The organism is Flavobacterium chungangense LMG 26729, from assembly GCF_000735715.2.
GTDB classification, from domain to species: Bacteria; Bacteroidota; Bacteroidia; order Flavobacteriales; family Flavobacteriaceae; genus Flavobacterium; species Flavobacterium chungangense.
Genome location: NZ_JASY01000003.1, coordinates 1 through 57,671, shown reverse-complemented (window position 1 = coordinate 57,671; position 57,671 = coordinate 1). Strand labels below are relative to the sequence as shown.

At 33.4% G+C, this 57,671-nt stretch carries 55 protein-coding genes; 28 read left to right on the top strand and 27 right to left on the bottom strand.

Going from position 1 to position 57,671, the window contains the following annotated elements:
* Positions 1–245: 245 nt before the first annotated feature.
* The 9 genes from JE46_RS07860 to JE46_RS07820 all read right to left on the bottom strand — a co-directional run bounded on the left by JE46_RS07860 (position 246) and on the right by JE46_RS07820 (position 11,424).
* Positions 246–629 carry a hypothetical protein gene (locus JE46_RS07860; RefSeq protein WP_157505890.1) on the bottom strand — a complete coding sequence of 128 codons (384 nt, stop codon included), beginning with the start codon at positions 627–629 and terminating at the stop codon, positions 246–248.
* A 284-nt stretch (positions 630–913) separates the two neighbouring features.
* Positions 914–1,333, bottom strand: coding sequence for a hypothetical protein (locus JE46_RS07855; RefSeq protein ID WP_031454715.1), 420 nt, complete (start codon positions 1,331–1,333; stop codon positions 914–916).
* Positions 1,334–1,384: 51 nt separating this feature from the next.
* Positions 1,385–1,999 (bottom strand): hypothetical protein, encoded by a 615-nt coding sequence (locus JE46_RS07850; RefSeq protein WP_031454714.1) that lies wholly within the window; start codon positions 1,997–1,999, stop codon positions 1,385–1,387.
* Between the two features lie 654 nt (positions 2,000–2,653).
* The gene (locus tag JE46_RS07845; RefSeq protein ID WP_031454713.1) at positions 2,654–3,064 is read right to left on the bottom strand and encodes a helix-turn-helix domain-containing protein; all 411 of its coding nucleotides are present in this window, start codon (positions 3,062–3,064) and stop codon (positions 2,654–2,656) included.
* A 304-nt stretch (positions 3,065–3,368) separates the two neighbouring features.
* Complete coding sequence (locus JE46_RS07840; RefSeq protein WP_031454712.1) at positions 3,369–3,911, bottom strand: HEPN domain-containing protein; 543 nt, start codon at positions 3,909–3,911, stop codon at positions 3,369–3,371.
* Entirely contained in the window at positions 3,911–5,068 is a 1,158-nt protein-coding gene (locus JE46_RS07835; RefSeq protein ID WP_031454711.1) for a GmrSD restriction endonuclease domain-containing protein, read from the bottom strand. Before JE46_RS07835 ends, JE46_RS07840 begins: the two co-directional genes overlap by 1 nt.
* A 372-nt stretch (positions 5,069–5,440) precedes the next feature.
* Positions 5,441–6,520, bottom strand: a complete 1,080-nt coding sequence (locus JE46_RS07830) for an efflux RND transporter periplasmic adaptor subunit (protein ID WP_031454710.1) — start codon at positions 6,518–6,520, stop codon at positions 5,441–5,443.
* Positions 6,521–6,756: 236 nt separating this feature from the next.
* Positions 6,757–10,026 carry an efflux RND transporter permease subunit gene (locus tag JE46_RS07825; protein ID WP_031454709.1) on the bottom strand — a complete coding sequence of 1,090 codons (3,270 nt, stop codon included), beginning with the start codon at positions 10,024–10,026 and terminating at the stop codon, positions 6,757–6,759.
* Between the two features lie 12 nt (positions 10,027–10,038).
* Positions 10,039–11,424 carry a TolC family protein gene (locus JE46_RS07820; RefSeq protein WP_031454708.1) on the bottom strand — a complete coding sequence of 462 codons (1,386 nt, stop codon included), beginning with the start codon at positions 11,422–11,424 and terminating at the stop codon, positions 10,039–10,041.
* A 162-nt stretch (positions 11,425–11,586) separates the two neighbouring features.
* On the opposite strand from JE46_RS07820, the gene JE46_RS07815 reads away from it, so the two are divergent.
* Positions 11,587–12,624, top strand: a complete 1,038-nt coding sequence (locus JE46_RS07815) for a sensor histidine kinase (protein WP_031454707.1) — start codon at positions 11,587–11,589, stop codon at positions 12,622–12,624.
* On the top strand, positions 12,624–13,331 hold the full coding sequence (locus tag JE46_RS07810; RefSeq protein ID WP_031454706.1) for a LytR/AlgR family response regulator transcription factor: 708 nt from the start codon (positions 12,624–12,626) through the stop codon (positions 13,329–13,331). The genes JE46_RS07815 and JE46_RS07810 overlap by 1 nt, the downstream gene beginning before the upstream one ends.
* Positions 13,332–13,430: 99 nt before the next feature.
* Here JE46_RS07810 and JE46_RS07805 read toward each other — a convergent pair whose 3' ends face one another.
* Complete coding sequence (locus JE46_RS07805) at positions 13,431–14,150, bottom strand: DUF4386 domain-containing protein (protein WP_031454705.1); 720 nt, start codon at positions 14,148–14,150, stop codon at positions 13,431–13,433.
* Between the two features lie 186 nt (positions 14,151–14,336).
* Between JE46_RS07805 and JE46_RS07800 the strand changes: the two genes are divergently transcribed.
* A complete protein-coding gene (locus JE46_RS07800) occupies positions 14,337–14,810 on the top strand; it encodes a hypothetical protein (RefSeq protein ID WP_031454704.1) in 474 nt (157 codons plus the stop codon).
* Positions 14,811–15,064: 254 nt separating this feature from the next.
* Here JE46_RS07800 and JE46_RS07795 read toward each other — a convergent pair whose 3' ends face one another.
* The 4 genes from JE46_RS07795 to JE46_RS07780 all read right to left on the bottom strand — a co-directional run bounded on the left by JE46_RS07795 (position 15,065) and on the right by JE46_RS07780 (position 18,011).
* Positions 15,065–15,829, bottom strand: a complete 765-nt coding sequence (locus JE46_RS07795; protein ID WP_031454703.1) for an SDR family NAD(P)-dependent oxidoreductase — start codon at positions 15,827–15,829, stop codon at positions 15,065–15,067.
* A gap of 240 nt (positions 15,830–16,069) precedes the next feature.
* Positions 16,070–16,996: a helix-turn-helix domain-containing protein gene (locus tag JE46_RS07790; RefSeq protein ID WP_031454702.1), complete on the bottom strand. Its 927-nt coding sequence runs from the start codon at positions 16,994–16,996 to the stop codon at positions 16,070–16,072.
* A gap of 135 nt (positions 16,997–17,131) precedes the next feature.
* Positions 17,132–17,695 (bottom strand): 2'-5' RNA ligase family protein, encoded by a 564-nt coding sequence (locus JE46_RS07785; protein ID WP_031454701.1) that lies wholly within the window; start codon positions 17,693–17,695, stop codon positions 17,132–17,134.
* A 1-nt stretch (position 17,696) separates the two neighbouring features.
* Complete coding sequence (locus tag JE46_RS07780) at positions 17,697–18,011, bottom strand: hypothetical protein (protein WP_031454700.1); 315 nt, start codon at positions 18,009–18,011, stop codon at positions 17,697–17,699.
* Between the two features lie 175 nt (positions 18,012–18,186).
* Here JE46_RS07780 and JE46_RS23820 point away from each other — a divergent pair, with 175 nt between their 5' ends.
* The gene (locus JE46_RS23820) at positions 18,187–18,348 is read left to right on the top strand and encodes a DUF1328 domain-containing protein (RefSeq protein ID WP_031454699.1); all 162 of its coding nucleotides are present in this window, start codon (positions 18,187–18,189) and stop codon (positions 18,346–18,348) included.
* 87 nt (positions 18,349–18,435) lie between these two features.
* Positions 18,436–19,086 carry a DUF5661 family protein gene (locus JE46_RS07775; protein ID WP_031454698.1) on the top strand — a complete coding sequence of 217 codons (651 nt, stop codon included), beginning with the start codon at positions 18,436–18,438 and terminating at the stop codon, positions 19,084–19,086.
* 158 nt (positions 19,087–19,244) lie between these two features.
* On the opposite strand, the gene JE46_RS07770 is transcribed toward JE46_RS07775, so the two are convergent.
* The gene (locus JE46_RS07770) at positions 19,245–19,721 is read right to left on the bottom strand and encodes a hypothetical protein (RefSeq protein ID WP_031454697.1); all 477 of its coding nucleotides are present in this window, start codon (positions 19,719–19,721) and stop codon (positions 19,245–19,247) included.
* Positions 19,722–19,756: 35 nt separating this feature from the next.
* Positions 19,757–20,083 carry a hypothetical protein gene (locus JE46_RS07765; protein ID WP_031454696.1) on the bottom strand — a complete coding sequence of 109 codons (327 nt, stop codon included), beginning with the start codon at positions 20,081–20,083 and terminating at the stop codon, positions 19,757–19,759.
* Positions 20,084–20,269: 186 nt separating this feature from the next.
* Here JE46_RS07765 and JE46_RS07760 point away from each other — a divergent pair, with 186 nt between their 5' ends.
* Entirely contained in the window at positions 20,270–20,845 is a 576-nt protein-coding gene (locus JE46_RS07760; protein WP_031454695.1) for a YciE/YciF ferroxidase family protein, read from the top strand.
* 253 nt (positions 20,846–21,098) lie between these two features.
* Here JE46_RS07760 and JE46_RS07755 read toward each other — a convergent pair whose 3' ends face one another.
* Complete coding sequence (locus JE46_RS07755; RefSeq protein WP_031454694.1) at positions 21,099–21,599, bottom strand: pyridoxamine 5'-phosphate oxidase family protein; 501 nt, start codon at positions 21,597–21,599, stop codon at positions 21,099–21,101.
* 181 nt (positions 21,600–21,780) lie between these two features.
* Here JE46_RS07755 and JE46_RS07750 point away from each other — a divergent pair, with 181 nt between their 5' ends.
* The 3 genes from JE46_RS07750 (at position 21,781) to JE46_RS07740 (ending at position 23,986) form a co-directional block, all read left to right on the top strand.
* Positions 21,781–22,215, top strand: coding sequence for a response regulator (locus JE46_RS07750; RefSeq protein WP_031454693.1), 435 nt, complete (start codon positions 21,781–21,783; stop codon positions 22,213–22,215).
* A 329-nt stretch (positions 22,216–22,544) separates the two neighbouring features.
* Positions 22,545–22,886 carry a hypothetical protein gene (locus tag JE46_RS07745; RefSeq protein WP_031454692.1) on the top strand — a complete coding sequence of 114 codons (342 nt, stop codon included), beginning with the start codon at positions 22,545–22,547 and terminating at the stop codon, positions 22,884–22,886.
* Positions 22,887–23,161: 275 nt separating this feature from the next.
* Positions 23,162–23,986: a hypothetical protein gene (locus tag JE46_RS07740; protein ID WP_031454691.1), complete on the top strand. Its 825-nt coding sequence runs from the start codon at positions 23,162–23,164 to the stop codon at positions 23,984–23,986.
* A gap of 60 nt (positions 23,987–24,046) precedes the next feature.
* Here the strand turns inward: JE46_RS07740 and JE46_RS07735 are convergent, their stop codons facing one another.
* Both JE46_RS07735 and JE46_RS07730 read right to left on the bottom strand, forming a co-directional pair.
* A complete protein-coding gene (locus JE46_RS07735) occupies positions 24,047–24,307 on the bottom strand; it encodes a SemiSWEET family sugar transporter (RefSeq protein WP_031454690.1) in 261 nt (86 codons plus the stop codon).
* Positions 24,308–24,321: 14 nt separating this feature from the next.
* A complete protein-coding gene (locus JE46_RS07730; RefSeq protein WP_031454689.1) occupies positions 24,322–25,170 on the bottom strand; it encodes an SDR family oxidoreductase in 849 nt (282 codons plus the stop codon).
* Positions 25,171–25,424: 254 nt separating this feature from the next.
* Between JE46_RS07730 and JE46_RS07725 the strand changes: the two genes are divergently transcribed.
* Genes JE46_RS07725 through JE46_RS07705 form a run of 5 tightly spaced genes read left to right on the top strand, consistent with a single transcriptional unit; the run spans position 25,425 to position 31,989 of the window.
* On the top strand, positions 25,425–26,648 hold the full coding sequence (locus tag JE46_RS07725) for a hybrid sensor histidine kinase/response regulator (RefSeq protein ID WP_031454688.1): 1,224 nt from the start codon (positions 25,425–25,427) through the stop codon (positions 26,646–26,648).
* A 5-nt stretch (positions 26,649–26,653) separates the two neighbouring features.
* A complete protein-coding gene (locus JE46_RS07720) occupies positions 26,654–30,223 on the top strand; it encodes a response regulator (protein WP_031454687.1) in 3,570 nt (1,189 codons plus the stop codon).
* A 17-nt stretch (positions 30,224–30,240) separates the two neighbouring features.
* The gene (locus JE46_RS07715; protein WP_031454686.1) at positions 30,241–30,606 is read left to right on the top strand and encodes a response regulator; all 366 of its coding nucleotides are present in this window, start codon (positions 30,241–30,243) and stop codon (positions 30,604–30,606) included.
* Positions 30,607–30,613: 7 nt separating this feature from the next.
* The gene (locus JE46_RS07710; RefSeq protein WP_031454685.1) at positions 30,614–31,423 is read left to right on the top strand and encodes a CheR family methyltransferase; all 810 of its coding nucleotides are present in this window, start codon (positions 30,614–30,616) and stop codon (positions 31,421–31,423) included.
* A complete protein-coding gene (locus JE46_RS07705) occupies positions 31,405–31,989 on the top strand; it encodes a chemotaxis protein CheB (RefSeq protein WP_031454684.1) in 585 nt (194 codons plus the stop codon). The genes JE46_RS07710 and JE46_RS07705 overlap by 19 nt, the downstream gene beginning before the upstream one ends.
* 7 nt (positions 31,990–31,996) lie before the next feature.
* Here JE46_RS07705 and JE46_RS07700 read toward each other — a convergent pair whose 3' ends face one another.
* Positions 31,997–32,740 (bottom strand): Dph6-related ATP pyrophosphatase, encoded by a 744-nt coding sequence (locus JE46_RS07700; RefSeq protein WP_157505889.1) that lies wholly within the window; start codon positions 32,738–32,740, stop codon positions 31,997–31,999.
* A 92-nt stretch (positions 32,741–32,832) separates the two neighbouring features.
* On the opposite strand from JE46_RS07700, the gene JE46_RS07695 reads away from it, so the two are divergent.
* Positions 32,833–34,893, top strand: coding sequence for a M1 family metallopeptidase (locus tag JE46_RS07695; RefSeq protein ID WP_031454682.1), 2,061 nt, complete (start codon positions 32,833–32,835; stop codon positions 34,891–34,893).
* A gap of 115 nt (positions 34,894–35,008) precedes the next feature.
* Positions 35,009–35,908, top strand: coding sequence for a patatin-like phospholipase family protein (locus JE46_RS07690; protein ID WP_031454681.1), 900 nt, complete (start codon positions 35,009–35,011; stop codon positions 35,906–35,908).
* Between the two features lie 90 nt (positions 35,909–35,998).
* On the opposite strand, the gene JE46_RS07685 is transcribed toward JE46_RS07690, so the two are convergent.
* The gene (locus JE46_RS07685) at positions 35,999–36,520 is read right to left on the bottom strand and encodes a DUF7935 family protein (protein WP_031454680.1); all 522 of its coding nucleotides are present in this window, start codon (positions 36,518–36,520) and stop codon (positions 35,999–36,001) included.
* A 124-nt stretch (positions 36,521–36,644) separates the two neighbouring features.
* Between JE46_RS07685 and JE46_RS07680 the strand changes: the two genes are divergently transcribed.
* The 4 genes from JE46_RS07680 to JE46_RS07665 all read left to right on the top strand — a co-directional run bounded on the left by JE46_RS07680 (position 36,645) and on the right by JE46_RS07665 (position 43,649).
* Positions 36,645–37,415, top strand: a complete 771-nt coding sequence (locus JE46_RS07680; RefSeq protein ID WP_031454679.1) for a sulfite exporter TauE/SafE family protein — start codon at positions 36,645–36,647, stop codon at positions 37,413–37,415.
* 314 nt (positions 37,416–37,729) lie between these two features.
* Positions 37,730–40,411, top strand: a complete 2,682-nt coding sequence (locus JE46_RS07675; protein WP_031454678.1) for an InlB B-repeat-containing protein — start codon at positions 37,730–37,732, stop codon at positions 40,409–40,411.
* A 208-nt stretch (positions 40,412–40,619) separates the two neighbouring features.
* Entirely contained in the window at positions 40,620–42,953 is a 2,334-nt protein-coding gene (locus JE46_RS07670; protein WP_031454677.1) for an ATP-dependent helicase, read from the top strand.
* Positions 42,954–43,028: 75 nt separating this feature from the next.
* Positions 43,029–43,649, top strand: coding sequence for an L-threonylcarbamoyladenylate synthase (locus tag JE46_RS07665; RefSeq protein ID WP_031454676.1), 621 nt, complete (start codon positions 43,029–43,031; stop codon positions 43,647–43,649).
* Positions 43,650–43,801: 152 nt separating this feature from the next.
* On the opposite strand, the gene JE46_RS07660 is transcribed toward JE46_RS07665, so the two are convergent.
* Genes JE46_RS07660 through JE46_RS07650 form a run of 3 tightly spaced genes read right to left on the bottom strand, consistent with a single transcriptional unit; the run spans position 43,802 to position 46,161 of the window.
* Entirely contained in the window at positions 43,802–44,635 is an 834-nt protein-coding gene (locus tag JE46_RS07660) for an OmpA/MotB family protein (RefSeq protein ID WP_031454675.1), read from the bottom strand.
* Between the two features lie 34 nt (positions 44,636–44,669).
* Positions 44,670–45,689 (bottom strand): glycosyltransferase family 2 protein, encoded by a 1,020-nt coding sequence (locus tag JE46_RS07655; RefSeq protein WP_031454674.1) that lies wholly within the window; start codon positions 45,687–45,689, stop codon positions 44,670–44,672.
* Positions 45,690–45,708: 19 nt separating this feature from the next.
* Positions 45,709–46,161: a type I restriction enzyme HsdR N-terminal domain-containing protein gene (locus JE46_RS07650; protein WP_031454673.1), complete on the bottom strand. Its 453-nt coding sequence runs from the start codon at positions 46,159–46,161 to the stop codon at positions 45,709–45,711.
* 71 nt (positions 46,162–46,232) lie between these two features.
* Here JE46_RS07650 and holA point away from each other — a divergent pair, with 71 nt between their 5' ends.
* The 3 genes from holA (at position 46,233) to ettA (ending at position 49,253) form a co-directional block, all read left to right on the top strand.
* Positions 46,233–47,237 (top strand): DNA polymerase III subunit delta, encoded by a 1,005-nt coding sequence (gene holA / locus JE46_RS07645; protein ID WP_031454672.1) that lies wholly within the window; start codon positions 46,233–46,235, stop codon positions 47,235–47,237.
* Between the two features lie 69 nt (positions 47,238–47,306).
* Entirely contained in the window at positions 47,307–47,483 is a 177-nt protein-coding gene (locus JE46_RS07640) for a CAL67264 family membrane protein (protein ID WP_209445153.1), read from the top strand.
* A gap of 78 nt (positions 47,484–47,561) precedes the next feature.
* Entirely contained in the window at positions 47,562–49,253 is a 1,692-nt protein-coding gene (ettA, locus tag JE46_RS07635; RefSeq protein ID WP_031454670.1) for an energy-dependent translational throttle protein EttA, read from the top strand.
* Between the two features lie 214 nt (positions 49,254–49,467).
* On the opposite strand, the gene JE46_RS07630 is transcribed toward ettA, so the two are convergent.
* From JE46_RS07630 to JE46_RS07620, 3 genes are read right to left on the bottom strand one after another with little or no spacing between them, the layout of a single operon-like run.
* Positions 49,468–49,881, bottom strand: a complete 414-nt coding sequence (locus tag JE46_RS07630) for a thiol-disulfide oxidoreductase DCC family protein (protein ID WP_031454669.1) — start codon at positions 49,879–49,881, stop codon at positions 49,468–49,470.
* The gene (locus tag JE46_RS07625; protein WP_051872844.1) at positions 49,881–51,092 is read right to left on the bottom strand and encodes a TonB-dependent receptor plug domain-containing protein; all 1,212 of its coding nucleotides are present in this window, start codon (positions 51,090–51,092) and stop codon (positions 49,881–49,883) included. Before JE46_RS07625 ends, JE46_RS07630 begins: the two co-directional genes overlap by 1 nt.
* A gap of 55 nt (positions 51,093–51,147) precedes the next feature.
* Entirely contained in the window at positions 51,148–53,313 is a 2,166-nt protein-coding gene (locus JE46_RS07620; RefSeq protein ID WP_031454667.1) for an endonuclease MutS2, read from the bottom strand.
* A gap of 132 nt (positions 53,314–53,445) precedes the next feature.
* Here JE46_RS07620 and JE46_RS07615 point away from each other — a divergent pair, with 132 nt between their 5' ends.
* From JE46_RS07615 to JE46_RS07595, 5 genes are all read left to right on the top strand, one after another.
* Positions 53,446–54,111, top strand: a complete 666-nt coding sequence (locus JE46_RS07615) for a uracil-DNA glycosylase (protein WP_031454666.1) — start codon at positions 53,446–53,448, stop codon at positions 54,109–54,111.
* Between the two features lie 104 nt (positions 54,112–54,215).
* The gene (locus tag JE46_RS07610) at positions 54,216–55,394 is read left to right on the top strand and encodes an AIR synthase related protein (protein ID WP_031454665.1); all 1,179 of its coding nucleotides are present in this window, start codon (positions 54,216–54,218) and stop codon (positions 55,392–55,394) included.
* Positions 55,395–55,592: 198 nt separating this feature from the next.
* Positions 55,593–55,949: a hypothetical protein gene (locus JE46_RS07605; protein ID WP_031454664.1), complete on the top strand. Its 357-nt coding sequence runs from the start codon at positions 55,593–55,595 to the stop codon at positions 55,947–55,949.
* Between the two features lie 120 nt (positions 55,950–56,069).
* Positions 56,070–56,672, top strand: a complete 603-nt coding sequence (locus tag JE46_RS07600; protein ID WP_031454663.1) for a GNAT family N-acetyltransferase — start codon at positions 56,070–56,072, stop codon at positions 56,670–56,672.
* A 49-nt stretch (positions 56,673–56,721) separates the two neighbouring features.
* The gene (locus JE46_RS07595) at positions 56,722–57,165 is read left to right on the top strand and encodes a hypothetical protein (RefSeq protein ID WP_031454662.1); all 444 of its coding nucleotides are present in this window, start codon (positions 56,722–56,724) and stop codon (positions 57,163–57,165) included.
* Positions 57,166–57,671 lie beyond the last annotated feature (506 nt).

Below are 57,671 nucleotides of genomic sequence, written 5' to 3'. Positions count from 1 at the left end.
ACCTGTTCTATTCTAAAATAAGTATGTTATACGCATATTTTAGTTCGTGTTTTGCGTTTTATTGCAATACAAAAGTAGAATTATTTCTTACATATCGAAGGAGATATAGTTGTATTATGTTCGAAATATAAGAAATTCTGATTTTCAAAAAACTACACGAAAGGATTCGCCCGTGAGCGGGGCTATCATTGTGTGATTCTGTGTGTTCAGGTAGTAAGTAATTTGGATATATAAATTATTTGACTCTATGAAAGCCCTTTAAAAATATCTATCCATTGATTGTCTTCAGGTAAAAATGAAATAAATTTATTTTCAGTTCCTTTATGGATTTTAATACGACCACATTTCTCACATAAAAACATTTCGTTTTCGTATTTCAATTTATATTTTAAAATGATATCATTGATAACATCAGAGTCTGGTAAGTTTTGATATAGCTCAGAGTCAAAATATTTTTTTAACCATTTGTCCCGCTCATTATTTTTAATTGCATTTATAAAATTATTGATATCCTCCACCTGATTATCTATTGCTTCAAGATCCTGGTCACGAATAAAATGTGCCTTGTAACTAATGTTATTCGTTTGATCAACAATAATATGTCCGCAGATACAACCAAGTTTTCCCATTTTATATTGTGTTTTGCCGTCCCACAGCTTGTTATAATGTCCAACTTTATCTGATAGTATAGAATTACATTCTGAACTCTCAAAGTAAAGAAAAAATGTCTTTTTAATTTGTTGAAACATCAAAAAATCACACAAAGTTTTATGACATTTAGACATCTTTTCAAGAGGAAATCTTTGGAGAATGCAATTCTGCACTAACGTTGTGCAGATATGAACGGATAAATATGTTTTTTAAAATTAGAAATGAAATTTAAGATTCTATTTTACAAAAATCAAGGTTATTCTTAGAGAGCCGTATAAAAATCTTTTCTTGAAGAAGGCATAAAATAAGAATAGCTAGTAACACATTTATCATCCGGAAAACTATTTTTGAGTTTTAACTCATATTCTTCTGTATGATCTAAATCAACAACACTTAGAACTAAACATATAGAACCATCAATATTGACTTGAATTGCTGCTTTTGGGCAAAATGTTTTATTTGTGTTTTCAAAATAAAAAGTAAAAGATCTGCCTTGCTCATCTAAAACGTAATTCCACATTTCCGGAAAGTTTTCTGTCTCAAAAAGAACTGGCAAACTATATTTTGGTGATTCATAAAATTCATCAGAAGAAATATACCCTTGAAGAAACTTTTCCTTAAAACAGATTAATTTGTCTTTTGAGAATGAAGGTATAAATACCATTACATCAATTAACTCCATTATTTTTAATTCGATATTTTAGTTTTTCCGAAGATAAGTATTTCTCACTGATTAGGTTAAAAATTGTTGGAGTTTGAATTTGTTTTGTAGTATTAATTGTTCTAAATTTTCTTTCCAGCTTTTGCATATTGAACCGCCGGCGTCATTGTCATGTGTGTCGTTAACAATATCATTTATGAGATAATCTAATGAAGCAATAATTTTCTTCTCGGCTATATTTCTCGGCGTACCGCCTCTGGAAACGTGATGTTCTATTTCAGGTAGATCAGAATAATTTATTTTTAAACCTTCACTTAGTATTTTTTTACTTTTTTCTTTGAATTCAATGTCTGTCAATGATAATGCTACCATAATTTGCGGGCTAACCCATGAGCCTTTATTAATCCTTTCCCAAAAATAAGGTGTTAAATTTTCTCGTGTTGTTTGCCTTAGAGTTAATAATGCCATAGAAGCAATCAAATGTAATCTCCAGTCTTCATGTGAAAGTATAAGTTTAATACTTTCTTTAATCGATTCTTCGGAATTATTTTCAAGAATAAATTCAAGTTTAGAGATACTAAGGTTTAAGTTAAACTCTTTTGGTTCGTCAGCATAACTTCTCAGGCTTAAAAAGGGTAGATGATTCGGTTGTCCGTCCCAAAAGTTTCTGAAAATTCCTAATTCCATTCTAATTTTATTTAGTTATATACAATGTTCTTGAATATGTCAACTTTTAAAACTTATGTATTCCAAATAATGCAGAATTAATTCTGTGCCCATAAAATAAAGAAAATAAGTGTCCTTATAATTTCTGAAACATCATTTATTTATAGGTCTCTTTATATGAATCTACAAGCTCAAAAAACATATTTAGTGATTTGATTTCATCAAATTGATTCTTCTCTAAAATCATATTTCTATAACCTGAAGTTGATTCTGGGTATTCGAGTTTTAAAGCTACAAAATCATGAAATCCTTTCCATCCAGGTTTAATGTTTTCTTCGATATTATGAACCCAGCATGATAAATTAAATCCATTTATATTGAAGTATAAAGCAGTTAATGATTTTTCGCCAATATATAACTCTGGTTTCTCACGAATTAAATCTAAAAAATCGAAAAGGTTTGTTGGCTTGCTTTTTTTATACTCATTTTATTCCCTTTTGCTGGCGCGAACATCTTGCTTGTGCAATTATGGTCTTTCTATATTTTTAAAACTTTGTAATTAAATATTGATTTGGATTGTGTTCATGAGTAGGAGCGGGGGCATTAAAAAGGCTCAACTAAACTGTTGAGCCTTTTATTTCGTATGAAGTAATACTTTCAGATTACTTCTATTTTCTATTTGTTAATAAGCTTTTCCAGCTTAGCCATCATTTCTTCTTTTTCTTTCAGCATACGTTCGTAAAGAGCAATTTTTTCATCATAAAGTTGAATGACTTTATCTATTGGATTAAAAGTTGGGTGAAAATTATAAGTTATTCCTGTTGAACTGTCGTTATTTGTAAAAGTATTAGATATAATATTTACCGCTTGTTCCTCATCAAAATTCAGGAATGCTTCAATAGGAATTTTCAATGCATTTGAGATTTGTCTGAGCATATCATCTTCAATTACATCTTTTTGCTCCAACAAAGAAATTTTCTTCTGATTCCAGTCGTTACCCAAATCAAAAGCCAATGCTTCCTGTTTGATGCCCAACATTTCCCTGAATCGTTTTACATTTCTTCCCTGATGTATTTTTTGTTCCATAATATCAATTTTCTGAAGGCTCAAAGCCATTTGCATTAAAAAGTCTTAATTTCAAAGGTAAAAAAATATTCAGTATAATATTAATCTTTCGTTTTCTCTTTTAGAATAGAATGAAATTCTGCATGATCTAGGATGTAGTCTAAAACTTCTTCTAATTTCATAAGTTTGTTTTATACTCAAATATAATAATTTCAAGGTTTCGAACACTTATGGCGGTACGTTCGCGCCAACTTGGGGAAGAAATGCTTCAGGCATTTATAAAACCAGCTATTGCGGCGAACCGCTGTTACCGACCGGCATTTTTTTATGGTGTTTTTTTTTTAATCAATTCACTTTTCATTGTTTCTATAAAAAGCAAAGATGTTTGATATAATGTATAAATTTCTTCTGCTGTTTTGTCAATTGTTATTTCTGCAAAGTTTTGATGAACCATTTTGTTTCGTTCATTTCCTATTCCAAGAAAAGCTTTTATTGATTTATCTAAAGCAGGTTCTTCTTTAACTCGTTGTTTCATTTTTGTTTGAAAGTCAGTGCCAAAAAGACCAAAAAATGTATTAGCATTTGATGATTCCCAATTGAAATATGTATGATACTGTCTACTAATTGCCTTTTGCTTAATTATTGAAATTACCAAATCATTACCATCCGATTGAGATTTTGCAAATTCAATAATTAAATCAGTAAATTCTTTTTCAAAATAGCTTGCAGCAGAAAGGAGAATCGTTTTTCGAAAATTATTTTCAGCTTCATTGTAAAACGTTAACTCCCTTTGAACTTTTAGATAGTCTATAAGAGAATTACCATTTAAATATTGCTGGTCAATTATAGTTGGAGATGTTGTACTCATTAGTTTAAAATTTCTTTTGCAATGCGTAAGCGAGTTTCAACATTGGCCTTACCAGCAGTGTTATCTTGTGATGCTTTATTGAATGTTTCATTCTCTTGTAAAAGAGTTATTTTATCAATAGTAGTTTTTTTAATATCAAGCTTTTGAGTTTTAGATGCATTGATACAAAGTGCAACAAAGATTGATTCAAAAACAGTTATACTAAATTTTCCACTTTTTGAGTAAAAAATACTTGGATCTAATTCAACTATGTAGTCACAAAAGCTTTGAAATAAATTTTGAAAGTATTCCAAAGAATCATCTTTAAAGTTTCTAGATTTTTTAGAAAATACATTTAAAAATTGTGTCATTGAAGGTTTGTAATTTTCTGAATCAAGAAGCATTGCAAAACCTCTTAACAATATTTCCACATCTTTCATATGAATATCCGGTTCAGTCTTGTTAAGAAGCTTTCTCCAATTTGGATATAGATTTAGTTTGTAAAGACAATTGTAAAATTGAGAATGATATAAGCTAGTTCTAATTTCTTGAGGTTTTAATGTTATTCCACCTGAATTTAGCCTGTTGAAAATTTCAAACATAGCTGAATCATCATCACTAGGAAAATTTTGTTTAATCATTATGTTTCTTACAGTTCTTAAATCAAAACTAGTTTTAAATTCTCCTAAAGTGGCGTAATTTAAACTATCAAGTTTATTAAAAACACCGAGTTCATTTAGCTTTAATTTGAAATCTTCAAAGTATTCATCATTGTATAAATATTCATCAGGAAATTTTCCGTTTTCATCAAAAACTTGTCTTAATTCAAATCTTTTTTCTTTTTTTGGAAACCTTTTCTTGTTGAAGAAAAATAAAGTTAGTAGTCTCTGCTGGCCATCGACAACTAAATAGCTATTTTTTCCTTCCTCGTATAGAAATACTTGTGGAATAGGTAAACCGATTATAATTGATTCGATTAGTTTTGAAGCTCTTTTAATGTCCCAAACATAATTTCTTTGAAATCCTGGAATTTTAAATAGTCCTGATTCAATGAAATCAATAATTGTCTTTGTATTAAAATCATTTGGAGTTGATGTGACATCATATTCCTTAAATGAATATCCGATTGATTCATCATCTTCATTTGAGTACCATTTGTCTTCTGTTTCTTGTTCCATGTAAAAGTGTATTTTAATTATAAGTGTTTGATTCTTGCTGGTAACTCGTTTATAATGTGTGATGAAATCACACATATTAATCCAAATCTCTGCAGATATGTGTCACAAAATCACTTACATTCATTTTTGCTAATATAGGAAAAACTTTTATAAATTATTAGATAGTTTTTGCTGGTAATACTAAATTGAAAATCATTTGTTAAATCCCTAAACCCCTAGCCCTGATAGCAGCGGCATCCTTTTTCTGGCTTCTTTAGCCGGGAAAAGATATAGCGTATAGCAGGAATCAGCTCCCAAATAAAAAAAAGTGCCATAAAACCTAAGTCTCACAGCACTTTCAAACAAATCAATAATTAATATAAAGCGTACAGGTTATTCGTTTATGACATCGCCTTCCTTAATTTCTTCGCTGGCGATTTTTACCAGTCTGTCTTTGCGGTTCAAATCACCGAATATTTCGATTTTATCTTCGATTTCTCTTCCTTTTTTTACATCTATTCTTGTCGCTTTATGATTGACCACTTTGATCACAAACATCCCTTCGGCAGCATTCACCAAAGCCGATTTTGGTACTACAAACGTGCTGTCTTTCGCGTTAAGCGGTAACAAAACTTCGGCTACCATTCCCGGTAGTAAATTGCCTTTGGTGTTGTGAACATCCATTTCGACACGTTCAGAACGTAATTTCAAATCTAAAGCGCCTGACATTCTGGTGATGGTCGCTTTAAAAGTTTCCGGCAATGATTTTACGTTAAAACTCATTTCGTCGCCATTGTGTAAATATCCGGTGTACAATTCGGGAACTGAAACGGCCAGACGCAATTTGTTTTGCTGCTGAATCGTCAATAATGGCGAACTTGAACTAGGACCAACAAAGGTTCCTAAATTCACGTTTCTGGATGCCACAACACCATCAAAAGGCGCACGGATTTCAAGATAACCTCTCATGATCGACACTTCTTTATGTGCTGCAACGGCTGCCTGATATTGTGCGTAATCCGAGTTTTTCTTTCCACTTGCCATTTCCAGATCGTTTTTAGAAATCGTTCCTTCAACCTTGCTCGTTTCGTACAAACGGTTGTAAGTGCTTTTACTGGTCGCGTAAATCGCTTCCATCGACTTCAGTCTTGATTCAGCTGCAGCCAGTTGTGAACTGATTTCCGGAGCTTCCAGAACAATCAAAAGCTGTCCTTTGGTTACTTTCGAACCAATATCTACTTTTAGCGTTTTTACGAAACTGCTTACTTTGGCATACAAATCCACTTGCTGAAAACCGGTTAATTCGGCCGGTAAACGTAATTCGGTAGTCAGTTTTTCTTTTTCCAGAAGAAAGGTTTCTGTTTTAGGTTCGATTGCTGCCGTAACCACTTCTTCCTTTTTAGAATTACAGCTGTTCAGGAACAATAATGCTGCAAAAAACAGCGCGGTTGGTTGGAGTATTTTAGTCTTCATTTTATGGTTTTATATAAAATATGATTTAATAAGTAAGTCGAAAGTTTTTAAAGTCCAAAGTCCAAAGTCGAAAGTCATAAAGCCATTTTGTTGGTGCATTACTTAGATACACTTTTATCTTTCCGCCTATTTAAGTAACAAACATAGAATAATGTCGTATTTAAAATGATATAAAATACTTATTCACGACATTTTTTCTTTTCACTTTAAGACTTTGGACTTTCAAACTTTATGACTTATTTTAAGGATGAGATATAATGGATGCTTTCTTCGTCTTCAGGATCTAAAGAAACAGATTGTGTTGTGGTATGTTCCTGCGCCCAGGCGAAAATCAACGGTAAAATTAATAATACGGCAAAGGTAGAAAACAATAATCCCCCAATTACGGCTCTTCCCAACGGAGAAACCTGATCGCCTCCTTCGCCGTGACCAATTGCCATTGGCAGCATTCCCGCAATCATCGCCACCGAAGTCATGATAATCGGACGAAGACGCAGTGCCGCAGCTTCACGGGCCGACTCTAAAGCGTTTCCGTTTATTTTTCGCAATTGTTCGGCATTGGTAACCAGTAAAACGGCATTCGCAATCGAAACCCCAACGGACATGATGATTCCCATGTACGATTGTAAATTCAGCGTTGAACCTGTAATGGTAAGCATCAACAATGCCCCCAAAACTACCGCCGGAACCGTGGTTAAAATAACCAGTGAAACCTTGAATGACTGGAAATTAGCGGCTAACATTAAGAAGATTACAAAAATAGCAACCAATAACCCTACTTGTAAACTGCTTAATGTTTCGCTCAATACTTTACTCAGTCCAATAGGCGTGACAAATAAGCCACGTGGTAATTCGCCCAATGAACTGATTGTTGCATTAACATCTTTCGCTGCCGTCCCCAAATCGGTCTGATTGATGTTTGCTGTAACTGTAATGTATGGCATCGCCCCTAAATTGTCATTTTCACCGCTCACAAAGCCGGGTGTAATTTTTGCAACGTCACTCAAAACAGGACGAAGCGAGTTTTTCAATACCGGAATTTCTCCAATATCGGTTTTGCTTTTCATTTGGTTTAACGGAACCTGAACCTGAACGTTTACAGATAAACCGGTTCGTTCGTCAATCCACGTATTTTTTTCAGTATATCGCGATGATGAGGTCGAAGCGATCAGCGAACGCGAAATATCATTCATATCGACACCCAATTCGGCAGCACGGGTTCTGTCAATATCAATGTTCATCGCCGGATAATGAATCGGCTGACCAATCTGCACATCACGGAAATAGTCTATTTTCTGTAGTTTTTCTACAATTTGATTCGCATATAATTCATTTCGCTTTTTGTCTTTTCCTGCAATTCTAATTTCGATTGGAGTAGGAGAGCCCTGGCTCAAAACCTTATCCGTTAATTCGATCGGTTCAAAAGTTAGTTTGACATCAGGCAGTACCTTTTTGATTCTCGCTCTGAATTCATCTTTAAAATCATCCATATCGGCATGATATTCTTTTAAACTCACCTGAAAAACAGCTTCATGCGAACCCGCCATGAATAGGTAAATCGGGTTAATCGAGAACAGTGATGGGTGCTGACCTACATATACAGATGAAATTCCGATGTGTTCATTGCCAACCATTTTCTTCAGTTCTTTCAGTACCAAAATGGCTTTTTCTTCTGTACGTTCCAAACGAGTTCCGTCGGGAGCGCGCATTCTCAATTGAAACTGGCTTGAATTTACTTTCGGGAAAACATCTTTTCCGATGAACGAAATAAATACAACGGCAAGTGTCGTAGCCAGAACCAAATACGTTAAAGCTGCTGCTTTTTTGTATGGGAACAATCGTTCAAGTGTTCGCATAAAACGAATTCTGAAACGCTCAAAAGCACTGATTTTTCCGTTTCCATCCGTATCCGTTCTTTCAACATAATCTTTTTTCTGAGTAATCAGTTGTTTCTCTGATTCCGGTGTTAATCCGCAGGCGTTAAATTCGGCTTCATCGTCTGTGATTTCCGGTGTATGATCGTGTTTTGGATGTGCTTTCATCAACCAGTTCGCCATTACAGGTACAAAAGTCTGAGATAATAAAAACGAAATGACCATTGAAAAACCAATCGCTAATGCCAACGGTAAGAACAAGGCGCCCGGAATTCCGACCATCGTAAAGGCCGGTGCAAAAACCGCCAGAATACAAAGCAGAATCAATAATTTAGGCAAAGCAATTTCCTGACAGGCATCCCAAATCGCGAGTGCTTTTGGTTTGCCCATATCGAGATGCTGGTGAATATTTTCTATCGTTACGGTACTTTCATCCACCAGAATTCCAATCGCCAGCGCCAATCCGCTCAGGGACATTAAGTTGATGGTTTGCCCGAATAACTTCAGGAATAAAACACCCGAAATAATCGAAATTGGAATCGTCAGGATTACGATTAACGCTGCACGTCTATCACCTAAGAATAATAAAACCATTAATCCGGTTAAAACCGCTCCGATGATTCCTTCGGTAATCAAACTTTTAACGGAGTTGATTACATAAACCGACTGGTCAAATTCGTATGATAATTGTACATCCTCAGGAAGTGTGCTCTGGATTTTAGGCAATTCCGACTTTAATTTCTGAACCACATCCCAGGTCGAAGCGTCTCCGGCCTTTGCAATACTGATATAAACCGAACGTTTTCCGTTTACCAAAGCATATCCGTTCGTAACGTCGGCACCGTCTTTTACCGTGGCAACATCGCCTAATTTCAGGTTTTGAACACCGCCTTTAAACAACGGAATCTGTTCAAAATCCTTAATTTCTTTAATCGTATTATTGGTTGGCGAAATGTAATTGATATCGCCAATTCTCACGTTTCCTGATGGCGCTGTCTGGTTGTTGATACGAATCGCTTCCACAATCTGATCGGGCGTCATATTATGTGAACGCAATAAATCAGGATCTACATTAACCTCTACTGTTCTTGGGCTTCCGCCAAAGGGAGCCGGAGATAATAAACCCGGAATCGAAGTAAACGACGCACGTACATAAACGTTCGCCAAATCCTGCAATTCGTTGTTAGAACGTATTTTACTGCTCAAAACCAATTGCCCAATCGGCAGGGAAGAAGCATCAAAACGAATGATAAACGGAGGTTGTGTTCCCGGAGGAAAAGCCGCCTGAATCCGGTTCGAAAGCGCTCCTAATTCGGCAGCTGCCTGCGCCATATTGGTATTTTCGTAATAAGTCAGTTTCATAATCATCAACCCCTGGATATTCTTGGTTTCTACCGATTTTATACCATTGGCAAAAGGGAGGATGTTTACGTAATTTTTAGCAAAATAAGCCTCCATCTGATCCGGAGTATATCCTCCAAAAGGATGCGCAATATAAATTACAGGCAAATTCATTTTCGGAAGAATATCTACCTTGATGTCTTTGATGGCACCAATTCCGAAGAAAAATAAACCGGCCACCAATACCAATATAGAGATGGGTTTGCGGAGTGCAAAACGTATTAAATTCATTAGGCTCTATAATTAAAATTCATTTATAAATAAGTCAAAATTGCCTGTTGCGGCTACTTTTAGCAAATACGACTGCCACACATTATTGTTGACGATATCACGGTCGATTTCGGCGCGGTTCAGCGTGTAAATCGTCTGGGTCAGATCGGTCAGGTCTGTTAATCCGTTTTTGTATAAAGTCGATTTTTGCAGATATGCCCTTTGTGCTGCGTTTACCTGAATTGGCGCTTCAGCATAATTCTCAAGAGTGATTCTAATTTTATCTTCGGCGAAATTCAATTGTGATTTTAGTTCCCTGTCGGCCTGATTGTATTCTTCCTGCAAAGCCTGAGAAACAAATTTTTGTGCGCTCACTTGCCTGCTTGATCGGAACGGAGTGGTTAAATTCCACGTAATTCCAATTCCTAATAAATAATTAGTGCGATCCGGATTGACGCCATCCCAGTAATTTCGGTTAAAAGCAGTCTGATCTGTTGCGTAAGACGAATCAAATCCTGAAGCCCGGGTTTGCAACACACCAAACGCACTCATGGTAGGATAATAAAAACGTTTGTACAATTTGACCTGCTGGTTGCTGTAATCAATTCTCGTTTTATACAATTGCAATAACGGGTGAAGGCTATCAGTTACACTATTTTGTTTTATAAGTTCTTTTGGAATCTGCGTAACAAAAAGGGTATCAGTAACAAAATCCTGAGGCGCAACACCCATTAAATCGACCAGTTTATTGTTTTGTTCTTTAACGAAATTTTTAGCGAGGTTCAGTGCCATTTTAGCTTTCGAAACTTCGGCTGTAGCCAAAGTCGAATCCACTCCGGCCAGTAATCCGTTTTTGACTCTGGCTGCGGCGGTTCTTTTGAAAACTTCGGCACGGTTTAAATTCTTCTGTTGTGAAATCAGTAATCTTTGGCTTGCCAGTAAATTGAGATAAGCGGCTGAGATTTTAATTTCCAGCTGGAATTTCTCCTGATTCAGATCCTTTTCTTTTGCCTGAAAATCAATTTTAGACAGGTTGATTTTTTCCTTTGCTTTTCCGAAAGTGAAAAAATCCCAGTTCATATTCACTAAATAAAGTGCCCCAAAAGCCGAGTTCCAGTTTTGTTCTGGAAGCGGTAATCCCGAAGAAGCCACTCCCAACCCTCCAAAACCATACAATGGTCCGTTTTGTCCGTTTACAGTTCCATAATCTTGCTGGGCAGACAAATTTAAATTGGGTAAATAATCGCGTTTGGATTGTTTTAGAGTTTCGCGAGAAGCATTCGTATAGTTGTTTTTTGCTCTGATCGATCCGTAATTTTCAAGGCCTGTTTTAATAGCGTCCTTTAAAGACAACGTTTGTGAATAACCGATTGAGGCAAAAATCAAGAAAAATAATAAAGTAATTTTTTTGAAATACATAAACTCAAAGTGTGAAATTATAGTCCAAAATTATTTTACTTGTATCGATATATGAGTTCTTAAATGATGTACTGCAATAATAAATGACCAATTGAATTTGTCATTTTTTGGAAAAAGAAATTAAATATTTGTCCGTACTTTGTAAACTATTTAATTTTAAAAATGAATAAAAAATTTGATAACATACTGGACAACAAATGGTGGCAGGAAATTGCCGTTGTTCTCTTCTCATTTACAATTTATACTTTGAAGAATGACTGGATGTTATTTAGTTCTTTTACTTCTATTTTAATGGGTGTTTTTTTCTACTTCGTTTTATACATGCACGCCCAATTCAACCGCTTTTTTCTTCTCCCTATATTATTTAAAACACAACGTCCTTTAACCTATGTGTTTCTAACTCTTTTTGGTGTGTTTGTCTTTTCGGTTTTACTGTACGAGATTACCATGCTGAAGATGTTTAGCAATTGTCATCTCTACCAAAATTCACATCAAAGAAGTTATGTATATCAATTGGCTAGTGTTTTAGGGACTCTGGTTTGTATTTTGAGTCCGATAATTGTGTTTAAATTCTACAGAATTCACAGAAAACAAACCAATGAAACCTTGCTGTTTAATGAAATGCAGCTAAACTCATTAAAAGGACAACTGAATCCTCATTTTTTATTCAATACTTTTAATACACTTTACGGAATCAGTTTGGAATTTCCCGAAAGAACGCCGGATCTGATTATGAAAGTATCACAGCTGATGCGTTATCAGCTCGAAAGCAACAACAAACAATGTGTATCACTTGAAGATGAACTGGAATTTATAAACAGTTATGTGCAGCTTGAAAAAGAGCGCGTAGGCTATCGCTGTGATATTACGTACGATTGCAAAATTGACAACGAAAACGCCTACAAAGTTTCACCAATGTTATTAATTGCATTTATCGAAAACGCCTTTAAACATGGAACCTGCGCCATCGAAAAATGTTATGTTCGCATTATTGTTACAGTCGAAAATGGTTTACTGCATTTGCACGTTGTAAATTCAATTCCGAATAAAAAAACAGATGTTGTATCGACTAAAATTGGTTTAAAAAACACCAAAGAACGTTTGAATTTGATTTATGGAAAAGAATATAAATTGAATATTCAGGAAGATAAAAACACCTACATCGTTGATTTGAAATTACAACTGAAAAAGTTTGTATGATGAAGGAGACTAAAAAATGCATTATCGTTGATGATGAGCCGGCAGCGCATTATGTTCTGGCCAATTATATCAAACAAAATCCACAGCTGGAACTCGTTTTTCAGGGCTACAATGGCGTTGAAGCTATGGATTATCTGCGCGAAAACAAAGTCGATCTGATGTTTCTGGATATCAATATGCCTGAAATTTCAGGAATGGAATTGCTGAAGATTATTCCAACGCATCCCAAAACGATTTTAACAACAGCTTATTCTGAATTTGCTTTGGAAAGCTATGATTACGGTGTGATTGATTATCTTTTGAAACCTATTTATTTTCCAAGGTTTTTAAAAGCTATTGACCGTTTTTTTGCAACAGAAAATGTAAAAAGCAGGGAAGAGGAAGTAATAAATTCGGTTAGTGTAAAAGTAGATGGTTATTTTATGGATATCGAATTAGACCAGCTTTTGTTTGCACAAAGTTTTGGCAATTACGTAAAAATCCATACTTTAAAAAGAACGTATCTGGCTTCAAGTACTACTACAGAATTAGAAAAATGCCTTCCTGAAAAAAGTTTTATGCGCATTCATAAATCGTATATTGTAGCATTGGATAAAATTGAAGAAAGTGAAAAAGATTTTGTGGTGATAAAAAATGAAAAACTTCCGGTTGGTATTACCTATCGACGAGAATTGACCGACCGACTGAAGAATAAAGACCATATATAAAAGTTCAGAAATAAGTGCTTACTAATTCAGTTATTTCAAAAAAGAGGCCTGCTAAGATTCATTTCCTGCAGGCTTTTTTAATTCTGATTTTATTTTAGATTAGCTAACTGCTAACTTTTCTTTCCAAACAGGAAGATTTACACCTTTAAAAATAAGCCATAAGCTAAGTGCTAATTCTGCGATAAGGCAAGGCATCAATAATAGAATACTGGAAAGCTGCGGCAACAGAATTAACGCAAAACTGTTTATCAGATAACAAAATCCGGCGATTGTCATCAGTACTCCAAATATTTTTGGAAAATAGCCCGATTTGTAAATTAAATACCCTTCGATAAGACATACAAAACCAAAAAAGATCAATCCAACCCCGAAGCCAAAGTCGTGCAATTTTATAGAAAGATAAGATAATGTATGCAATTGATCCGGACTAAAGGATTTTAAATAATCAGCATCTCCCAAAAAGAAAAGCGCTGCCAGTAGATTTAATTTGTTGGCAACCAAAACAGCAGTCTGAATCAAATTGAAAGAAAGATTAAGGAGTGCAAGTTTTTTGTTTACAGGCCTAAGTAAATAATAGAGAATTATTATTACAGGCAGATCACAAATCTGCATAATCAAATCTGCGGTAATGCCAATTTTCCATAAAAATTCAGAATGGATGATGTTGTTTGCAGTAGCCGTTGCATCTCCATAAACAACTAGTTTATTTCGGACAAAGGTTTCAGCAAAAGCACCGGCTATGATGATGAGTAAATAAAACAACCCTGCGATTCGGGCATAAAGCTGGGGAGAAGTTTCAAATTTTTTATTGTCTTTCATAGGTGATGATTTGGTTTGGAGATTAGACGGTTAGTACATCAAAAAGTTACTTGTTTTGTCAATTAAAAATCAGATTATTTTTAATTTAAACTGAAAATTTCATGGAAACTTCATTTTAAATTCATTTATAAGTAGTAAATTTAGTACTGATTTTTTGAATTTATTAATTTTTTAATGATAGAAAAAATGAAAAGAATATTTGTAATTTTCGCTCTGTTCAGCTTTAGTTTTTTAATTGCACAGGAAGGAACGAATATGAAAAAAACAGTAACCCCTCCTGAACTGGTAAGAGTTGCTTTTGAAAAAGAATATCCCGGAAAAACACCTGTCTGGTATGAAGAATACGTGGGTGATGATAATGATGAAATCCGCTATGAAGCTAAATACAATGTAAACAATACTACAAAAGCATTGGCGATTTATGATAATCTAGGCAATATGAAAGCATATGAATTGCAGATTCCATTAAGCAAGCTGCCGCTAAAAGCACAAACCTACCTGAAGAAAAATTATCAGGCAAAAGCAATAAAAGAAATGGCAGTAGTGGTTGATGATAAAAACCAAACTACTTATGAAGTTGGAGTCAAAAAAGATTCAAAGTTTTACGATCTCATTTTTGATAAAAATGGAGGATTCGATGTGAGTATCGAAAAAAATTAAATGTGCTTACTTACTAATTCAGATATTTAAACGACAAACCCGATAAGTTTTGGCTTATCGGGTTTTGTTTTTAAAGAAGTATAGTGTTAATTTAAAACAGATAGAAACATAGCTTTTGTAAGCGTAAAAAGGTGCTTAACTTATTTAAAAAGCGAATAGCTATTGTTGAGAAATGAGTTTGTCTTTTTTAACCTTTTCAAAAAAGAAAAATCTATGTTTTTGTGTGTTGAAAAACAGGTTGAATTTCTAAAATATTATAAAAATATTCCTCCCGAAACCTCAATACGCTGTCCATTTACCCAACGGGATTCTTCAGAACATAAAAAGGCAACTACACCGCCAATATCATCAGGAAGACCAACTCTTCCTAAAGAGGTTAAGCCGGCAATCATTTGGTTTATTTCATCATTGTCACGAACAGCGCCTCCGCCAAAATCAGTTTCAATAGCACCGGGAGCCACTATGTTGGCTCTGATTTTTCTCTCGCCCAGTTCTTTTGCCTGATATTGTGTCAGAGTTTCGATAGCGCCTTTCATCGAAGCATAAGCAGCGTAACCCGGAAATGAAAATCTTGCCAGACCACTTGAGATATTTACAATTCCGCCGCCATCGTTTAGTATGGGTAATGCTTTTTGGGTTAAAAAGAAAGGGCCTTTAAAATGAATATTAGTCAGGAGGTCAAATTCGTCTTCGGTAGTTTCTGCAAATGAATTATGAATTCCGATTCCGGCATTGTTTACCAAAAAGTCGAATTTATTTGTTTTGAAAGTGTTTTTCAGAACAGTTGAAACGTTTTCAATAAAGGAATCAAAAGTAGCGGAATCAGCTACATTTAACTGAATTGCAGCTGCTGTCTGACCTAAAGTTTCAATCTCTTTGACTACTTCATCAGCTTCGTCTTTTTTACTGTTATAAGTAATAATTACGTCAATTCCTTTTTTTGCAATTGCGATTGCCATATTTTTTCCCAAACCCCTGCTTCCGCCTGTTACCAAGGCGATTTTTGTATTTACTGCCATTTTGTTTGATTTAAATTAATAAGTCAAAGGTAGGAGCGAAGCAATATTTATATATTGTAAATATCAAATCGATGTTTGCGAAATTCAAATCAGAATTTAAAATTCAATAGCAATGTCAATAGCAATATCAATGTCAATATCAATGTCAAAATTTAATAACAATGTCAATAACAATTTCAAAAATTAATGTCAATTTCAACTCAAACTCAAAATTGGAACTTTAAACTTGAAATTTTTAAATTAATTTCTGAAAGCCAGTGGTGTTAGAGAGGTTTGTTTTTTAAAGAAGTTTGAGAAGTGTGCCAGTTCTTCAAAACCCAGCGAATAGGCAATTTCAGAAATATTCCAGTCGGTTTGTTTTAAAAGAATTTTGGCTTCGCTGGTTAATCGGGAACTGATTAATTCTGTTGTAGTCTTTCCTGTGTTTTCCTTCAAAACTTTGTTTAAGTGATTAACATGAACAGATAGCCTTTCTGCAAAATCCTTGGCGGTTCTTAGTTCTAAACGCTGATGCGTCGATTCTATTGGGAACTGTCTTTCTAATAATTCTGCAAATAAAGAAGAAACCCTTGCAGCCGAATTATGTTTGGAATACAATGCTGTAATGGGCTGTAATTTCTGTCCAAAGTGAATTAACTCAGCGACATAATTCCGAATCAAATCATATTTATAGACATAATCAGAGTTGATTTCTTTTTGTATTTTATTGAAAATCAATTCTACTTCTGAAACTTCTTCATCCGAAAGCTGAAAAACAGGATAGCCGTCTGAAGCAAAAATAGGTAGTTCGTTTAAATCAATTCCACTTTTATTTTTCGATAAAAATTCACTCGAAAATACACAAAATTGTCCAGCCTGATTGGTTTCCTGAGGGATATAATTGTATGGGATCCTGGGTGTGGCAAACAAAAGTCCCTGCTTTTCAATTTCGATTATTTTGTCGGCATATTCTGCTCTGTTTTTTCCGCGAATTAAACTTATTTTGTAATAGGCTCGTCGGTCATAAGGCATGGCGGCGCACTTACTGGAAAGCCTTTCTAAAAGATCTTTGATATCAAAAATATTAAAATGACCAATCTCTTTCTGAATGTCACTTGGCAATAATGAATTTGGTTCTACAGTTGAGCCTTCGGTAATATCCTTGTAAAAAGAGTCTAATGATTTCATAAGTGTGAATTGTAAAATTCAAATATACGGAAACTAATTGTGAGATGTAGAATGTGAGATGTAAAATGTGAGATGTAAAATGTAAAATGTAAAACTAATTATTATTCACTTTCTAACTTCTAACATTTTACAAAATCAAAACAAACTTCCCTGAACAAATTCAGGTTGTGCATTTCCGTTAAATATAAAAGTATCAATAACAAAAAACTGTTTTTTAATAGGGTCGAGTTCGCGTAAGACAATTTCTTTACACAAAAAATCAATTTCAATAGTAGTAAAAAGCTGTGACGCTATTTTGAGATTTTCAGAAGAGAGTTTTCGGCCAATCGACAGGTGCGGATCGTCGCTTTTTTTTAGTTTTAAAGATTTCAGAGTTTCCTGAATCTTTTTCATGACCGGCTTCAGATTATTTTTCGAAACTTCATTGGGAGCAATAAAAAAGGCACCGCTGTTTTCATAAAACGAAAAATGATCCAGATAAATGAGGAGAGGTGTAAAAGTATCGCAGACTTTAACAAGTTTTTGTTTGAAGATATTAATTTGAGAATCGTCAATTGTGAATTCGCAGATCGTAATATGCGCAGTAGAGTTACAGCTGTTGTACCAGTTGATTTTGCTTTTTAAATACTCCTTCATTGTTTTGACAGCATCAATAACATTCTGCGAAGGATAAATTGCAACTGAATACTTTTTCTCCATCTTAAAGTTCTCCTTTTTTATAAAGCCGGTCATAAATTTCAGACTGAAGCAATCCGCTTCCGCCACCAAAATGTTCTATGATTTCAACTCCCGGATGGGCTTTTAAACAAAATGCTGAAAATTCCTTTTCGACATGATCCTCAATTGCAGCGCTTAATAGAACAAAATCAACATTATACTGTAAAAAGTGATCCTTGGCTAATTCTTCATCATTAAACCCAACGGCATTCCAGTTTTCATTTGCATTTACTAACCTTAGCAAAATTTCAAGTATGGGTTGATTTTTACCTAATATTAAAAAGTCATATTTTTTCATAATGCTATAGTTTTCATTACAAAAATAGTTTTTAAAAGCTAAAAATGACTTAATCTACATTAAGAATAACATTCGATTGCGATAAAAAAATAATGTTTTGAGTTAATCTAATTCCTGTTAAAAATGGAAATTTGATATAACAAAAAAAATCAGTATTAACTAAAAAATCGATATTATGTTACGTTGGACAGTCATTTTTATTATCCTGGCTATAGTAGCCGGAATATTTGGTTTCGGAGGAATAGCTGCCGGAACCGCTAGTATCGCTAAAGTCTTATTCTTTATATTTATTGTATTATTTCTGCTGTCATTAATTAGCGGAAGAAGAAAAATTTAGATAAAACTTCAAAAAAGGAAAGTAAAAAAACGGCACATTTATTTTGGTAAATGTGTCGTTTGCAATTTTAAAATAAAACATAAAATCATGGGAACAAAAAGTGGTGCTTATCAGGATGTTTACATCAAAAGAGAAGATGAAATGGTAAGCTTAAAAAATGATGTAACAGATTTTTGCGAAAAATATATAAAACCGATTCATCCGGATAATTGGGACTGGTCGGTCAGGGATTTTGAAAATCCGGATAATGATCCAACCGTTGAGGAAGCAAGAGTAATTGGAAGATTGGTTTTTAAAGATTTGAGTGATGAAAAAGAAACCGATGTTGATCTTTCTACGATGAATAATGTTGAATCTATAAAAGCTTACTTAAATCCGGACAGTAAGTATGAAGTATTTAACATGGAAGAATTTGCTTTTGCGCTTAAAGTCGAACTGGAACATGGAAGAATTAAGGATGTCAATGTAACCAACAACCATCCTTTTTTAACTGCGATGATTGCACTCGCTCATATGACAGAAAGCCTGACGTATTATAAAAGATTAAGAGTGATGGAAGCTGAAGGTGAAATTTATGAAATCATGCGTAAAATAGAAAGTTCAGACAGTTTTGAAAAAGACAAATGGTACAAGGAACTGATTAAAGCCGAAGAAGAACTTACAGAAGCAAGAGCGGGTCTGGCGGAACGTCTTGAAAAAATGGATGATATTCCGGCTCTGGAAAAAATTGGGGATTAATACTCAATCAGTTCTTAGCTATATTTGAAAAAAGGGTTCAACTTTAATTAAAAAGTCAACCCCCGTTATTTTTATACTTACACACTTTTTAGGATAGTGTCTAAAAAAAACCGTTAGAAGCTCTAACGGTTTTTTGGTGGTATTTTATTTATACAAGCTTAGAATTTTCTGGGATCATTTGAAGGATAATTTTCTTCATTTTTTTCTTCCTGAATATCATCTTCTTTATATTCAAAGCCGTCCTCTTCTTTAATCTCTTCGTCGTCCTGATCAATTTCTTCTAAATCTTCTTCTGTTTCATCAAAGGTATTTTCGAATGAATCAGAAGGATTGTCAAATTCATCATTAACGATTCTCTCATCGCCGTCAAGGTCAATTTCTTCATCCACATCGTCTAAGTTGTCTTCGCCTTCGAGATCTCTGTCAGCGTGAAAATCATCATTTAGGTCGTCTAAATCATCTTCATCATTTGTGATTCGTTCATCAGGATTTGGTTTGTTTGGATCATGACCATTTCGAACTGCAAATCCCTGTTCGGCGATTTCTCTGTTGCTTTGTCTCTGTTCATTGTTTTGATACAGTTCCTCATTCATAAGGACATTTTTATCCGTAGTATTTTGATCTATAGTGTTCATAATAGTAGTTTTTATTATTAATATTTAGTTTATGATTAGTCATTTCGTTGTTCTAACTCGTCATAATCTAAGTTTTCATCGTTTTGTATGCCTTCTTCTTCCTGTTCCGTTTTTTCAGGTTTGTAGTAATTATCATCTTCCTGATGTTTTTTAACATATTCTTCTTCGCTCATAGTTCCATCATTTGGAATATTTTCATTTCGACATATATTATCCTTTTTCAGAAGTTTATCAATCGCTTTTTCAATTAACACAGCAGCATCAGGGTCTAAAAATCCACCCTGAAATTTTTGTTCAAAGTAAAGCTGTGCGTTTTCGTAATCGTTGTATTTGTTTGTATGATATAATATGTGAGTTTTCATGGTGTTTGTTTTAATATTAGATATTACAAATTTATTCATCATTTAAAAGAATCATCTTACAGGATTTATCGATCTCCTTTCATAATATACAGGTGTTCATCTTGAAACTCTGGATTTGAATAATATAAGTAAAGGGCTGATTAACAATCTAATTTTGAAAACATTAATCAATAAAAATTTATAATTATGAAAACTACAGATAATAAAAAAGAAACAGCTCTTAAACAAGAAGCTAAAAAAAGTGGAGCAGTAAAACCAAAGTCAAATGCTGCAACGGGCCTGACAGAATTGTTTGAGGATAGTCTTAAAGATATCTATTGGGCAGAAAAAGCCCTGACAAAAGCCCTTCCAAAAATGGCAAAGAATGCAACTTCAGCTGACTTAATCGAAGCATTGAATGCTCATCTCACCGAAACAGAAGAACATGTCATTCGTCTGGAAAAAGTTTTTGAACTGATAGGTAAAAAAGCGACAGCTAAAAAATGTGATGCCATGGATGGTTTAATCGAAGAAGGAAAAGGAATTCTTGAAGAAACAGAATTAGGTGTGGTACGTGATGCCGGAATAATTGCAGCAAGTCAAAAAATTGAACATTATGAAATTGCAACTTACGGAACCCTTAGACAATTTGCAGAAACATTAGGATTCGAAGAAGCAGCTGCTTTATTAGAGCAAACACTTGATGAGGAAAAAGGAGCAGATAAAAAACTTACTGAAGTAGCAGTAAATGCAGTAAACCTTGAAGCTGCAGAATTAGAGTAATTTTTTATTAAATATTAAAAAGCGCAGTTCATACTGTGCTTTTTTAGTTTATTAAAATAGAGATATCATGCCAGAAGGTCCATCAATAGAGATATTTAAAAAAGCAGTGCAGTAATTTTGAGTGCAAAAAAATCATTGATGTTTCGGGAAATAGCAGTATCGATTTTTGAGGTTAAAAAACAAAACGATACTTGAATTTAAAAAAAATATAAAAATGACAATTAATCATTTCAATTACCATTTTTATGTCCTTCTATAGTTCAAGATTGCCTTCTATTCCGTCATCCATTGTTTTTCCGGTTACAAAAGCTACTGTCATTTTTGCAATTGCAACCATTTTACCATTTTTATTATTCCAGTAATAGCCAACTTCGGGAACAACTTTTATGATACTCAAATTAGGATCATCAGCACCGCCGGTCATCCAGATCTTGATTATAGGATTCCATAATTCTTTAATCCTTTTTCGATCATACGAAATAGTAGCATTGCCATGCAGGATCATGAATTTGTCGTGAGGCTGGGCAAAAATAATTTCGACTTTTGAATTCGCTGAAATTTCTTCATTTTTGTTACTGTTTTTATCTGATAAGAAAAAAAAAATTCCATATTCGTCAATCTCCTGAAATGACATTGGGCGAGATTGTAATTTTTCGTTTTTATATGTACACAGCATACACGTTTTTATATCTTCAGCCAGATCTTTTATTTTTTCAGCTGCTGAAATATTTTTAAGGTCTTTATGATCTCCCATGGTTTTATTTTTAAAATTTCTACAAAAAATAAAGAACAGTTTTTTTAGTTTTTTACAGTTATATAATTCATTCTTAGGATTATGATATTTCTATTTTTCCTGTTTTCAGAAATTGTGATGTAATTGGTAATCCTGTTAAATTATTTATCTTTGACGTAGATTTATTAATTTAAAAATTCTTATGGATGCAATAACTATATTCTACACTGATGATGATGATGATGATTTGAGTATTTTTGCTGATGCTGTAGAATCATTGCATAAAGAAATAAAACTTCAGACATACACTGGTGGAGAAAAACTGTTAAATGCAATTTATAATCCCCCACCAACACCGAATGTTATTTTTTTGGATTTGAACATGCCGGGGAAAAACGGTTTTGATGTTTTGGCAGAACTTTATAATGGCGATAAACTAAATATTCCGATCATTATATTTTCAACATCAAATGAGCCCGGAATTATCGAAAAATGTCGTGCTTTAGGAGCCAGTTTATTTATAACCAAGCCAGTTTTAATGAATGACATTATAAAGTCTATTGAGCATGCCCTGCAAATGGACTGGGAGAATTTTGTTCCAACAGTTAATAATTTTGTTTTTCAAAATAAAGATTAAAAGTACTGCCTTTATCTTTTAGTTTTGATTATTGTAATTCCTTATACTTTTCTGCATTTTACAATTTGCTGAGCCAATCTGGCTCTATTTCTGGTTGGTTCCACGATATTGATAATTCGGATATGGCATTGTTTTAATTGCTTTTTTTCGGGTTAAAATCTCAATATTGTTCTATATTGAATAGATCATAGTTGCTTTTTTTAATTTTTGCACAAATGACTTAATGGGATAAAAAAAATATTTTTTGAGTCAAAAGGTTCTTTTTAAATAAGTGAAATTTGCTTAGAAAGGTTTGAAAAACTTTAATGAATCATATAATTCAAATTATCATGAAAAAAGAACTTTCAAAACACGAATTAGAATATATAGAGGAGTATCAAAAAAAAGGGTATTGCTGTAATTTTTTGTTTAAGGATGACTCTCTTTTAGAAACAGAATCTAAATATTCTTATAAACCGGAAGAGATTTTTATTGTAGCCCATCATAGATACGAAGGAATGAGCGATCCGGACGATATGTCAATTTTGTATATTATAGAAACGGCAGACAATAAAAAAGGTACTTATTTATTAGGATATGGCCCATCTGCCGATTTGGAAGCAGCTGAATTTTTTAAAGACATACCCGAAAAAAACTATTCGACTAATGCCGATATTAATAAACTCACTTAAAGCTTAATTAGATTCATAGGTTAGGATTTTTTTATTTTGCTGAAAAAACAGCTGTTCAAACATTAAGTTGGAGCAGCTGTTTTTGTTTTTATCAGACATGTTGTTTTTTTATAAACTATTAATTATGAAAGTCCTGCGAAAAATTATATAACAACAAACCTTCACAGTATATCGAAATTTGAATTGTTCAAAAGAGATAGAATTAATTATAAAAAATTAAAGTTTAAAATTCCGAACTCTTTTTAATTATAAAACTCATTTTTAAAAACGATCAGATGAAAAAACTTTACTTAAATACAGGCAGAATGAACACTATTTTTAATGACCTTAAAGATAGTTTGAATGGGACATTAACTTCAGAAAATAATCAATACAATTTAACGGTTAAGTCTAAAAATGCAAACGGGTTTATAAGTGGTATCACTTTTAATAAACAAATTTCATATATACAATTTGATATCGTATTTAATGATGATACGTTGCTTAGCATGGAATCCTGCGCACATTCTCCTATTTTATTCGCTTACTGTTCAGAGGGTAGCTTTAATCATAGTTTTGGAATCAATGGTGCAATAAAAAAAATAAAAACCAATCAAAGCGGTATTATCAGAAACACATCAAATATTAATAATATTTTTTATTTGGACGGATATAAACGTGTTCAGATGTCGATTGTGATCTGTACTGCTTCTAAAACAGATGATATTGGTCTCTTGTCAGATTTAAATAAGATTTTCTATAATACATCAGGACAATATATCAATATTGAGCCGCAAAATTTTAAAATCGCACAAAAGATCAAAGAAATTGAGGCTATTCCGCAAAAAGGAATTGTAAAAAAATTATTGAGTAAAAGAATTGTAGAAAACATTTTAGAAACAGAACTCGATCAGCATACATATGGATATATGAAAGACATAAAGCCAATTTTAACACTCGCCAATAAACAAATAGAAGAACTTAAAAGAGTTTCTAATTTGAATTTTTTGAATGCGTTTTCAGGAACCGGCCACATGAGCCGAAATTATTTATCAAAAGTATTTAAAGAAAAATATCATCTGGCATTCAGTAAATTATACAATCAAAAATTAGTTAGCTAGCAGAGCATTACATATTGAAAAAAAACAGCTTTTATCAGGCTGTTTTTTTTATTTTAGGACTTATTCTTTTTCATAGTAAATAAGAAAATAAACCATTATCAGATTTAAGAATAACGAAATGCTGTTGGTAATAATGATTGGGAAATCGTTTTTTAAAACCCCGTAAACAACCCATATCGCAATTCCAAAAGTGAGTACGCTAAAGGTTAGTAGTGAAATTTGTTGCACCTTTTTGGTTTTCCATACTTTTATTATTTGCGGAATAACCGAAACAGTAACACAAAATCCTGCGAACAAACCCATTATGTCAGTAAAATTCATAATTCATAATTTAATTAGCCTCCTATCAGTTCACCACCGTTTATGTGAATAAATTGCCCGGTAATATAACTGCTGTCTTCAGATGCTAGAAAAACATAAGCAGGCCCAACTTCTGATGGCTGCCCTGGTCTTCCCATTGGATTGTCTTTTCCAAAATCAGAAATTTTATCGAATGTAGCAACAATCAGAGGTGTCCATATGGGGCCAGGAGCAACGCCGTTAACCCTGATTTGTCTTTTTGCAAGCATGGTTGATAACGATCTGGTAAAACTTAAAATAGCACCTTTTGTACTCGAATAATCAAGAAGATGTTCACTTCCACGATAAGCAGTGACCGAACTTGTGTTTATAATGCTGTCGCCTTTGTTTAAAAAAGGTAAAGCTGCTTTGGTAATATAAAAATAAGGATAAATATTGGTCTCAAAAGTTTTTTGAAGCTGTGCCGCAGTAATTTTTTCAAGCTCATTTTGAGGAAACTGAACAGCAGCATTGTTTACTATCACATTTATCTTGTTAAATGTTTTGATACAGGCTTTTATAGCATTTTTGCAAAATTTTTCATCCTTCAGGTCCCCACTGATTAAGAGGCATTGCTGACCTTCTTTCTCAATTAATTCTTTGGTTGTCTGCGCATCTTTATCTTCTTTAAGGTAAACAATTGCAACATTGGCACCTTCTCTTGCAAAATGCACAGCAACACTCCGGCCTATTCCGCTGTCACCTCCGGTTATAAACGCGACTCTCCCTAAAAGTTTTCCGCTTCCGGCATAATTTTCTTTGATAATCTCAGGCTCGGGTTTCATTAAATATTCATTGCCAGGAAGGCTTTGTTTCTGTTCAGGAAATGTTTTTATCTTTTTCATGATACTTAATGTTTAAGATTACCTGCTAAAATAATTCTAATCCTTGGTAATGTTTGACTTGAAAGAATTTAAGATTGTCGCAAAAAAGTCTTTGATTGCACACACAAACAGACATGGGAATTATGTAAGGAATATAATTTCTAAATACAAAAGGTTAATTTTTTTTTAAATATATTTGAGAGTTTATAAAAATTTAAATTATAAAGTAAATTTTTAAAATGTACTGTAATCATAATGCTTTAGCTCACAAATAGATGATATTAATTGTAGACGATATAAGGGCAAATATTATTGCTTTAAAAAAAACATTAGAATTACATGATATCGATGTAGATACCGCAGAATCAGGAGAAGAAGCATTAAAGAAAATTTTACAAACAAATTACTGCCTTATTATCATGGATGTTCAGATGCCTGGTCTGGATGGTTTTGAAGTGGTAAAAATTCTCTCGGGCAATAAAAAAACAAAAGACATTCCTGTTATTTTTCTTTCGGCACTTAATATTGAAAAAAAATACATTTTTAAAGGATACGAAACCGGAGCGGTAGAATATATAACAAAGCCGGTTGATACAGATTTGCTGATTTTGAAGGTAAAAACTTTCCTGAAGATTTACGAACAGCAGAATCAGTTAAAAGAAATGAAAGACCTGCTTTCAAAAGAAATTAAGATTCGAAAAGAAGCGCAGGATAATCTTGAAGTAAAAATCTCAGAAAGAACAAAAGAATTAGTCTTAAAAAATGAAGAACTGGAGCTTAAAAATCATGAGCTGCAACAGTTTGCATGGGTAGTCTCGCATGATTTAAATGAACCTATAAGAAAGATTCAGATTTTTATTAAAATCATCAAAGACCTTTATCTGGCTAAAGATGAAAAAGCAGTTGATTATGTAAACCGTACTATTAAATCGGCCGAAAGGATGCAGACTCTAATTACAGATTTGCTGGCTTATTCGAGATTATCATCAAAAGTACAGCCTGAAAAAACCGATTTAAATGAAGTTCTGCAAGAAGTGTTATCTGATTTTGATTACCTCATTGAACGTAAAAATGCAACAATAAAAACAAATGTGCTTCCAACTATAGACAGCATTCCGAGTCAATTGAGACAGGTTTTTCAAAATTTGATAGGGAACGCGCTTAAGTTTTCAAACAATACAGAAAATCCTTTTATAGAAATCACATCTGAATTAATCGCAACTAAAGATTTCGAAGGAAAACCTTCAGCTGATGGAAAATATTGCCGCATCATTGTCAAAGACAACGGAATTGGTTTCGACGAGATTTATCTGGATAGGATTTTTATCATTTTTCAAAGTCTGAATGACCGTCAAAGCTACGAAGGAACCGGTATTGGACTCGCAATTGCAAAAAAAATAATAGAAAAACATAACGGATTGATTACTGCCAAAAGTCAAATTGGTCAGGGAGCAAGTTTTATTATGGTTTTACCCTTAGAATATCAGGAAATAAAATAATATATATGAAAAAAAATAACTTTAAAAGAAATTTACTGATCAGTTCTTTTGCATCGTTAATTATATTGATGATTAGTTCTATAGCTTCTTTTTTAAGCATTAGAAACTTATTAGAAAGTAATTATTGGGTCAATCATACTCAGGAAGTTATTTACAATTTAAACGAAGCAGCTTCTGTAATTACAGATGCTCAAACCAGTATGCGCGGATATTTAATATCTGGTGACGAGCAATTTCTGGATCACTATAATAATGCTGAAGAAGTTTCAAATACATTTTTTAACAGACTCGAAGAATTAACAATTGATAACCCTTCGCAGCAAAAAAGCCTAAAAGAATTAAAAGAACGACGTGATATTTTTTTGAAATATCTCAATAATCAGGTTGTAAAAAAACGTTTGAAAAAAGATGCAGTCACTTTTGACCTTAACGAAGGAAAAAGGATGATGGATGAGATAAGAAGCTATTTTAAGCGTATCGAAAATAGCGAACAGTCCTTATTGAAAGAACGAAATGCAAAATCTGAGAAGTATGGCAATTACAGCTTTATTTTAATTATTGCAGCTTTTATAATCTCGTTTATAATTACGATTACTTTTTTTATCCGGATCTTAAAAGATTATAACCAACGGTCATTTCTTCAAAGTGAATTACAGCGAAAAGATAGTGAAACAGCACAGAGGATTGAGGCAATCAGTACTATTGCACAAAATATCTCAAATGGAAATTATGATGTTAAAGTAGACGATAAAAAAGCGGATGCTTTAGGCAGTGTTGGCGAATCACTTAATGCAATGAGTACTTCACTTAAACACTCATTCAGTTTGTTATCTCAAAAAGAGTGGATGCAAACGGGGATAGCTAAACTGAATAATGTAATGCTGGGTGAGAAAGAACTCGAAAACATGTCAAAAGATATTATTGAATTTTTATGCCAATATACCAAAAGCAGTGCTGGGGTAATATATGCAATGGAAGGGGATGAATTGTATGCCACGTCAGGTTACAGTTATCTCCCTAATAAAAACAGAACGCATATTAAAAAAGGACAAGGTTTAATTGGACAATGTGTTGTTTCAGGAAAAATTCTGGAATTAAAATCGTTTTCTGAAAATGATGTTCAGATTACATACGCTTTGGGAGAAATAAAACCCAAACATATTGTAGCAGTTCCTTTGATTGATACCAAAATTGAAGGCGCATTTGAGTTAGCGAGTGTCTATGGTTACAGCGATATAGATTTAGAATTTTTACAAACTGTTTCCAGTAATATTGCTATTGCTTTAAAATCGACTCAAAATCGTAGACGTGTTTTTGAATTGTTAGAAGAAACTCAGGCACAATCTGAGGAACTGCAATTGCAACACACGGAATTAGAATCAATAAATGCTGAATTAGAAGCTCAAACCGAAAAATTACAAGCCTCAGAAGAAGAATTGAGGGTTCAGCAGGAAGAACTGGAACAGACTAATGAAGAACTTTCGGAACGCAGTGTTTTATTAGAGGAAAAGAACACTGAAATTCAGAAAAAATCTGAAGCTCTGGAACTTACAACCCGCTATAAATCTGAGTTTTTAGCCAATATGTCACATGAGCTTCGAACGCCATTAAACTCTATTTTACTTTTAAGCCGATTGTTGTCTGAAAACAACAATAAAAGCATGAACAAAGAAGAAATTGAGTTTGCAAGAGTAATTATGAGTTCCGGTAACAGTTTGTTGGGACTAATTGACGAAATTCTGGACTTATCTAAAATCGAAGCAGGAAAAATGGAACTAGAGTTTTTGGAGGTCACGACAAAAGAGATAACCGATAGTTTAGCAAGTTTATTTACTCAGGTCGCAAAAGAAAAAAATATCGGTTTTGAAATAATCTCAAAAGAAGCACCTCTTGTCATTAAAACGGATCGAATGCGCTTAGAACAAATCCTTAAAAATCTGCTTTCGAACGCTATTAAATTTACCGAAAAAGGATCTGTAAGTTTAGAAATAAAAATAAATGATGATGATGATAAAATTATTTGTTTCATTGTAAAAGATACCGGAATCGGAATCCCGTTAGATAAACAGCCTTTAATTTTTGAAGCTTTTCAACAGGCAGATGGTTCTACAAAACGTAAATACGGCGGGACTGGTTTAGGATTGTCAATAAGTAGAGAATTAGCAAAATTGCTTAAAGGCGAAATTATTTTGCATAGCAAGGAAAATGAAGGAAGCAGTTTTACATTATGTTTGCCAATTTATGGTTCATCAATGAAAAAAGTTATTGTCGAAAAAACACCGCCAATTCAAATTCAGGAAGAAAATAATGAGGAAACAGAAAGCAAAAAAAAATACATAAGCACTACCATTCCTGAAGAAATTGAAGATGACAGGGATTCGATATCTGAAGATGATAAAGTTATTCTGATAGTAGAAGATGATATGAATTTTGCAAAATCACTGCTTACTTTTACACGTAAAAGCGGTTATAAAGGAATTGTTTCAGTGCGAGGCGATTATGCTTTGAATTTTGCCTTAATGTATAAACCTGTTGGGATTTTACTAGACATAGAATTGCCTGTAAAAAGTGGTTGGGAAGTTATGGAAGAATTGAAAAACAATTTGCAAACCAAACCTATACCGGTGCATATTATGTCATCGCATAAATTAAAACAGGAAAGCTTATTAAAAGGAGCCGTTGATTTTCTGGATAAGCCTGTTGCGTTTGAAAAAATTCCTGATGTTTTTATGAGAATTGAACACATCATTAGCAAAGAATCTCAAAAGGTTTTAATTATTGAGGACAATCCAAAGCATGCCAAAGCGCTGTCTTATTTTTTAGAAACCTATAATATTAATTCTGAAATTAAAAGTGATGTTTCTGACGGGTTAAAATCCTTGACTAAAAATAATGTAGATTGTGTGATTTTGGATATGGGAATTCCCGATAAACAGGCCTATCAAATTTTGGATGGTGTAAAAAAGAGTCCAGGTTTAGAAAATCTTCCGGTAATTGTATTTACAGGAAAAAGTTTATCATTAAAAGAAGAAGTGAAAATCAAGAAATATGCTGATTCTATTATCGTAAAGACAGCACATTCTTATCAGAGGATGCTGGATGAAGTTTCTCTTTTTTTACATTTGGTTGAAGAAAATAAAAATGAGAACGGTAAAAAAGAGAGTTATAAAAAACTTAATCTGCTCAATAATATTTTATTTGATAAAACGGTTTTAGTGGTTGATGATGACGTTCGAAATATTTATTCACTGACTAAAGCTTTGGAAGTTTTTAAAATGAATGTTATTACCGCTTTTGACGGTAATGAAGCCATAAAAGTTTTAGAAGAAAATCCAAATACAGATATTGTTTTGCTTGACATGATGATGCCTAATATGGATGGCTATGAAACGGCAGAAAAAATAAGAAGTAATCCTAAGCATTTATCTCTTCCGTTAATAGCGGTTACAGCAAAAGCAATGACGGGTGATCGTGAAAAATGTATCAAAGCAGGCGCATCAGATTATATCACGAAACCAGTTGATATTGATCAGTTGCTGTCATTGCTGCGTGTTTGGCTGTATGATAAAGTTTAATTATAAAGTGGTGAAAAATGACTAAAAAACGACTTTTAATTATAGACGATGATTCGAGAAATATCTTTGCTCTCGAAAATACACTTCGCGCTAAATCATTTGATTGTTTATCATGTTTAAGTGCTGAGGAAGCTTTAAAAATGCTGAACTCTGACGAGAATATTGATGCGGTTCTAATAGATATGATGATGCCCGAAATGGATGGTTATGAAGCAATTCCTTTGATAAAAAAAATCCCTTCACACGAATCAACTTTTATTATAGCAGTAACAGCTCAGGCAATGACAGGAGATAAAGAAAAGTGTTTGCAAGCGGGCGCTGATGATTATATTTCTAAACCCGTTGATGTGGATAAATTGCTTTTAATGTTAAGCAAAATTTAAAATTGTTATGATAGAAGATATCGAACTGGAAACCCTTATTAATGAAATATACGAATACTACGGTTTTGACTTTGGGAGTTATTCAAGAGCATCTTTAAAAAGACGTGTAAACAGAGTATATCAATTGGATGGATTTACTCATTTTGATGAATTTTTATCAAAGGTGAGATACGATTCGGACTATTTTAAACACATGGTTGATGAAATTACGGTAAACGTTACTGAAATGTTTCGGGATCCTTCTTTTTATACTGTAATTCGAAATCAAATCCTTCCATTATTAGCAACAAAACCTTTTATACGTATATGGCATGCCGGCTGTTCATCGGGAGAAGAAGTCTATTCAATGGCAATTTTATTAAAAGAAGCTGGAATTCTGAATAAATCCTTAATCTATGCTACAGATATAAATGCGAAGGTTTTGGAAACAGCCAAAAAAGGAATTTTTCCATTGAGGATGATGAAAGAGTATTCTGAAAATTACCGTGATTCAGGAGGTAAAGAAGATTTTTCAATTTATTATACTGCAAATTATGGGATTGCAAAATTTAATGAGGAGTTAGCTCAAAAAATGGTTTTTTCACAGCATAATTTAGTTTCGGATAACTCATTCAATGAATTCGATTTAATTTTTTGCAGAAATGTTTTAATTTATTTTGATAATGATTTGCAAAAAAGAGCCATCAGTTTATTTGATGAAAGTTTGTCTGTTTTAGGTTTTTTAGCTTTGGGAACAAAAGAAACCATAAAGTATTCAATATCTCCGGGTAAATACAAACAATTAGAGAAGGAAAAAATATGGAGAAAAATCAAATAAATCCAGATTTTAAAGTTGTAATTATTGGGGGTTCTGCAGGAAGTTTAAGTGTTTTAATGCAAATTTTACCTCAATTGCCTGTAATAAAATCGTATGCTCTGGTAATCGTACTGCATAGAAGAAGTACAGATGAACAGACCCTGGAAGAGCTTATAACATTAAAAGTTAGCAGTAATGTTAAAGCAGTAGAAGACAAAGAACCCTTTCTACCCGGATGTGTTTATGTTGCGCCTTCCAACTATCATTTGCTATTTGAAAAAAATAATGTTTTATCGCTCGATACTTCTGAAAAAATAAATTACAGCAGACCAAGTATTGATGTTTCTTTTGAATCGGCTGCTGAGGTATACAAAAATCAATTAACAGGAATCTTATTGTCCGGTTCTAATGCTGACGGGACACAAGGTTTAAAAGCCATAAAAAAACAAGGAGGAACTATTATTGTTCAGGATCCGGAATCTGCCGAAATGCCTTTCATGCCTAATAACGCTATCCAAAACACAGAACCTGACTTTGTTTTAAATATTCAGGAAATCCTTCAGTTCATCTTAGCTGCAGACAATTAATTCTAAATTATTTTTTTATCAAATCACAATACCAAAATCCATAATCAAAAGCATCAGAAGCATTTGTATCACAAGCAGTATTTGATGACTCCTGGCTTTTAGGTTTTTCATATTTTCGATATACGGTTTCGCCAATTTCAAAATTAATGGTTTCAGAAAAAATAGGCCCGTCAAAAGTAAATGTATGAAATTCACCGTTCTCTCCACAAACATCTACATTTTCAGGCAAATCATTTATAAAATCCTGATCGATAATTCGGCCAACAAAACTTTTATCCAGATAACGTTCATTAACACAAACTACAATCGTTTTAAATCCTAAACGAATAAATTCCTGAATTAAATCTGTGGTAGGGATTTGCCAGATTGGAAAAACGCCTTCAAAACCCATTTGGGCTAATTTGTCTTCACGGTATTTTCGTAAATCTTCCAAAAAAATATCCCCAAAAACGGAATGTGTAATACCTTCTTTTTTCAATTCGGATAATGTCTCAGTCATGACATTTTCATAAACCTCCATAGTCGGCATTTCAGGAATCTGCATTATTTTTAAAGGTAAATTAATGCTTTTTGCTTGATCTTTAAGTAATTCTACGCGAACGCCATGCATAGAAATTCGCTGATATTGCTGATTGACACTTGTCAGTAAACATTCAATTTTAAAATCAGGATTTTGAAGGATTTTGTATAAAGCCAGAGCAGAATCTTTTCCGCTGCTCCAGTTAAATAAGGCTTTTTTAGGTGCTGACACAATTGTATAATTTTCTATGTAAACATACAAATTTCATTCGATTTGTTGATGAAACCTTTGTAACTTTGGATTTTGCCTTCAAATTTATTTCAATGAAATACATCCTATTATTTTTCACCACCTTCGTTTTTGCACAGCAAACCCAATTTGTCGATTTTAAATCGGTTTCAGGTCAATTAAAATTGAATCCAAATGAAAAATTGGTTTCAGGTTCTGTTAATTATCAGTTTGAAGTTTTGAAACCTATTGACACCATTAAAATAGATGCCAAAAATATGGAGTTTTCTAAAGTAGAAATCAACCAAAAAGAAGCCATTTTTATTAATACCGGCAAACAATTGCAAATCATAGGTTATTTTCAGGAAGGTGAGAATCAATTAACTTTTGAATATTCAGTAAAACCAAAACAGGCTTTGTACTTTGTAAATATTGAAAACGATGAGGTACAAATCTGGACACAGGGGCAGGGAAGATACACAAGTAATTGGTTTCCGAGTTTTGATGATGTAAATGAAAAGCTGATATTCAATTTAGGAATTTCGTACAATAAAGAGTATCAGGTTGTTTCGAACGGAATTTTAAAAGAAAGAACAGAAAACAACGATCAATTTCACTGGCAGTACAAAATGAAAAAACCAATGAGTTCCTATCTGTTAATGTTAGTCATTGGAAAGTTTGATAAAAAAGAATTCAGATCAAAGTCTAAAATTCCGCTTGAATATTATTTAGAACCTAAAGATGCAGATCGTTTTGAACCAACCTATCGTTATTCTAAGCGTATTTTTGATTTTTTGGAAAAAGAAATAGGAGTGAAATATCCCTGGGAAATCAACAGACAAATTCCGGTTCGGGATTTTTTGTATGCCGGAATGGAAAATACTACGGCAACACTTTTTGCTACTCGTTATGTAGTAGATTCAATTGGTTTTGAAGATCGAAATTATACTAATGTTGATGCACACGAGTTAGCACATCATTGGTTTGGAGATATGATTACCGCCGAAAACAGTACACATCACTGGCTTCAGGAAGGTTTCGCAACGTATTATGCTTTATTGGCAGAAAAAGAAATTTTTGGCGAAGACTATTTCTATTCGAAATTATACGATACGGCACAACAGCTTAAATTTGCGTCAAGAACCGATACAATTCCGGTTTTGAATGCGAAAGCCAGTTCGTTGACTTTTTACGAAAAAGGAGCCTGGGCATTATTTGTTTTGCATAAAGCAATTGGCGATAAAGCCTTTAAAAAAGCCATAAAGAGATATTTAAAAAAATATGCCTATAAAACGGTCAATACGCAGGATTTCTTTAACGAAATTAAAAGAGTATCTGATTTTGACTTAGATAAATTTCAGAAAACCTGGCTGGAAACAACCGCATTTGATACACCAACGGCCAATACTCTTTTGAGTAAAAATAAAGCAATTCAGGAACGTCTTGAAATTGATAAACTTAAAAAAATACCTTTGGCTGAAAAGCAGGATTACTTTTTAAAAATTTTAAATTCAAATACGTATCAGGCTGTAAAAGTATCCGTTATTAATCAAGTTGAATCTGAAAAATACGAAGCTAAAAAAGCACTTTTAATGGCAGCTTTGCAAACAAATAATAGTAAAGTTCGTCAGGCTGTTGCTGAAAATTTATCGAAGATACCCCAAGATTTTAGAAAAGAATATGAAACTTTATTAAATGATAAATCGTATCAGACACAGGAAATTGCTCTTTATTTTTTGTGGAAGGATTTTCCGGAACGCAGAACAGAATATCTTGACAAAACTACTGCCTGGATTGGCTTCAATGATTACAACCTTCGTACTTTATGGCTTTCATTAGCATTGTCCACAACAAATTACAGCAATAATCCCGAAGTTTTGATTTCAGAATTAATTGCATTTTCTTCTACAAAATACGAAGCTACGACCAGACAAAATGCTCTGGAAAAGTTAATTGCTTTTAAAATAATTAATGATCAGGTTTTGAGTAATTTAGTCAACGCTACAACCCATCATATGTGGCAATTTTCTAAATTTGGAAGAGAAATGATTCGATTCTTATTAAAAAATTCTGAAATGCGTGCTTCATTTGAAAGAATTTTGCCTAATTTGACCCCCGATGAACAATTTCAGTTGAATCGTTTATTGAAAGAATAGAAGTAGATGCAAGAACCAGGAATTGGGTAACATACAATTAAGAATTTATAAAACCTTTGTTTTAATTCTTTTTTCTTTCATCTAAAAAACCAAAAACAAAACCTACAGTTAATTTATGAGAGCATTGGTTATTTCCGGTGGTGGCAGTAAAGGTGCATTTGCCGGTGGTGTTGCACAATATTTATTAGAAGTAAAAAGACATAAGTACGATTTATTCCTCGGGACTTCAACAGGAAGTTTATTGATTCCGCATCTGGCACTCGGAAATATTGAACAAATCCATTCGATTTACACCAATGTCAACATGTCTAAAATATTTAATATTTGTCCTTTTGTTGTCAAAGTTAAGGATGGGGTAGATATTGTAACGATTAATCACTTCAATGTAATTCGGCAGTTTTTTAAAGGAAAAAGAACGTTTGGAGAAAGCAAAGGATTAAAGAAATACATTAGAAATAACTTCTCATTGTCTGATTTCAATAAGTTGAAAAAACTAAAAAAAGATGTTGTTATTACTGTAACCAATTTTACAAAAAACGAAGCCGAATATAAATCAATAAAAGAATGCACTTACGAAGAGTTTTGTGACTGGTCATGGATATCGAGTAATTACGTGCCATTTATGAGTCTGGTCGAAAAAAACAATTGCGAATATGGCGATGGAGGGTTTTCAAGTCTGGTACCCATTCGTGAAGCAATCAACCGTGGAGCGACAGAAATTGATGTAATTATTCTGGAAACAGAAGTCAATATGGAGAAAACCGTTATTGGTAAAAATCCCTTTTCTTTGATGATTGATTTATTTCGTATTGCCTTGGATCAGGTTGAAAAACACGACATTGCTATAGGAAAACTAATAGCAAATAATAAAAATGTAAAACTTAATTTATATTACACACCAACTAAGTTGACTAATAATGCTTTAATTTTTAATAAAGAAGTAATGAAAACCTGGTGGGAGCAAGGATATGAATATGCTCAGAATAAATCTGAGATTATGAGTGATAATAGGTGATAAATTAAGATTTTAGTATCAAGTATTAAACTGTAATAGATAGCTATATGCATGTGTCTTAATACTTGATACTAAAACCTTACTTCTCCACTACCATAACTCGGTAACCTCATTCTTAATATATCCCAAAGCAGCATTACTAGGAGATTGTTTCTCTAATAAATCGTTCAAAATTACTTCACGTAATTTATCAGCACTGTCGACACGATCGCTCATGGCAGCTTTACGGATCATTTGTATAGTTGAGTTCTTAGCTGTTGTGATAATAGTCCAGCATTCATCAGACATGTAAATCTGCTGAGTCAGATTATGCTCAAACTCCTGTTCGATCTGGTCAATTACAAAGTTTTCATAATCGTGTTTTTGATTAGAAATCGGTGCAATTCGAATCAATAATTTGGTCAGGTTGATACGTTCTAAAAATAAAGTCATACGCTCATAGGCCTGTAAACGTATTGGTAAAGATTGTTTCTGATATTCTTTATTTAATAAAAAAGCACGTTTTTTGTCATTGTTTTTAATATGTAGTTCGAAAAAACTGTAGGCCACAAATCCCGTAACAATCGCAGGCAAAGTATAACTCGCTAATTCTATAATTCTTGTAAAATCCATTTTCAAATATTTTTAGCAAAAATATACTTTTTGCAGAGAAATTCACTTTAAAATTATTTAATAAACTAAATGGAAGCCTTACTTTTGTGCCAATTTTCATAACCTTTTGGAATACAAATTTTTAATGGATTCATATATAATAATTTTACTTTGTTTAGCAGCATTTGCTGCAGGATTTATTGATGCAATTGTGGGTGGCGGCGGATTGATTCAAACTCCCATGGGATTAATTTTATTACCGAATCTTCCGGTTTCGACAGTCGTAGGGACCTTGAAAATTCCAGCGTTCAGCGGCACTGCTTTTGCAGCTTTCCAGTATCTTAAAAAAGTTGTGATTCAGTGGAAATTACTTTTAATCATGATGGGTTTGGCAATACCCTCAGCATTTTTGGGTTCAACAATATTAACTTTGGTAAGCAACGATTTTATGAAACCGCTTTTACTGGTGGTTTTGTCATTGTTATTTGTTTACACCTATGCTAAGAAAAATTTCGGACAGCATGTTGCCAAAGATCATTCCTATAAGACACAAATTTTATATGCTGTTTTTATTAGTATAATTGTTGGCTTTTATGACGGATTTATTGGTCCGGGAACAGGAAGCTTTTTTGTTGTTGCTTTTATTGCCTTAATGGGTTTTGATTTTTTGCACGCATCTGCGAATGCGAAAATGGTAAACCTTGCAACCAATTTTGGATCTATTTGTTTATTTGCAATAAAAGGAAAAATTATCTGGACCATTGCAATACCTATGGCGATAAGTAATGGGCTTGGCGGATGGCTTGGCGCAAAACTGGCTATTAATAAAGGTAATGGTTTTATTAGAATTTTCTTTCTGATTGTGGTAATCGGTACACTTATCCGGTTTGCTTATGATGTTTTTTACAAAAAGTAATAAAGAAAACCCCTTTCTTTATTTTCTCCTTACTTGAATTTGTCATCGATTACAATTCGCAGATATTTCTGGTTTTTTCTTGCTGTTTTACGAATCTCATAATTGTATATAGTATTTTTTTTGATGTTAATTTTTACATATTTAAATATATTTTAACGTTTTATTAGGTATTGTCTGAAAAAAAATATAAATTCGTGTAATCGATTACATTTGTAAAAGTCAAATGTTTTCGATTTTAATAAATGAGTTTCAGAAATCGAGTATAATTTTTTGAATGAATAATAATTACTAACTATCATAAAACCTTTATTAAAATGAAAAAAAAATTAACCAGTTTATTCGGTGTATTGTGGCTTTTTCCACTTTGCATGTTTTCACAAATTTATGTTTCACCAACAGGTACCGCTGGCAATCCGGGTACTTTGTCAAGTCCCACTACGCTGGCAAATGCCATAGTAACAGTAAGCCCCGGGCAAACCATTTATATGCGGGGCGGTACATATTCAATAGCTTCCACAATTTTGATTGAAAGAGCAAATAGCGGTACATCATCTAATCTTAAACGTATTGAAGCTTATAATAGCGAAGTTCCTATTCTTGATTTTTCAGCACAAACTGAAAGTTCTTCAAACAGAGGGATTGTTTTAGATGGCCTTTATTGGTATTTTAAAGGAATTACTATTAGAAATGCAGGTGATAATGGTATGCTGCTTTCAGGTAATAATAATACTATAGATAATTGTATTTTTGAAAAAAACAGAGATACCGGTCTTCAGTTAAGCAGATATACCACAAGTTATACTTCAATTAGTCAGTGGCCTTCCAATAATTTGATTCTCAATTGTGAGTCTTTCGACAATAAAGACTCAGGTTCAGAAAATGCAGATGGTTTTGCAGCAAAACTTACCTGTGGGCAGGGAAATATATTTAGAGGATGTATTTCTCATAATAATATTGATGATGGCTGGGACTTGTATACTAAAACTGATACAGGACCAATCGGGATTATTTTATTTGAAAATTGTGTAGCATATAATAATGGTACACTGACAACAAGCGGAACTTCCGGAAGTGGAGATAAAAATGGTTTCAAATTAGGAGGAGAAGGTATTGCTGTAAATCATATTGTGCGACGTTGTATTGCTTATGGTAATGGTCAACATGGTTTTACAGATAATAACAATCTGGGATCTATAGAAATGTCTAACAATACCTCTTATAATAATGCAGAGAGTAATTTTAATTTCCGAACAGGCGGAACCCATCAGTTCAGAAATAACCTGTCGTTTAACTCAGGCAGCAGTGATAAAAAAACAGGAACCGATGTAAGCAATTCTAATGTATGGTGGATAAACAACGTTAGTACAAATGGAGGATCACTGGTTGTAAGCAGCGCAGATTTTGTTACTTTAACTGCACCAACAGTTACTAAAAATGCTGACGGAAGTCCTAATTTAGGTAATTTTTTAACATTAAGTGCCTCAAGCGATTTAATAAATGCGGGTGTTTCTGCTACCGGAATTACTTTTAACGGTACAGCTCCGGATCTTGGAGCAAGAGAATCAGGAGGAACCACGGTTACAAACTATACACTTACAACTACTGCAAATCCAACAGCAGGAGGAAGTATTGCGCGCAGTCCTAATGCTACCTCTTATGCCGCCGGAACTGCTGTCACACTTACAGCAACCCCTGCATCCGGATACACATTTACGAGCTGGAGTAACGGAGCAACAACTGCTACAATAACATTAACAATGAATGCTAATACCACGATTACTGCAAATTTTACAGCAACAACAACTTCTTATACTTTAACTACCACAGCCAGCCCAGCTGCTGGTGGCAGTATCAGTCGTAATCCAAATGCAGCCAGTTATACAAGCGGAACTGTAGTAACCCTTACTGCAACACCCGCTTCCGGTTATACGTTTGCAAGCTGGAGTAATGGAGCAACAACAGCTTCAACCACGGTAACGATGACTGCCAACACCACGATTACAGCAAATTTTACAGCAACAACAACTTCTTATACTTTAACTACTACAGCCATCCCAGCTGCTGGTGGCAGTATCAGTCGTAGTCCAAATGCAGCCAGTTATACAAGCGGAACTGTAGTAACCCTTACTGCAACACCCGCTTCCGGTTATACGTTTGCAAGTTGGAGTAATGGAGCAACAACAGCTTCAACCACAGTAACGATGAATGCAAATACAACAATCACGGCAACTTTTAGTCCGGTAACTACAGGTAATACTACCTTAAGAATTGATGACAATACCACCACAACAAATGGGTATTGCGGGGCTGATGGATCTCTTCAAAGCAGTTATACAGGGGCTGATGGAGGTTTTTATATTAATCTGTCTAATTCAGCTGCAAAAGGAATAGATTATTCCATCAATGTACCTTCAGCAGGAACTTATACAATTAAATTTAGATACGCTAATGGCAGCAGTTCTTCGGCTTCGGTAGCCAAAGTAGTTTTAAACGGTGCTACTGCTATTGCCAGTTTAGGATTTCCTAAAACTACAAATTGGAGTACCTGGTCTACTACTGCAGATGCAACAGTTACACTGGTAAGCGGAATAAACAGAATAAGATTAGAAACAACCGTAAGTTCAGAATTTGCTAATATTGACTGGTTAGAAATAACAGGAAATTCTCCAACAGCAGCTAGTTGCAGCAGTTCAGCTAAACTAGCATCATCTAATAAAGCTATTGCAGAAACTGCTTCTGTTTCTGTTTCCGAAGCAGTTGTTTCACCAAATCCTGCTGAAAACAGTATCAACTTAATCGTTACTGCAACAGAAACTAAAGAAGCAAATATTACATTGTCTAGTGTGAACGGGCAAATACTTGTTTCAAAAAAACAAATATTAGCGAAGGGACAAAATGTAATTGCGGTTAATGAACATTCAATTGCTGCCGGTTTATACATATTAACTGTACAGGCAGCTGATATTCAAAAATCAATTAAAGTGATTGTGAAATAATAAACACATAACCTTGATCAATAGCCACTTCATAATAATTAAGAAGTGGCTATTTTTTTGATTAATAATCGATATTCAATCTTTTTTTAATTTTTACAGGGTTAAAAAAATAGCATTAATTTGATTCGACTTACATAATAATTGGTTTTGTATATATACAATTTCTAACGCTTAAATTCTTATTTTTGCATAAAAGGAGAAAAATTTCATGCAAAATTATATTGACCAGCTCAACGAAGCACAAAGAGAACCCGTTTTACAAAAAGACGGGCCAATGATTATTATTGCTGGTGCCGGTTCGGGAAAAACCCGTGTTTTGACAATCAGGATTGCCTATTTGATGTATCAGGGAATTGATGCATTCAATATACTTTCACTTACATTTACCAATAAAGCTGCCCGTGAAATGAAACACAGGATTTCAGCAATTGTTGGGGCAAGTGAAGCAAAGAACTTATGGATGGGGACTTTTCACTCTGTATTTGCACGTATTCTCCGTTCAGAATCTGAGCATTTAGGGTATCCTTCCAATTTCACTATTTATGATTCTCAGGATTCACAACGACTGATTTCTTCCATTATAAAAGAAATGCAGCTTGATCGTGATATCTATAAACCCAAACAAGTTTTGGGAAGGATATCGACCTATAAAAATAGTTTGATTACTGTAAAAGCCTATTTTAATAATCCTGAATTGATGGAAGCCGATGCAATGGCAAAAAAGCCACGTTTAGGCGAAATTTATCAGCAATATGTTGAACGCTGTTTCAAAGCCGGAGCAATGGATTTTGATGATTTGTTGTTGAAAACCAATGAATTATTAACTCGTTTTCCGGAGGTTTTAGCTAAATATCAGAATCGTTTTCGTTATATTCTGGTTGATGAGTACCAGGATACGAATCATTCACAGTATCTGATTGTAAGAGCTTTGTCGGACAGATTTCAGAATATTTGTGTAGTTGGTGATGATGCGCAGAGTATTTATGCGTTTCGGGGAGCAAACATCAATAACATTCTGAATTTTCAAAAAGATTATGAAGGGGTGAAGATGTTTCGTTTAGAGCAAAATTATCGTTCTACCCGAAATATTGTTGAAGCGGCAAATACTGTAATGGAACATAATAAAACCAAACTGGATAAGATAGTTTGGACAGCAAATGATTATGGGCACAAAATTAAAGTGCATCGAAGTCTGACTGACGCTGAAGAAGGCCGTTTTGTAGCCAGCACTATTTTCGAACAAAAAATGCAAAATCAACTACACAATGGTGCTTTTGCTATTTTATACCGTACAAATGCCCAATCCCGTGCAATGGAGGATGCATTGAGAAAAAGAGATATTCCGTATCGAATTTATGGTGGACTTTCATTTTATCAGCGTAAGGAAATTAAAGATGTTTTGTGTTATTTACGTTTGGTAATTAATCCAAAAGATGAAGAAGCACTGATTCGTGTCATTAATTATCCGGCCCGTGGAATTGGAGATACAACTGTTGAAAAATTGACTATTGCAGCCAATCATTACAAACGCTCAATTTGGGAAGTAATGGTGAATATTGATAAAATCGATTTGAAACTGAATGCCGGAACAAAGAACAAACTGAAGGATTTTGTTACTATGATTCAGAGTTTTCAGATTATTAATGAGAATCAGGACGCTTTCTATATTACTGACCATGTTGCCAAAAAAACGGGTTTGGTACAAGAACTTAAAAAAGATGCTACTCCGGAAGGGATGGCTAAAATCCAGAATATTGAAGAACTTTTAAACGGTATTAAAGATTTTACAGAAGGGCAAAAAGAAATAGACGGAGCAAGAGGAGCTTTGTCTGAGTTCATGGAAGATGTAGCATTGGCTACAGACTTAGATAAAGATACATCTGATGAAGACCGTGTAGCCTTAATGACGATTCACTTAGCAAAAGGTTTAGAATTTCCACATGTTTTTGTGGTGGGAATGGAAGAAGATTTGTTTCCGAGTGCAATGAGTATGAGTACACGAAGTGAATTGGAAGAAGAACGTCGTTTATTTTATGTAGCTTTAACCCGTGCTGAACATCAGGCATATTTAACCTATGCGCAATCACGTTATCGTTGGGGGAAACTGACAGATAGTGAGCCATCACGTTTTATTGAAGAGATAGACGGTCAGTATTTAGAATATTTAACGCCTTCAGAAAGCAATTATCGTTATAAACCCACTATTGACAGTGACATATTTGGTGATGTCGATAAATCGAAACTGAGATTAGTAAAACCTATAGGAGGAACACCTCCAAAACCTATTACGTCTAATGAATCAACCCTCGATTTAAATATTCGAAAACTAAAGCCTGTTGCAGGAACAAATCCAAATGCTGCTGCTAATTTATTTGATAATAAACTAACCGTAGGCAATATTGTAATGCATGAACGTTTCGGAAAAGGAGAAGTTGTTAATTTAGAAGGAGTTGGAGCTGATAAAAAGGCCGAAATTAAATTTGAAGTTGGTGGAATTAAAAAACTTTTGCTGAGATTTGCTAAGTTAGATGTTGTAGGATAATAAATGTTTTGATTTTCAAGTTGTCGTAAAGTAACTTGAAATCTGAAACAAAATAAACTTTAAAGAAAAAACAAAATGGCTGAATTCATAAAAATATATCCCGACAAACCCAGTGAAGCTGCTATTGCAAAGGTGATCAAAGTGCTTCAGAATGGTGGTTTAGTTATTTACCCAACAGATACTGTTTACGGACTAGGTTGTGATATAACTAATTCCCGTGCTTTAGAAAAAATTGCAAAAATTAAAGGTGTAAAATTAGAAAAGGCAAATTTCTCTTTTATCTGTCATGATTTAAGTAACTTATCAGATTATGTTCGTCAGATAGATACGGCTACTTTTAAAATATTAAAAAGAGCATTGCCGGGGCCTTATACTTTTATTCTACCTGGAAATAATAATCTTCCAAAAGAGTTTAAAAAGAAAACAACTGTAGGAATAAGAGTGCCTGATAATAATATTATTTTAGAAATTGTTCGACAATTGGGCAACCCTGTAGTATCAACTTCTATTCGTGATGAAGATGATGTAATTGAATATACTACTGATCCGGAATTGATTTTTGAGAAATGGCAAAATCTGGTAGATCTTGTTATAGATGGGGGCTATGGTGATAACATAGGTTCAACAATTATAGACCTTTCAGAACATGAACCGATTATTATTAGAGAAGGAAAGGGGAATGTTGATGTTTTGTAAAAAAAAACTTAAAACAGCTATTCGTAGAAAAAATATTACTAACTTTATAATTAGTTAAATTTAGTTAGTTAATTAAAAAAGTTTATCCTTGCGGATACTAAAAAAGCAGGTCATTTGACCTGCTTTTTCTGTGTAATTCAATATGTACTGAATTATTTTGCCTGTTTTTTCATTTCTTTTTCAATCATATCATAAAACTGATCAATTTTTGGCATAACAACAATACGGGTTCTTCTGTTTTTTCCTTTGTTTTCCGGAGTATCGTTTGCAACTAAAGGCACATAAGAACTTCTACCGGCTGCAATTAATTTAGCTGGATTCACACCTAAATCGTTTGTTAAAACTCTAACAATTGAAGTAGAACGTTTAACACTCAAATCCCAGTTGTCAAGTAAAACTCCGTTGCTTCTGTAAGGAACATTATCTGTGTGACCTTCAACCATACACTCAAAATCTGGCTTATCATTGACTACTTTTGCAACTTTAGCTAAAACACCTTTTGCAGCATCAGTTACTTCATAACTACCACTTTTAAATAATAATTTGTCAGCGATAGAGATAAATACAACTCCTTTTTCAACATTAATTTCAATATCCGGGTCATTGATTCCAACAGCACCTTTTAAACTTGTAACTAATGCTAATGTTACACTATCTTTTTTAGTAAGAGCATCTTGAAGTCTGGAAATTTTTAAATCTTTTTCTTTTAAGCTTTCCAAAGATTTTTCAAGATTTTCTGCACCTTTAGTAGTTAAAACTGTCAAATCTTTTGAGCTGTTTATTAAATCTTGATTATGTTCTTTATAACTGGCAGCAGTAGCAGCTAATCCTGCTTTTTCTTCAAGACATGCATTCAATTTTACAGTACAAGAATTTAATAAATCCTGAGTCTCTTTGTTTTTAGCTTCCAATTCAGCATATTTCTTTTTTGAAACACACGATGTTAAAGCCATTAATACCGATAGTGCGATTACTATTTTTCTCATAGATGTTAAATTTAATTAGACGTTAATTACAAATTTAGTTTTTAATATTTTGATTAATGTTAAAGATTTCTTTAAAAAAAACCAATTTCTTTATATAATAGATGAAAACGATACTTTTTATAGTGTAGTATTTTTGCATTTGAAAATCTTTTCTCTTTTTTAGATAAATTAATGAAAGACAGTAAAATGAAAAATGTGCATGTAAAATAGCAAGTGTTAGTTTAAGTTTTCCTTGTGTTAAAAATCTTACTCCGGCAATTCCGTCTAGTACCATTCTGAAGAAAATTATAAAAAATAATCTTTTTTTTGGAAGATTCTTAACCATCATCAGTAATGAATTTCTGAAATTCAAATAAGTCTTTTTCGGATTTCCTTTCTGCAGTGTTGCACCTCCAACATGGTAAACAACGGACTGTGAATTATATTTAATAGTATGTCCTTCGTTTAAAGCACGCCAGCACAAATCAATTTCTTCCTGATGTGCAAAAAAAGATTCATCAAACCCTTCTAATTCATCATAAATTTCTTTTCTGATAAAAAAACAAGCTCCCGATGCCCAGAATATTTCGCAATTATCATCATATTGACCACCGTCTTTTTCTAACGTATCAAAAATTCGGCCCCGACAAAATGGATAACCATATTTATCAATGAATCCTCCGGCTGCTCCGGCATACTCAAAATATTCCTTATTTTTAAAATCAAGAATTTTAGGTTGGATAATAGCTGTATTTTTTTCTAAATCAAAGGTTTCAACAATAGGTTTTAACCAATTTTCGGTCACTTCAATATCCGAATTAACTAAGGCATAAATTTCGGCATTAACTTCTTTCAAAGCATCATTGTAGCCTTTGGCAAACCCATGGTTGCCAGTATTTTTAATGATTTTTATCGTTGGAAAATGCTGTTGAACGAAATTTACAGAATCATCTGTTGAAGCATTATCGGCTACATATATAGTAGCATCTGGAGAAAATTGAATTACTGATGGTAAAAATTGTTCTAATAATTTTATTCCATTCCAATTTAAAATGACAACTGCAACTTTATCCAAAAGTAATCTTTTTATAATTTTAATAAATCTCTTTGTAGTCTGGCAGTGATTTCAAAAACTCATATTTCTCGTTTTCAAAATCTATCTGGCAATAATAATGATGCAGACCATTTGTGACTTTCAAAAACCGTGCCTGCATTGTCATATTGTAACGCGCAATTTGATCAAAAGTTGCCTGAGATATTTTTACTTCTGGTGCTTTGCATTCTACTAATATATGTATTGAACCATCCGAATTAAAAACTACCACATCATAACGTTTTCGTAAACCATTCACCGTTAAAACTTTCTCGACGTTAATGAGCGATTTTGGGTATTTTTTTTCATTCATTAAAAAATGAACAACATGTTGGCGTACCCATTCTTCAGGGGTAAGAATTATAAATTTTTTTCTGATTTCATCAAAAATGGACACTTTATTTTCGCTATTTTTGAATCGAAAATTATAGATTGGAAAATTTAATCGCTGCATAAAGCAAAAATATAAAATAGTTTGAGGTTTCAGGTTTAAACTTGAAACTTTAAACTTGAAACAAAATTTGGATGGACGAAGTTGTAAAAATTGTTAATGATATAAAAGCAGGAAATATCAAACCAATTTATTTTTTAATGGGTGATGAACCTTATTATATCGATAAATTATCAGAATATATTGAACAGAATATCCTTTCGGAAGAAGAAAAAGGATTCAATCAAACTGTTTTATACGGAAGGGATGTTTCCGTAGAAGATATTGTTTCAACAGCAAAGCGTTATCCGATGATGGCAGACCGCCAGGTTGTTATCGTAAAAGAAGCTCAGGATTTATCAAGAACTATTGATAAAATTGAATCTTATGTCAATAATCCGATGGAAACAACAGTTTTGGTTTTTTGTTATAAATACAAAACACTTGATAAACGTAAAAAAGTGACTAAATTATTAGCGCAAAACGGAATCGTTTATGAAAGTAAAAAATTATACGAAAATCAGGTAGGAGACTGGATTAAGCGTGTTTTGGCAGGAAAAAAATATACTATTGACCCTAAAGCAAATGCGATGTTGGTAGAGTTTTTAGGGACAGATTTGAGTAAAATTAACAATGAGTTGGAGAAATTACAGATTATTTTACCACAAGGGACGGTAATTACACCACAACATATAGAAGAAAATATTGGTTTTAGTAAAGATTATAATGTTTTTGAACTTCGAAAAGCGATTGGTGAACGTAATCAGTTAAAAGCGTATAAAATTGCCGAAAATTTCGCTCACAATCCAAAAGAATATCCTTTAGTAATGACAACCGGATTGGTTTTTGGATTTTTTGTTCAGCTTTTAAAATATCATGGGCTTAAAGACAAAAATCCAAAAAACGTAGCAGCAGCGATTGGCGTAAATCCTTATTTTTTAAAGGAATATGATCTGGCTATCAAAAATTATCCAATGCGAAAAGTCAGTCAGATTGTTGGAGCATTAAGAGATGTTGATGTAAAAAGTAAAGGTGTTGGAGCCAATGCTTTACCTCAATCAGATTTGCTAAAAGAAATGCTTTACAAAATATTTAATTAAGCAATTAAAATTCACGATATTTGCACTTCTAAAAAAAATACCACTTTAAATTATTACACAATTATGGGAATGAATAAAAATACCGTTTTAGGATGGGCTACTTTTATAATGGTAATCATGGGATTGTTACTTATAGGTCTTGGGGTCTTTAGATACAGAGAAGTGTCTGCTTGGGGGTTTGCCGCTGCAGGAGTTGGATTTTTAGCAAATGCCTGGGTTTTTAATGCCTTAAAAGGAAGAGTTTAATTCAATTCAATATTGATAAAAAATCAATTGTAATCAAGAAAAGTAAAAAATAATTAATTAAAATTAAAAGTAAATAGAATGTCAGACGATAAGAAAGTAATTTTCTCAATGCAGAAATTGAGCAAAACCTATCAGGGAGCAGACAAACCGGTTCTTAAAAATATTTATTTAAGTTTCTTTTATGGAGCTAAAATTGGTATTTTAGGTCTTAACGGATCAGGAAAATCTTCTCTTTTAAAAATCATTGCAGGAGTTGATAAAAACTACCAGGGAGATGTGGTTTTCCAGCCGGGATACACTGTTGGATATTTAGAGCAGGAGCCTATTCTGGATGATTCTAAAACCGTTATCGAAATTGTTCGTGAAGGAGCTGCTGAAACAATGGCAGTTTTAGAAGAATATAATCAAATCAATGATTTATTTGGTCTTGAAGAAAATTATTCAGATCCGGATAAAATGGACAAACTGATGGATCGTCAGGCAGCTTTACAAGATAAAATTGATGCTCTTGGTGCTTGGGAAATCGATACCAAATTAGAAATAGCAATGGATGCATTGCGTACGCCGGAAGGAGATACGCCAATTAAAAACCTTTCAGGAGGTGAACGCCGTCGTGTAGCTTTATGCCGCTTGTTATTGCAGCAACCGGATGTATTGCTTCTGGATGAACCTACCAACCACTTGGATGCTGAATCAGTTTTATGGTTAGAGCAGCATTTAGCACAATATGCAGGTACTGTGATTGCTGTAACGCACGACCGTTATTTCCTTGATAATGTTGCGGGTTGGATTCTTGAATTGGATAGAGGAGAAGGTATTCCATGGAAAGGAAACTATTCTTCATGGTTAGACCAAAAATCAAACCGTATGGCTCAGGAAGAAAAAGTAGCTTCTAAACGCAGAAAAACTTTAGAGCGTGAGTTAGAATGGGTTCGTCAGGGTGCAAAAGGTCGTCAGACAAAGCAAAAAGCGCGTTTACAGAACTACGATAAATTATTAAACGAAGATCAAAAACAACTGGATGAAAATCTGGAAATCTACATTCCAAATGGTCCACGTTTAGGAACAAATGTTATTGAAGCTAAAAATGTAGCAAAAGCTTTTGGTGAAAAATTATTATACGATAATTTGAACTTTACTTTGCCGCAAGCGGGAATCGTTGGAATTATCGGGCCGAACGGTGCTGGTAAATCGACTATCTTCAAAATGATTATGGGTGAACAAGCTACAGACAGCGGTGAATTTTCAGTTGGTGAAACGGTAAAAATCGCTTATGTAGATCAGTCGCACTCAAATATTGATCCGAATAAATCGATTTGGGAAAATTTCGCAGATGGTCAGGAATTAGTTATGATGGGAGGAAAGCAGGTTAACTCAAGAGCTTATTTATCTCGTTTTAACTTTGGTGGTGGAGAGCAAAACAAAAAAGTTTCAATGCTTTCTGGTGGAGAACGTAACCGTTTGCACTTAGCAATGACATTAAAAGAAGAAGGAAACGTACTTTTACTGGATGAGCCAACGAATGACTTAGATGTAAACACACTTCGAGCACTTGAAGAAGGTTTAGAGAATTTTGCAGGATGTGCCGTTATTATTTCGCACGACAGATGGTTCTTAGATAGAATTTGTACGCATATTCTAGCTTTTGAGGGAGATTCTGAAGTATATTTCTTCGAAGGAAGTTTCTCTGATTACGAAGAAAACAAAAAGAAACGTCTTGGCGGTGATTTAACTCCAAAACGTTTGAAATATAGAAAATTGATTAGATAATTTTCTAAAAATTTTAATTTTTAAAATCCCAAATTCCAAATTGTAAAAGATTTTAAATTTGGGATTTTTTGTTTTTTGTCATTTCTGTAAGGAGAAATCACACTAGAAATTCGGCAAAGATTTGAAAAACTTTTTAAAATTACTTACGAAAATTTCTAATTCCTCAAAATAACAAGTCTGTGAAATTTGAATTTGGAATTTTTGATTTGGAATTTTATAAAAACTTAGCTTTCAATTCAGGTGTCGGAATCATACAGCTCTCTTTTTTGCCATACCATTTATACCTGTTCTTGGCAATATAATCGTAAATATAATTTCGAAGTTTCTCCGGAAGAATTTTAAAAATGGATATCAAACTGTAAACCCCGCCTAATTCCTCTGCAATTTCAATAGCTGCAGATGATTTGTAATAATAAGCGACTCCGGGATTATACAAAATGATACTGTCAATTTTAGTTTGATCTACACCAATATAACTGCAAATTTCTTTTCCCAAATCAGATTGCAATGCTGTAAAACGAAAAATATCTTTTTTATCGTGACTGATAATGAATTGAACTGCTCCGTTGCATAAATTGCAAACACCGTCAAAGAGGATTATTTTTTTGTTTGGAGGAAGATTTAGCATTATAACTTTAGTTTTTTAAGTTTATTTACTGGTTCGCTAACATCACTGCCTCCCCATTCTACAAGAGTAAAACCTTTTCTTTCGATTTTTGGTAAATGCTGTTCCGAAATTTCTATAGATCTGTCTATACCATAAAATTCCATAAAAACCCTGATAGAGGTATCGGGTTTTGGGGTAATAGTATTTTTTGAAATAATATCATAATCAGAATTAACATAAAAATGAATAAAATTAGTTTTATTTTGCTCTAAATGAGGCAGCCAAAACTGTATAAAATCATTCGTTTCAAAAGTATTCAGACCCAATGTTTCCAGTTTTTCAGTTAGAAATAAAACTAAATTATTTTTTTCTACTGAAAATCCTGTTTTATAATTATAATGTTCATCAGGAAAATTTTGTATTCCATCCCAAAATAAGGAATTATAGAAACGATTTGTTTTTTTGTCAAAAATTTTACCATCCGGATAAACTGTCAGTTCCCATTTATCTTGATATTTCGGGAAGGTTGTCAATAATTTTCCATTAAAATTGAACGATAAACTGATGTCGGTTTTTTCAGTTGGATAAAGATATATGATCGGTTTTTTAATTTTGATTTTACTTGAAGCCGTTTGTATTTTTAAAATTATATTGGATGGTGTCTGATTGGTGATTTTTAGTTTTTGAGTTTCAAATTTTTCTTTTGAAAAACTTATATAATCATTTACAGCGACATTGATTTTATAAATACCTAAAGAGTCTGAATAATAAGCTTCTCTTTTAGTTAGATTTGAAATTACTACCTTGGGAACAGGTTGATTTCTTTCGTCTGAAATACTACCTGAAATAGATATTTTATAATCATTGGTATTTAATTTTGAATCTGAAATATTCTCTTTTAGAAGCTTTTTATATTTTTTCTTCGCAGATTTTTTTAATGTAATTTCAATAACCCCATTTACAGCCTTATCACCATATTTATCTTTTGCCTGATTATCTTTAAGAACATTCATTTGTTCAATATCCTGAGCATTTATAATGGACAGCACTTCCTCACTATGTTTGAGAATTATTCCGTCTACTGTAAAAAGCGGATTTTTCTCTTGTGTACATAATTGTGTGTAGAGAACTTTTGCTTGATTTATAGTTTCTTGCAAGTGGGTTGTTTGAGCTTTTAATGGTGTAGCTAAAACTCCTATGATGAGAGAAATAATTATTTTAAAAATTTTCATAATATATGTTTTATTTCATAGATAACTATTTAGTATCAAAGGTTGGGAAGAGAAATTACTTTTTCACAGCTTCTACCAATTCCAGTTCATCCAGACTTACTTTGGAAGTAAAAATACCGTAATTTACGGTTGCTTTATTTTTTTCGATAGCATCAATACTTCCAACAGATCTTCCCTCAAGCATTCGCACGCGGTCACCAACTTTTAAAATTGGTTTTGGTTTTTCTACAACTGGTTTAAGTTTCTTCTCTTTTTTCTCTTGACGAATTTCTTCCACTTTTACTTGTACTTCGGCAATAACTTCTTTTTGTTTTTCAACTTTTGCCTTCACTTCTTTTGGAGTTGCTTTTTTACGTTTTGAATTTTCGATCTCAACAATTTTCAGGAATTCACCAATAAGTTCCTTTTTGTTTTTGTTGTTGAAATATTTCTCGGCAATATCATCGATTTTTTGTCCGATGTAAATTATTTTTTGGTTGCTGTCGTATAATTCCTGATAGCTTTCCAGTTTCTGCTGGATTCTCGTATTGATGTTTTCCATCTTTTTACTTTCCTCACGCGCTCTTGTTTCTTCTTCCTTTAAATTCAAAGAAGTTTTCTCAAGTTTTGATCTTTCTTTCTGAAGCGTCGCAATAGTTTTATCAAAACGAACTTTACCCACTTCGATTTTCTTTTTCGCACGATTAATCAGTCCAAACGGAATTCCATTTTTCAGCGCAACTTCAAAAGTAAATGAACTTCCGGCCTGACCCAAAGCCAGTTTGTACATCGGTTCAAGTGACTTTTCATCAAACATCATATTCGCGTTCGTTGCATATGGCAATTCGTTAGCCAAAATCTTTAAATTGGAGTAATGTGTTGTGATAATCCCGAACGCTTCACGATGATAAAATTCTTCAAGGAAAATTTCTGCCAGAGCACCACCCAGTTCAGGATCAGAACCTGTACCAAACTCATCAATTAAAAACATGGTCTTATGATTACATTTTTTCAAAAAGTAATTCATGTTTTTTAATCGGTAGCTGTAAGTACTTAAATGGTTTTCAATAGATTGATTGTCTCCAATATCCGTTAAAATTCGATCAAACAAAAATGTTTCACTTCTTTCATGAACCGGAATCAACATCCCGGATTGCAGCATTAATTGCAATAAACCAACAGTTTTAAGCGAAATGGTTTTTCCTCCCGCATTTGGACCTGAAATTACAATAATTCTGTTTTCTTGTTTCAGTTCGATGGTCTGCGGATGTGTAACTTCTTTTTTTTGTTTGTTGTTCAGATATAAAATAGGATGATAAGCTTCTCTAAAGAACAATCTTCTTTCTTCTGTAATGGTTGGAAGGATTCCGTTAATTCTGTTAGCGTATTTTGCTTTTCCGGCAACGACATCAATATCACTTAAAAAATCATGATATTCAATTAATAAAGAGAGGTAAGGACGAATCACATTCGATAAATTCTTTAAAATTCTCGTAATTTCTTCTTTCTCTTCGTATTCTAGATTGGCTAATTCTCTCGAATATTTCAAAGTAGCCTCAGGTTCAATATAAGCAATGCTTCCGGTTTTGGAACTACCTAAAATAGAACCTTTTACTTTACGGCGGTACATTGCCAAAACCGCTAAAACTCTGCGGTTTTGTACAAAACTCTCCTTAATATCATCCAGATATCCTAAACCATTATACTGGGTTAATGCAACACCAAAACTTTGGTTTACTTTGCCACGAACCAAATTCATATTTTGGCGAATACTTAACAAAGCAGGAGAAGCATTGTCTTTTATTTCTCCGTATTTATCTACAATCGCATCAATTGCAGTGATGATATCTTTGGTCAGTTCAACACGTGAAGCCCTTGCATTTAGATTTGGATAATAGTCATCAAACTTGCGTAAAAAATTCAATAAGACATTTGTCGTTGCAGAAAGATTAGCAATTTTCCTAAAACTTCCCACTTCAAGAAAGCTGTCTTCAATGGCCAAAAACTTAATCTCATGCGTGATGGCGTCAAATCCGTGATTCGGAATGGCGTTGTTATTTTCAAAAGACGAAACGTATTCTGTGGTCTGCATTAAAGCCTGCATCAGAGTTTCTTTGTCTCTAAATGGTTTTATTTGTAAAGCTTTTTCTTTTCCTATGTCTGTGTTGCAGCCTGCTGAGATGGTTTCGAGAACGGTTGGAAACTGTAAGTCTTGTAATGTTTTTTCGGTAATACTAATCATTTAATTTCTTTAAGAAAGTGATGGCAAAAATACAAAAAATAGTAGCATTGAGAACTGTAAAGTTTAGATCTAATTTTATTCGTTGTAAATATGATTTCAATAAAAAAATCCTGAAATTCGCATAAAAAAATTATGGACGTTAAAATACATGATTCCTGGAAGCCGGTTTTGAATGAAGAATTTGAAAAACCGTATTTCAACGAGTTAATTGAATTTGTAAAATCTGAATATACTACAAAGGTTTGTTTTCCAAAAGGCAACCAGATTTTTTCAGCTTTCGATCATTGCCATTTCGATCAGGTAAAAGTGGTGATTATAGGTCAGGATCCTTATCACGGCCCAAATCAGGCAAATGGACTGTGTTTTTCTGTAAATGACGGAATTCCGTTTCCTCCTTCCTTATATAATATTTTCAAAGAAATTGAAACAGATTTAGCTAAACCGCTTCCTAAAACCGGGAATTTAGAACGTTGGGCAGATCAGGGTGTTTTTCTTTTAAATGCTACCTTGACAGTCAGACAATCCGAAGCCGGAAGCCATCAGGGAAAGGGCTGGGAAAAATTTACAGATGCCGTTATCAAACAAATTTCTGCTGAAAAAGAAAATGTCGTTTTCCTGCTTTGGGGAGGTTTTGCTCAGAAAAAAGCAACTTTGATTGATGCTTCAAAACATCATATTTTAAAATCAGGACACCCTTCACCTTTAAGTGCCAACAGAGGGTTTTGGTTTGGAAACAAACATTTTAGCCAGACCAATACTTTCTTGAAAGCAAAGGGATTAAAAGAAATTGAATGGTAATATTTTAAGTTAGATTGGATTTTTTTGTCAATCAAACTTACGAATCATCAAAGAATTAAAAAAAGGGATTATCTTTGCACCACATTCAACACAAACTAAGTTTCATGAGTTCAGATTCTAGCAAAAGGTACGCACAAAGAGGTGTTTCGGCATCAAAAGAAGACGTACACAACGCCATAAAAAATATTGATAAAGGTTTATTTCCACAGGCTTTCTGTAAAATTGTCCCTGATTATTTAACGCAGGACGAAGAACACTGTCTGATTATGCATGCTGACGGAGCAGGTACAAAATCATCTCTGGCTTATATGTATTGGAAAGAAACCGGAGATATTTCAGTCTGGAAAGGAATCGCTCAGGATGCTTTGATCATGAATATTGATGATTTGTTATGTGTTGGAGCAACCGATAATATCCTGCTTTCATCCACTATCGGAAGAAACAAAAATTTAATTCCTGCCGAAGTTATTTCTGCAATCATTAACGGAACAGAAGAATTAATCAACGAATTAAAATCTTTTGGTGTAACCATTCACTCAACAGGAGGAGAAACTGCTGATGTTGGGGATGTGGTTCGTACTATTATTGTAGATTCAACGGTTACAGCCCGTATGAAACGCTCCAATGTTGTAGACAATGCAAATATTCAGGCTGGAGACGTAATCGTTGGTTTGGCTTCTTTTGGTCAGGCAACTTACGAAAAAAGCTATAACGGCGGAATGGGGAGCAACGGATTAACATCTGCACGTCACGATGTTTTCGGAAAATATTTAGCTAAAAGATACCCTGAAAGTTTTGATGCACTTGTTCCTGAAGAATTGATTTATTCAGGTCAGGTTAACTTGACTGATGCTGTAGAAAACAGTCCAATAAACGCAGGGCAGTTGGTACTTTCGCCAACCAGAACCTATGCGCCAATCATCAAGAAAATTTTAGATACGTATACACCAAACGAAATTCACGGAATGGTGCATTGCAGTGGAGGAGCACAGACTAAAATTTTACATTTCGTTCAAAATTTACATATTATAAAAGACAATTTATTTCCGGTTCCGCCATTGTTCAAACTGATTCAGGAGCAATCAAAAACAGATTGGAAAGAAATGTACCAGGTTTTCAACTGCGGTCACCGTATGGAAATTTACGTTTCTGAAAATATTGCTCAGGATATTATCGAGATTTCAAAATCATTCAATGTCGATGCACAAATCGTAGGAAGGGTAGAAGCTGCTGATGTTAAAAAACTGACTATCACCAGCGAATACGGAACTTTCGAATATTAAAATATATAACTATTAGCTTTTTTAGGAGCTAATCCCGCTATTCGTTACAATCTTTTGCTTTTTAAAGAAAAAAGCAAAAGGATTTTCACTTCTATCGGGGCTAAAATTATAGTTACATAAGAATTACAGTGGTTATCCATAATTTTCAAGATCTGAATTTTTTAATCTTTCAATGTTTTAATCTTTTAATTTAAAGATATGTATGAACTGCTTTTTTGGAGATATTTAGACGAAATTTACCTGAACAATCAGGAAGTTTACGAAGCTTTACTTGAAAAGAAGGAAGTTGAAGGTCTTGAAATTCTTCCCATACAGTTAATCCTTAACCGAATTAGTTCTGTTTTCTCAGAATGGGAAAAAGTGGATGAAAACAGCTGGCAAAATAATACAGGAAAAGGTGCTTTTCAGGTTATCAATACACCACAAAGCATTAAAATAGACTGTTACGGAACCGAAGGCAAAACGATGAACAAACTGGTAGATTTATTAGAAGAGTTCAAATGTCCTTTATATGATCCACAAGTTCCGGAACGCTATGACGAAATGAGCGACTAACTTTTCTCTTCCATAATTTTAAAATTTCTTTCATATCATCTCTGTGAATCTCTGTGATTTTTTCGTGCACCTTTGTGGAAAAGCTACTACATTATATATAAGATTCTTAAAAACAAAAACATGACATTAAATTTCAATTTCGTAGATAGCATTATTTTAGAAGATGATTTTGTTTTATTGCGTTCCCTGCAGGAGTCAGACGTTGAAAACTTATTAGAAATATCTCTCAACGAGCCCGAAACATGGAAATATTCTTTAGTAGGCGCTGATGGAAAAGAAAATCTCATCAATTATATTCAGTCTGCTGTAAAAGCAAGAGAAGCCAAAAAAGAATTTCCTTTTATAGTTTTCGATAAAAAATCCCAAAAATACGCAGGTTCAACCCGCTTTTACGATATAAACTTAGATTTTAAAACTCTCCAGTTAGGATATACCTGGTACGGTTCTGCATTTAGGGGAACTGGACTTAATAAACATTGTAAATTTTTATTGCTTCAATTTGCATTTGAAACTCTCGGATTAGAACGCGTTGAATTTAGGGCTGATAATAATAACGAGCGAAGTATTGCAGCAATGAAAAGTATAGGCTGTAAAGTCGAAGGCGTTTTACGAAGTAATATGCCAACAGCAGAAGATGGAATTCGACGCGATTCTATCGTTTTAAGTATTCTTAGAAATGAATGGTTTGGCGAAGTCAAGGAAAAACTAAAACAAAAATTGTAGAATTTATAAAAACTTCACGAAATTAGCACTTTAAAATTAATAGCGAAATATGAAAATAAATCTAAAATCAGGAATTGATAAATTGCTTTTCGGAATGAAGCAAAATGATGTAACAGCAGTTTTAGGAAAACCTGATAAGAATTACAAAGATGAAGACGATAATGTGATTTTTGTTTACAATACACAAAAAATGAGATTAACTTTTTATCAGGAAGAAGGTCTTAAATTAGGATATGCAGTTGCTTCCAGTAATGATCTCGAGGTTTTTGGATTTAACTTAATAGGTAGAAAAATTGCAGATGTAAAAAAAGACCTGGCAACTAAAGGAATTACAAAATATACTCAGGAAACTTTTGATACTTTCGAAAACTATTTCAATGAAGACAATTGGTTTATTCTTCAAACAGAATTTGAAGAGGTGGTAAAATTTGAAATTGGCGCTATCATCAATGATAAAGACGAATTCGATTGGAAGTTTCCTGTTAAGAAATAAGCTAAATCATGTATTATATAATCCCGATAGTTAATTTAAAGCTATCGGGATTTTTTTTACACTATAATATATAAGTATAAATTGTGAACGAATATATAATAGTTTAATCATTCTCTAATTATAACTTGAGTATTTCTGCTTCTATTGGGCTACTATAGTTGTTAAGAGAAGAAAGGATGAAAGGGATGTTGTTCCATATGTAATCAAAAAGTGTTTTCAGATTATGATTTTGTTTATTAAGTATTCCAAAATAGAAAAACTTCTCAAAATTGATGAGCTAAAAAGCCTGAAAACTGTCAAATCCTTGATTGTAAAAGGAAAATTCTTATATTGCATCAAGAAAAGTTGTTTTGTAAAAGCTGATTTACCAGAGAGTTAAGAAAAAGAATAAAAAAAGATTGAAATTATGTAAGCAAAAGTCTTGTAAATGTAAATAGATGTATTACTTTTGCACCCGCAACAGCGAAGGCGTTCATGAAAATACTGGCAAGCAAACGGATTTAAAA

Bases quoted from the DNA above. Each gene is read 5' to 3' on its own strand.
- JE46_RS07860 (WP_157505890.1), bottom strand. From the start codon at position 629: ATGGGAAAACTTGGTTGTATCTGCGGACATATTATTGTTGATCAAACG.
- JE46_RS07855 (WP_031454715.1), bottom strand. From the start codon at position 1,333: ATGGAGTTAATTGATGTAATGGTATTTATACCTTCATTCTCAAAAGAC.
- JE46_RS07850 (WP_031454714.1), bottom strand. From the start codon at position 1,999: ATGGAATTAGGAATTTTCAGAAACTTTTGGGACGGACAACCGAATCAT.
- JE46_RS07845 (WP_031454713.1), bottom strand. From the start codon at position 3,064: ATGGAACAAAAAATACATCAGGGAAGAAATGTAAAACGATTCAGGGAA.
- JE46_RS07840 (WP_031454712.1), bottom strand. From the start codon at position 3,911: ATGAGTACAACATCTCCAACTATAATTGACCAGCAATATTTAAATGGT.
- JE46_RS07835 (WP_031454711.1), bottom strand. From the start codon at position 5,068: ATGGAACAAGAAACAGAAGACAAATGGTACTCAAATGAAGATGATGAA.
- JE46_RS07830 (WP_031454710.1), bottom strand. From the start codon at position 6,520: ATGAAGACTAAAATACTCCAACCAACCGCGCTGTTTTTTGCAGCATTA.
- JE46_RS07825 (WP_031454709.1), bottom strand. From the start codon at position 10,026: ATGAATTTAATACGTTTTGCACTCCGCAAACCCATCTCTATATTGGTA.
- JE46_RS07820 (WP_031454708.1), bottom strand. From the start codon at position 11,424: ATGTATTTCAAAAAAATTACTTTATTATTTTTCTTGATTTTTGCCTCA.
- JE46_RS07815 (WP_031454707.1), top strand. From the start codon at position 11,587: ATGAATAAAAAATTTGATAACATACTGGACAACAAATGGTGGCAGGAA.
- JE46_RS07810 (WP_031454706.1), top strand. From the start codon at position 12,624: ATGAAGGAGACTAAAAAATGCATTATCGTTGATGATGAGCCGGCAGCG.
- JE46_RS07805 (WP_031454705.1), bottom strand. From the start codon at position 14,150: ATGAAAGACAATAAAAAATTTGAAACTTCTCCCCAGCTTTATGCCCGA.
- JE46_RS07800 (WP_031454704.1), top strand. From the start codon at position 14,337: ATGAAAAGAATATTTGTAATTTTCGCTCTGTTCAGCTTTAGTTTTTTA.
- JE46_RS07795 (WP_031454703.1), bottom strand. From the start codon at position 15,829: ATGGCAGTAAATACAAAAATCGCCTTGGTAACAGGCGGAAGCAGGGGT.
- JE46_RS07790 (WP_031454702.1), bottom strand. From the start codon at position 16,996: ATGAAATCATTAGACTCTTTTTACAAGGATATTACCGAAGGCTCAACT.
- JE46_RS07785 (WP_031454701.1), bottom strand. From the start codon at position 17,695: ATGGAGAAAAAGTATTCAGTTGCAATTTATCCTTCGCAGAATGTTATT.
- JE46_RS07780 (WP_031454700.1), bottom strand. From the start codon at position 18,011: ATGAAAAAATATGACTTTTTAATATTAGGTAAAAATCAACCCATACTT.
- JE46_RS23820 (WP_031454699.1), top strand. From the start codon at position 18,187: ATGTTACGTTGGACAGTCATTTTTATTATCCTGGCTATAGTAGCCGGA.
- JE46_RS07775 (WP_031454698.1), top strand. From the start codon at position 18,436: ATGGGAACAAAAAGTGGTGCTTATCAGGATGTTTACATCAAAAGAGAA.
- JE46_RS07770 (WP_031454697.1), bottom strand. From the start codon at position 19,721: ATGAACACTATAGATCAAAATACTACGGATAAAAATGTCCTTATGAAT.
- JE46_RS07765 (WP_031454696.1), bottom strand. From the start codon at position 20,083: ATGAAAACTCACATATTATATCATACAAACAAATACAACGATTACGAA.
- JE46_RS07760 (WP_031454695.1), top strand. From the start codon at position 20,270: ATGAAAACTACAGATAATAAAAAAGAAACAGCTCTTAAACAAGAAGCT.
- JE46_RS07755 (WP_031454694.1), bottom strand. From the start codon at position 21,599: ATGGGAGATCATAAAGACCTTAAAAATATTTCAGCAGCTGAAAAAATA.
- JE46_RS07750 (WP_031454693.1), top strand. From the start codon at position 21,781: ATGGATGCAATAACTATATTCTACACTGATGATGATGATGATGATTTG.
- JE46_RS07745 (WP_031454692.1), top strand. From the start codon at position 22,545: ATGAAAAAAGAACTTTCAAAACACGAATTAGAATATATAGAGGAGTAT.
- JE46_RS07740 (WP_031454691.1), top strand. From the start codon at position 23,162: ATGAAAAAACTTTACTTAAATACAGGCAGAATGAACACTATTTTTAAT.
- JE46_RS07735 (WP_031454690.1), bottom strand. From the start codon at position 24,307: ATGAATTTTACTGACATAATGGGTTTGTTCGCAGGATTTTGTGTTACT.
- JE46_RS07730 (WP_031454689.1), bottom strand. From the start codon at position 25,170: ATGAAAAAGATAAAAACATTTCCTGAACAGAAACAAAGCCTTCCTGGC.
- JE46_RS07725 (WP_031454688.1), top strand. From the start codon at position 25,425: ATGATATTAATTGTAGACGATATAAGGGCAAATATTATTGCTTTAAAA.
- JE46_RS07720 (WP_031454687.1), top strand. From the start codon at position 26,654: ATGAAAAAAAATAACTTTAAAAGAAATTTACTGATCAGTTCTTTTGCA.
- JE46_RS07715 (WP_031454686.1), top strand. From the start codon at position 30,241: ATGACTAAAAAACGACTTTTAATTATAGACGATGATTCGAGAAATATC.
- JE46_RS07710 (WP_031454685.1), top strand. From the start codon at position 30,614: ATGATAGAAGATATCGAACTGGAAACCCTTATTAATGAAATATACGAA.
- JE46_RS07705 (WP_031454684.1), top strand. From the start codon at position 31,405: ATGGAGAAAAATCAAATAAATCCAGATTTTAAAGTTGTAATTATTGGG.
- JE46_RS07695 (WP_031454682.1), top strand. From the start codon at position 32,833: ATGAAATACATCCTATTATTTTTCACCACCTTCGTTTTTGCACAGCAA.
- JE46_RS07690 (WP_031454681.1), top strand. From the start codon at position 35,009: ATGAGAGCATTGGTTATTTCCGGTGGTGGCAGTAAAGGTGCATTTGCC.
- JE46_RS07685 (WP_031454680.1), bottom strand. From the start codon at position 36,520: ATGGATTTTACAAGAATTATAGAATTAGCGAGTTATACTTTGCCTGCG.
- JE46_RS07680 (WP_031454679.1), top strand. From the start codon at position 36,645: ATGGATTCATATATAATAATTTTACTTTGTTTAGCAGCATTTGCTGCA.
- JE46_RS07675 (WP_031454678.1), top strand. From the start codon at position 37,730: ATGAAAAAAAAATTAACCAGTTTATTCGGTGTATTGTGGCTTTTTCCA.
- JE46_RS07670 (WP_031454677.1), top strand. From the start codon at position 40,620: ATGCAAAATTATATTGACCAGCTCAACGAAGCACAAAGAGAACCCGTT.
- JE46_RS07665 (WP_031454676.1), top strand. From the start codon at position 43,029: ATGGCTGAATTCATAAAAATATATCCCGACAAACCCAGTGAAGCTGCT.
- JE46_RS07660 (WP_031454675.1), bottom strand. From the start codon at position 44,635: ATGAGAAAAATAGTAATCGCACTATCGGTATTAATGGCTTTAACATCG.
- JE46_RS07650 (WP_031454673.1), bottom strand. From the start codon at position 46,161: ATGCAGCGATTAAATTTTCCAATCTATAATTTTCGATTCAAAAATAGC.
- holA (WP_031454672.1), top strand. From the start codon at position 46,233: ATGGACGAAGTTGTAAAAATTGTTAATGATATAAAAGCAGGAAATATC.
- JE46_RS07640 (WP_209445153.1), top strand. From the start codon at position 47,307: ATGAATAAAAATACCGTTTTAGGATGGGCTACTTTTATAATGGTAATC.
- ettA (WP_031454670.1), top strand. From the start codon at position 47,562: ATGTCAGACGATAAGAAAGTAATTTTCTCAATGCAGAAATTGAGCAAA.
- JE46_RS07630 (WP_031454669.1), bottom strand. From the start codon at position 49,881: ATGCTAAATCTTCCTCCAAACAAAAAAATAATCCTCTTTGACGGTGTT.
- JE46_RS07625 (WP_051872844.1), bottom strand. From the start codon at position 51,092: ATGAAAATTTTTAAAATAATTATTTCTCTCATCATAGGAGTTTTAGCT.
- JE46_RS07620 (WP_031454667.1), bottom strand. From the start codon at position 53,313: ATGATTAGTATTACCGAAAAAACATTACAAGACTTACAGTTTCCAACC.
- JE46_RS07615 (WP_031454666.1), top strand. From the start codon at position 53,446: ATGGACGTTAAAATACATGATTCCTGGAAGCCGGTTTTGAATGAAGAA.
- JE46_RS07610 (WP_031454665.1), top strand. From the start codon at position 54,216: ATGAGTTCAGATTCTAGCAAAAGGTACGCACAAAGAGGTGTTTCGGCA.
- JE46_RS07605 (WP_031454664.1), top strand. From the start codon at position 55,593: ATGTATGAACTGCTTTTTTGGAGATATTTAGACGAAATTTACCTGAAC.
- JE46_RS07600 (WP_031454663.1), top strand. From the start codon at position 56,070: ATGACATTAAATTTCAATTTCGTAGATAGCATTATTTTAGAAGATGAT.
- JE46_RS07595 (WP_031454662.1), top strand. From the start codon at position 56,722: ATGAAAATAAATCTAAAATCAGGAATTGATAAATTGCTTTTCGGAATG.